This is a genomic window from Streptomyces sp. NPDC088733, from assembly GCF_044751185.1.
Lineage (GTDB): Bacteria > Actinomycetota > Actinomycetes > Streptomycetales > Streptomycetaceae > Actinacidiphila.
Window position 1 is genome coordinate 170298 of the sequence record NZ_JBIVLH010000014.1, and the last position, 45733, is coordinate 216030.

Consider the following 45733-nt stretch of genomic DNA (forward strand, 5'->3'; position numbering starts at 1 on the left):
GACCGCGGTGCAGCGGACCGTACTCCTTCGCCTGCATCCGCAGGTCCAGCTCGTCCCAGATACGTTCCTCGGACCAGGCCTCGGCAGGTGTGCCGCGCTCGCACTGCAGGTAGTAGCGGGTGATCTCGCTCGTGCGCGCCATGTGCCCGGCGAAACCTCGCTCGTGCACCGCGTATCCGACGGCGTCCAGGCTGGGCGGTGCCTCGGCGAGCAGTCCGAGCCAGGTGACACCGTGGTCGCAGTGGTACCGGCGCACCGAGCCGGCCGGCAGCGAACGCCGTGCCGCGCCGTGCCGCCCGTCGCACCCGGCGACGTACCGCGCCTGCCACCGGCCGGGCCGCCCGTCCGCCTCACGCACGGCCACCGACGGCCGGCCGCTGTCGGCGCCCTGGACCTCCACGGCCTCGGTGCCGAAGACGACCCGACCACCGGAATCCAGGAACCGTGTCAGCAGATCGGTGACGAGTTCCTGCTGGGGGTAGACGGTGTGCCGCTCGCCGAGCCCGAGTTCGCTGTAGTCCAGCCGGAACCGGCCGTCCGCGGTGCGGAACTCGCAGGTGCTGTGGGCCTGTCCGCGCCGCCGCAGCCCTTCGGCCAGACCGTGCCGCTCCAGGATCCGCACGGTGTTGGCCGCCAGGAACCCGGCGCGGGCCCGCGTCCGGATGTGCGCGCGCTCGGCACGCTCCAGGACGACGCAGTCGATCCCGCTGTCCTGGAGGAGGTTGCCGAGCACCAGCCCGGCCGGTCCGGCGCCGAGGACGACCACGTCGGCCGCGCTGCAGTTCTGCCCGTTGATCACGAAACGGGATCGTAGGTGACCCAAGGTGACTTACCGGACAGGAATCACCCGAATGGCCCGACCCATCTCAAGGTGCATGGTGTGCGTGTGCGGGACCGGGACAACGACAGCGGGGGCATATGCGGCCGGACCGGCTCTCACCAGCCATGACGTCCGCTGCCGCAGGGCCGGGGCCGAAAACACCATGCGGCCTGCGGCTCGACCGGGCGCGATGACGAGCCGGCCACGACCCGGATGATCGCGAGAGGCCGGGTGAGCCGTGCTTCGCGACCATGGGAGGTCAACAAAGCGCCAGGCCGGACGAATTGACGCCCACTCCGCTTCTCGGCCCGGTTCCGGGCCCAGGCCGGGCCCCGGCGGTCAGCCGTCGAGTTACGGCAACGCCCCTCAGCCGCGCGGTCGCGGGGGTGTTGTGCTCGCCCGCAGGATCACGCGACCGGCGACCCGGGTGACCGACTGCTCGGGGGCGTCCGACGCCAGGGACATCTCGATCGCGCGCCGGCCCATCTCGCGCAGCGGCAGCCCGACCGTGGTCAGGCCGGGGTCGTGGTCACGCAGCGTCGGGATGTCGTCGAAGCCGGCGACCAGGACGTCGCGCGGGGTCCGCAGCCCGGCCTCCCGGAAGGCGGCCATCGCGCCGAGCGCCATCACGTCGTTCACCGCGAAGACGCAGGCCCCCCACCGGCGTTCCGGGCGGAGCGTGGCGATGACCTCCCGCGCCGCGTCGTAACCCCCGTCCCTGGTGAACTCGCCGTGCACCACCGCCACCGGTCGGTGCCCCGCACGCCGCAGCTCCCTGACGAAGCCACTGGTGCGCTCGACGGCCGTCGCCAGCTTCTGCGGCCCTGCCAGGACGACGAAGCCGGTGGTGCCCTGCGCGATCAGCGCCTTGGCCAGCGCGGCCGCCCCGGCGCGGTTCTCCGGCGTGACGGTGTGCGCGCCCGGCAGCCGCTGGCCGATGACGGAGACCCGCCCGCCGAGTTCCCGGTAGCGGTCGAGCAGGAGCGTCAGCCGCTGCTGGTCCCGCACCCCGTCGTCGGTGTGCAGCCGCGAGCCGGCCAGGATGATGGCGTCCGTGCGGTGGCTGAGGAACGCCTCGACCGCCCGGACCTCCTGCTCGGTGCTGCGCAACGTGGTCGTGAGCAGCACTTGGAGGTCGCGCTGCGAGGCCTCGGCCTGCACGCCCGAGGCGATGGTCGAGAAGTACGGGTCGGCGATGTCGTGGACGACCAGCCCCACCAGGCCCGTACGGGCGCCGGCCAGCGCCCGCGCCTGGGCGTTGGAGACGTAGCCGAGCTCCGCCGCCGCCCGGCGGACCGCATCGGCGACCGCCGGGGAGGGCCGGCGGCTGGAGCCGTTGAGCACACGGGAGGCCGTCGACTGCGAGACACCCGCGCGGTTGGCTACGTCGGTGAGGGTCACCCCGGCCACGCGTTCACCTTTTCGTGTTGGTCGATCCACTGGTCGGTCGGGGCAGCGCCGCGCCTGTCGCCATCCTGTCACCGTCCGTGGGCGACCGTCCCGGCGGCGCCGAGGTCACCGGACACCCTCGGGGACCTGCATCCGGCGCCCCTCGGCCGACGAACGCAGCGCAAGTTCCGCGAGCTGCACGCCGCGTGCCGCGGAGACCAGGTCGTGGCGGTGCGGACGGCCGGCCGCGACGTCCCGCAGGAACTCCTCCCATTGCAGCTTGAACCCGTTGTCCAGCTCGGCGTTGGCCGGCACGTCGAGCCACTGGTCGCGGAACGACTCGGTGACCGGGAGGTCCGGGTTCCACACCGGCCGCGGGGTGTGCGAGCGGTGCTGGGCCACGCACCCGCGCAGGCCCGCGACCGCCGAGCCGTGGGTGCCGTCGACCTGGAACTCCACGAGCTCGTTGCGGTGGACGCGCACCGCCCAGGACGAGTTGATCTGCGCGATGACGCCGCCGTCGATCTCGAAGATGCCGTACACCGCGTCGTCCGCGGTCGCCCGGTACTCGCGGCCCTGCTCGTCCCAGCGGACCGGGATGTGTGTGGCGGTCCTGGCGGTGACCGCGCGGACCGGCCCCAGCAGGTTCTCCAGGACGTAGCTCCAGTGGCAGTACATGTCGACGGTGACTCCGCCGCCGTCCTCGCTGCGGTAGTTCCACGACGGGCGCTGGGCCTCCTGCACGTCGCCCTCGAAGACCCAGTAGCCGAACTCGCCGCGCAGCGACAGGATCCGGCCGAAGAAGCCCTCGTCGATCAGCCGGCGCAGTTTGATCAGGCCGGGCAGGTAGAGCTTGTCGTGCACCACGCCGGCCACCAGGCCGGAGTCACGGGCCAGCGCGGCCAGTCCGGCCGCCTGCTCCAGCGTCGGGGCGACCGGCTTCTCCACGAAGACGTGCTTGCCCGCCTCGATCGCGCTGCGCAGGGCCGCCGGGCGTTGAGCGGTCACCTGCGCGTCGAAGTAGACGTCGATGGACGGGTCCTTGAGCACCTGCGCCAGGTCGGTGCTCCACCGCCGCACCTGGTGGCGCCGGGCGATGTCGCGCAGGCGCCCCTCGTCGCGTCCGACCAGAACGGGTTCCACCTGCAGGCGCCTGCCGTCGGGCAGCAGCACGCCGCCCTGCTCCCGGATCTCCAGGATCGAGCGGGTGAGGTGCTGCCGGTACCCCATGCGGCCCGTGACGCCGTTCATGGCGATGCGCAGAGTGTCCGAGGCCGATGTCGATGCCACTGTGCCTCCGCAAGCGTGGGAATGCGTATTCCCACCGTAGGTTTCCGGTGTTTCGGCAGTCAAGGGAGCCACTCCGAACCAGCCCGGATCCCGCCCGTGTTCGGCTCCTGATGCCACATCCGGACAGCCTCGGGCGGCAGTTGAGCCCGGTCGTGTTCCGGCCGACCCCCTCCGGAGAGCCGACAAGGATGCTTTTGCTGCCTTTACTCCATTCGTTCCCTGCCGGTTCCGCGGATCCCGATCCTGCCCTTGACACCACCCGAAGGGGCTCCTACTTTCGCCGGAAAGCGCATTCCCAACCCGCGAAAGCAACGCCGGACCCGCGAACGAACCACACGTACAGGGGTGCTCCGATGAGTCATGCGCGTACCGCGGCGGTGGACTACACCGCCGAGGTGTTCATCGACGGCCGGTTCGAACCTCCCGCATCCGACTGGCTGCCCGTCCTCGACAAGGGATCCGGGGCCGCGCTCGGCCGCTACGGCAACGCGTCCGCGGCGCAGGTCGACCGCGCGGTCGCCGCGGCCGGACGGGCCCAGCCGGAGTGGGGGGCGACCGACGCCAACACCCGGTGCGCCCTGCTCCGGGCCTTCGCCGCCGAGCTGGGACGCCGCCACGACGAGCTGATCGAGCTCATCGTCCGGGAGACCGGCGGCACCACCGAGAAGGCCGAGGAAGAGCTCGACCAGGCCGTCAACCAGCTGCTCAACTCCGCCACCCAGCTCACCGAGAACGCCGGCTCGGTCCTTCCCCCGTACAAGGGCGGCAAGATCTCCCTGTCCCGCGCCGTGCCGCTGGGCGTCATCGGCCTCATCGTCCCGTGGAACTACCCGATGAGCCTGGCGATGCGGGCCGTGGCACCAGGACTGGCCTACGGGAACGCGGTGGTCCTCAAGCCCGCCGAGCTCACCCCGATCGCCGGCGGCCAGGTGCTCGCGGAGGCGGCCCGCGCCGCCGGGATACCGGACGGCGTGTTCGCGGTACTGCCCGGCGACGGGCCGGGCACCGGCGGCGCGCTCTACCGGCACCCCGGACTGGACCTGATCCACTTCACCGGGTCCTTCGAGGTCGGCCGCGAGATCACGGACTTCGCCGCCCGGGCGGGCAAGGCCGTCGTGACCGAACTCGGCGGCGACAACGCGTTCGTCGTGCTCGAGGACGCGGACATCGACCAGGCGGCCGCCTGCGCGATCTGGTCCTCGCTGTGGTACCAGGGCCAGACGTGCATCAGCGCGGGGCGGCACATCGTCCACCGGGAGGCGGCCGACGCCTTCACCGAAGCCGTCGTGGAGCGGGTCCGGAGGCTCCGCGTCGGCGACCCGCTGCGCGACGAGGTCGACCTCGGCCCCGTGATCAGCGCCGTCCAGCGCGCCCGCTTCCACGACGGACTCGTCGAACTGTCCGTCGCGGCCGGCGCGAAGATCGCGGTGGGCGGCACGTACGACGGGCAGTTCTACCAGCCGACCGTGCTCACGGACGTCACGCCGCAGATGCCCGTCTTCCGCGAGGAGACCTTCGGGCCCGTCATGCCCATCACCGTGGTGGACTCCGAGGCCGAGGCCCTCGAACTCGTCAACCGCCACCGCACCCTGATGAACTCGGTCTTCACCGGCGACCCGCTGCGCGGTCTCGCCTTCGCCGAACGCGTCGCCAGCAACGAGGTGCACGTCAACGACGGCTACGCCCGTCACGGCGGCGAGGGACAGCTCGCCGCGTTCACCCGCCGGCAGTGGGTCGGCCTGCAGACGTCCCCGGTGTCCTACCCGGCGTGGGCGCAGGGGAGTTAGCCCCCGGCGGTACACCCGGCACATCCGGCAGCAGGCCACCGCGACCAGGCAACCACACCGTCAAAGGAGACACCGAAGTGCTCGGGGGCAATCTCAGAAGAACGGCAATCCTCGCTCTGGCCGCCACCACGGCCCTGACCGCCCTGGCCGCCTGCGGCTCGTCGAAGGACTCCGCCGGCGGGAAGGACGACGGACCCATCACGCTGACCTACGTCAACTGGGACGGCGGCATGCAGGACGTGGTGGACGAGTGGAACCGGCTCAACCCGAAGGTGCAGGTGAAGCTCAGCAAGCCGTCCGGCACGGGCTACACGCTGTACAACAAGCTGATCACCAACAACCGGGCCGGCACCAACCCGGACATCACCGAGGTCGAGTACCAGGCGCTGCCCGCCCTGATCGCGAACAAGGTGGTCGTGCCGATCGACGACTGGGTGGGTGACATCTCCGGCGACTTCGACAAGGCATCCCTCGCCCAAGTGCAGTTCGAGGGCAAGACCTACGGTGTTCCGCAGAACATCTGCCCGATGGTCTTCTTCTACCGCAAGGACGTCTTCGACAAGCTCGGCCTCAAGGCGCCGACCACATGGGACGAGTACGCGGCCGCCGCCGCGACGGTCCACAAGCGCAACCCCAAGCAGTTCATCGGCAACGTCACCGCCGCCGACGCGGGATGGTTCGCGGGACTGGCCCAGCAGGCGGGGGCCGACTGGTGGACGGCCTCGGGCAACAAGTGGACGGTCGCCATCGACGACGCCCCCACGAAGAAGGTCGCCGACTACTGGGGCGACCTGGTTCAGAAGGGGCTGGTCAGCCCGGAGCCGAACTGGTCCCCGCAGTGGAACACCGACATGAACAACGGCACTCTCGTCGGCTGGGTCAGCGCGCAGTGGGCGCCCAACCAATTGCCCGGCATCGCCAAGGACACCGCCGGCAAGTGGGTCGCCGCGCCGCTGCCCGCCTGGACCGCGGGCGACAAGACCGTCGGCATCTGGGGCGGCGAGACCGAAGCGGTGACCGCCAACTCCAAGCACCCGGCGGAGGCGGCCAAGTTCGTCAAGTGGATGAACTCCTCCGCGGGCGGCGCGAAGATCCTCATCGAGAAGGTCAACGCGTTCCCCGCCTCGAAGACCAACCAGCAGTCGGAGGCCCTCAAGACGCCGCCGCCGTTCATGTCCAACCAGCCGGACTACTACGCCCTGATGGCCCAGCAGGCGGCGAACGTGCGGACCTTCCAGATCTGGGGACCGAACGCCAATGTCACCTTCGACAGCTACTCCAACGCCTTCGCCGCCGCGTTGCAGAACAAGACGCCGCTGTCCGCGGCACTGACCGAGATGCAGAAGGCGACGGTCGACGACATGAAGCAGCGCGGCTTCGACGTCACCGGCTGACCGACGCCACCGCCGCCCCCAGCCCCACACGACAGGAGGACGGGTTCATGAGCGCCATCGAGGAGCAGGCAGGTCCACGCCCCAGGCCCGGCACACGGCCCCCGGGCGCGGGTCCCCGCCGGCTCCGCGGTGGCCTCGCCCCGGACTCCGGCCCCCGGCCCCGGGGGCGACGGCGTACGCTGCTGCCGCAGTTCCTGCTCCTGCCCGCAGTGCTGCTGTTCCTGCTGTTCACCGTCGCCCCCGGCCTCTACGCCCTCTACCTCAGCTTCCTCAAACCGCAGATCGGCGGCGGCCTGCTCGGCAACGAGGACCCGCACGACGTCTTCGCGGGCCTGGAGAACTACCGGGCCACCCTCACCGACTCCGAGTTCTGGCACAGCATCCTGCGGATGCTGATGGTCGCGGGCATCGGCGTGCCCGCCACGATCTTCTTCGCCACCCTGTTCGCGCTCTGCCTCGACGCGAAGCGCGCACGGCTGGTCGGCATCGCACGACTGGCCATCTTCCTGCCGTACGCCGTACCGGGTGTCATCGCCTCACTGCTGTGGGGCTTCATGTACCTGCCGGCGACCAGTCCCATCGGCGGCGACCACATCGACTACTTCGGTTCCGCGGAGGTCTTCTTCTCGGTCGCCAACGTGGCGGTGTGGGGCGTTCTCGGCTTCAACATGGTCGTGCTGTACACCACGCTGCGCGGGCTGCCGCGCGAACTGTTCGAAGCCGCCGAGATCGACGGCGCGAGCGAGCTGCAGATCGCGCTGCGCATCAAACTCCCGCTGCTGGCCCCGACGATGACCCTGGTGACGGTGTTCTCGCTGATCGGCGCGCTGCAGCTGTTCAACGAACCGACCACCCTGAAGCCCATCGCCCATGCCATCAGCTCGACCTGGGTGCCGCTGATGCGCGTCTACACCGACGCCTTCGTCAACAACGACATCCACAAGGGAGCGGCCACCTCGTTCCTGCTCATCGTCATGACCGTCACGGCCACCGCCGTCGCCAACCTGCTCCTGCGCAGGATGTCCCGAAGGAGTGAGCGATGACCGCCGTCACCACCGGCCCCGCCGCGGAGGCCGCGCGCCGGCGGACCGCCAATGGCCGGGTCGTCAACCTGGTCCCCACGATCATCCTGGCCCTCGGCGCCCTCTATTGCGTGCTGCCCGTGCTCTGGATCGTGATCGCGTCCACCAAGACCAACGACGAGCTGTTCTCCACGCCGCCGTTCCAGCCCGCCTTCCACGGCGGCTTCGTCTCCAACATCCAGGCGCTGTTCACCTACAACGACGGCATCTTCGTCCGCTGGGCGCTCAACTCCGTCGTGTACGCGTTCGGCGGCGCCGCGCTGTCGACGGCCATCTGCGGCTGCGCCGGGTACGCGCTCGGCAAGTACCGCTTCCCCGGCAGCATCTGGACGTTCCGGATCATCGTCGGCGCGGTCCTGCTCCCGCAGATCGTGCTGGCCATCCCCCAGTTCCTGATGCTGGCGAAGGTCGGCATGACCAACAACTACGCGGCGGTTGTCCTACCGCAGCTGGTCAGCCCGTTCGCCATCTACCTGTGCAAGATCTACGCGGAGGCCTCGGTCAGCGACGAGATCCTGGAGGCGGCCCGCGTCGACGGGGGCTCGGAGGCGCGGATCTTCCTGTCCATCGGCACCCGGCTCATGGCCCCGGCCCTGGTGACCGTGTTCCTCCTGCAGTTCATCGCGATCTGGAACAACTTCCTGCTGCCGTTCGTCATGCTCAACACCGACCGCCTCTACCCGCTCACCGAGGGGCTGTACGGACTGCTGATCATCACCGGCGGCCAGGCCGCCCAGTACTCCATCGTCATCATCGGGGTACTGTTGTCGATCATCCCGCTGGCACTGCTGTTCCTGTCGCTGCAGCGCTACTGGCGGGTCGACCTGCTCTCCGGGGGAGTGAAGGCCTGATGCGTCACGGTGCAGGCCCCCGGCCCGCCGTGGCGGCGCTGCCCCGCCTGGGCTTCGGGGCGGCGGCCATCGCGCAGCCGCCCGTACCGGACGACCAGGCCATGGAGTGTCTCGACGCGGCATGGGACAGCGGTTTCCGCTACTTCGACACCGCGCCCATGTACGGCGACGGGCGCTCGGAGCTGCTCCTCGGGCGGATGCTCCGGGACCGGCCGCGCGACTCCTACCTGCTCAGCACCAAGGTCGGCCGGCTGGTGCGCCCCGGCCACCCCGACACGGCGCGCACCGGCGCGGGCTGGATCTACGACTTCAGCCACGACGCGGTGCGTACCTCCCTCGACGAGAGCCTGCGGCGGCTGGGCGTCGACCGGGTGGACCTGGTCTTCCTCCACGACCCCGACCACCACTGGGAGCAGGCACTGAACGGCGCGTGGCCCGCCCTCGCGCAACTGCGGGACGAGGGGGTCATCGGCGCGGTAGGGGTCGGCATGGTCCAGGCCCCCATGCTCGCCCGGTTCATCCGGGAGACCGACATCGACATCGTGCTGGCGGCCGGCGTCTACACCCTGCTCGACACACAGGCCCGCCTCGAACTGCTGCCCGCGGCCGAGCGCCGGGGCGTCAAGGTCGTCGCGGCCCAGTCCCTGCACGGCGGGCTCATCGACGGAGTGGTGCATCCCCAGTTCCGCTACCGGCCGGTGACCGAGGAGATCCGGGCGAGGGCGGCGCGGATCGCGCGCGTCTGCCACGAGTACGGTGTGCCCACCGCCGCCGCCGCACTCCAGTTCCCGCTGGGACACCCCGCCGTCTCCTGCGTCCTCACCGGACCCGCCTCGTACGACCAGGTCCGGCAGAACCTCGACTGGGCGACGACCGACGTCCCGCCCGCCCTGTGGCGGCGGCTCCGCGAGGAAGGCCTGCTGCTCCCGGTCCCCGTTCCCGCCGCGCCCGCGGCCCGCCCCTGGAGCATCCCGTGAAGCGCATCGTCGTCCTCTCCGGCGTGACGGGGGCCGACGACCCCTGGCACGACTTCACGGCGACCTCGAGGGCCATCGCGTCCTGTCTGGACGACGCCGGGTGGACGTGCACCGTCGCGACCACCGACCGGTCGGACCGCGCAGGCCTGCCGGACGCCGACCTGCTGATCGTCAACAGCGGTCTGGACTCGCCCCCGGGCCCGCCGACCGGACCGCCGACGGCACTCCTGGACTACCTGGCCTCCGGCCGGCCCCTCCTGGGCGTGCACACCGCGGCCAACACCTTCGGGTCGGTGCCCGCATGGACGGAACGCCTCGGGGTGCGCTGGGTGACGGGCCTGTCGATGCACCCGCCGATCGGCCCGCAGCGACTGACCCCTGCCGCAGGCCCCGTGCTGGCCGGCCTCGGCGAGATCACGGTCCACGACGAGCTCTACAGCCATCTGGAGCTGCTGCGGGAGGCGGACGTGCTCCTGGCGCACAGCCTCGACGGCCGGGACCACCCGCTGGTGCTCGCCCGGCAGGACGGCAGCCGGCGCACGGTCTACGACGCCCTCGGCCACGGCGTCGAGTCCTACGCGTCCGCCACCCGCCGCGAACTGCTCCGCCGCGAGGTCCGCTGGCTCCTCGCCGAGACCTGATCCGCCCGGCATGGCGAGGGCTTGCGCCGTTGGGCGGTGGTGAGGCGCCGTGGAGACTGCGCTGAACACGATGTCTCTGTATCCATCGCCTTGGGGAGGTGGGCGTGAGGACCCTGGTGCCGGATGCCGTGGCAGAGACCTTGCGACGTACCGGGCGTGAGACGGTCCGCCTGTACGTGGCGGCATGCGTGGAGCGGATGGCGCCGCTGCTCGTGGGGTTGCGGGCCGGAGAGGCCGGGCGAGAGACCGACATGGATCTGTACGTGGAGTCCGCTCACGCCCTCTGGTACGCCGACCGCCCGGTTGCCGACGCCCTTGATCGCGTCCGCGCGCTGGAGCGGTTCGCCGAACTCCAACCACGTGAAGAGGAGGTGTCGGGCGTCGCCGACAGGTACGCCCCCTTCGCCGTCCTGGTCATGCGTCACGCTCTCCTGGCGAACGCCGGCGGGAGTGCGGAGGACGCGATGTCCTGCGGCCATGCGGCGCTCACCGCTGTGAGGATGCTGGACCGGAACGTGGGAGGCGTTGCCTTCCGTGCCGAAGAAGAGCGGCTGCAGCTCCTTTCGGTGGCCGTTGACATCGCGGGGTTGTGGGAGGCGAGCGTTCTCGCGGGGCGTGAACGCCTGCGCGCTGTGCTGAGCCGCACCGCGCAGGGACCAAGGTGAGGCCACGGAAGCCTGATTGCCGGGACGTAGACGACGTTTTGGGCGGTGCGGACGTCACGGGCCCGTCGTCAGGGGCGCCGGGGAGGCGCTGTCGTCCGCCGGCGGGGGGACCGCGTCGGCGATGAACGCGCGGGCGGCCGTTAGCTCCTCGCGGGCGGCGGCTTCGATCATGTCGAGGAAGGCGTAGGCGTCGGGGCCGATCGGCAGGCGCAGCGGCGTCGCGTCCGACGCGACGAGCCGCAGGACGTGGGTGGCGAAGGTCCCGGGGTCGCTGAGGGCGGGGTTGTCGGCCATGCCGCGCATGCCCGTACGGGTCTCGCCCGTGCTCTGCGCGTAGGACGGGATGCAGGTGGCCGCGTCGGTCAGCGCCGTGCCGTAACGGGTGGCGAACGCGCCCGGTTCGACCACGGTCACCCGGATCCCGAACGGTGCCACCTCCGCGGCGAGTGCCTGGCTCATGCCCTCCAGCGCGTACTTGCCCGTCACGTACGCGGACAGCCCGGGAAAGCCCATCCGGCCCGCGAGGGACGAGATGTTGACGATGTGGCCGGAGCCCTGGCGGCGCATCAGCGGCAGGACCAGGCGCGTCAGACGCCAGGGGGCGACCGTCAGCACCTCCAACTGGTCGCGCAGTTCGTCGTCCGAGACCTCCTCCAGCGCGCCGAGCAGGCCCGTTCCGGCGTTGTTGACGAGCACGTCGACCCCGCCGAAGTGCTCGACGGCGTGGGCCACCGCGGCCTCGCAGTGGCCCGGGTCGCGTACGTCCAGCGCCGCGGTCGTGACCCGGCCCGGGTACCGGGCCGCCAGATCCTCCAGCACGGCCGGTTGCCGTGCCGTGGCGACCAGCAGGTCACCGGATTCCGCGACAGCGCTCGCGAGCGCGTACCCCAGTCCCGAAGAACACCCCGTCACCAGCCATCGCCGCGTCATACGCCCCCCTGTCGCAGTCCTGCTCGCGGCTGCAACCGAGCCGCCCCCGCGTCGATCCTGACAGGCGGGAACGGCTCTCGGCAGGAGCGCACGGGAGCGGGGGCGGCGCACATGGGTCGCTACCGGGCACCGCACGCCCGCGCGCCGCCGCGGTGCGGCTCTCAGGCGGGAACGCGGCCGACCTCCGCGGCCAGCCGCCGGGCCTCGTCCACCGCGTGGGCGATGTCGTCGACGGGGAAGAGCACGTGGCGGACCGTCCGCTGCCGGTCCAGTACGAGCACGCTGCGCTTGAGCCGCGGCCGTCCGGCGGCGTGGAAGGTGGGCAGGCGCAAGGCCGCGGCGAGATGAAGACGGGCGTCCGACAGGAGCGGGTACGGCACCGACTCCGCCTGGGCGAAGGCGGCCTGCTCGTGGGGGAGTTGGGTGCTCACGCCGTGGACGGCGGCGCCCGCGTCCCGGAAGGCGGGCCAGGCGTCGCGGAACAGCCGGTTCTCGAGGGTGCAACCGGCCGCGCCGGGCAGCGGCTCGTCCCACCGCACCCCGGTGGCGGGGTAGGTGAACAGGACGGTCGCGGCGGCGTCGGGGGAGACCGCGTCGCGCGGTGTCCCGTCAGTGCCCGGCAGTTCCAGCCCCGCGGCCAGCCGGGTGCCGGTTAGGGAGTGCACGCGGGCGTGCTCCGCGCTGTCCTCGGCCGCCGTGGCGGTCAGGCTTCCGTCGCCCAGCACCCACCGGTCGCCCCAGTCCTGCATCGCCACCAGGAGGGGGAGCAGCCCGGCGCCCGCGTCGGTCAGCAGGTACTCGTACCGGACCGGGCGGCGCTGGTAGAGGCTGCGACGCAGGACGCCGTTCGCGACGAGCCGTCCGAGGCGTTCGGTGAGGACCTTGCGGGACAGGCCCAGTTCCGCGGCGAGGGCGTCGAAACGTACGTGGCCGCGGGCCACCTCGCGCAGGACCAGGACGTTCCACCAGTCGCCCAGGACCACGGCGGCCTGGGCGATCCCGCAGGTCGCGTCGGCGTTGTGCATCTTCATGGACCCATAGTAAGTTCCCTCCGGGAACTCACTTTGTTTCAACGAGGAACTTATTCCGGATCCGAACGTGAGGAGCTGCACCATGACCGCCATCACCCGAGTCCTCGGGCGCGAGATCATCGACAGCCGGGGCAACCCCACCGTCGAGGTGGACGTCGAGCTGTCGGACGGCTCGACCGGCCGTGCCGCCGTACCCTCCGGGGCGTCGACCGGCGCCCGCGAGGCCGTGGAGCTGCGCGACGAGGACCCCGGCCGCTTCCACGGCAAGGGGGTGCGGCGTGCCGTCGACGCCGTCAACGAGACCATCGCCGACACCGTGACGGGCCTCGACGCCGAGGACCAGGCCGCCGTCGACACGGCGCTGATCGAACTGGACGGCACCCCCAACAAATCCCGGCTCGGCGCGAACGCCACCCTGGGAGTCTCGCTCGCCGTGGCCAAGGCCGCCGCGGCCGCCCACCGCCTGCCGCTGTACCGGTACGTCGGCGGAGTGGACGCGCGACTGCTGCCCGTGCCGATGATGAACATCATCAACGGCGGCGCGCACGCCGACAACCCGCTGGACTTCCAGGAGTTCATGATCGCCCCGATCGGCGCGGCCACCTTCGCCGAGGCCGTCCGCATGGGCTCCGAGGTCTTCCACACCCTGCGCGGCGACCTCGTCGCGGCCGGCCACAGCACCGGTGTCGGCGACGAAGGCGGATTCGCCCCGAACCTGCGGACCGCCGACGAGGCCCTGGACTTCGTCGTCCGCGCCGTCGAGCGCACCGGCTACAAGCCCGGCGAGGACATCACCGTCGTCATGGACCCCGCCACCTCGGAGTTCTTCCGGGACGGGGTCTACGACTACGCGGGCGAGGGCGTGCGCCGCACACCCGAGGAGCACGTGGACTACCTCGCCGCACTGGTGGCCCGCCACCCGGTGGCCTCGATCGAGGACCCCATGGCCGAGGACGACCTCGACGGCTGGCGGCTGCTCATGGAGCGGCTCGGCGACCGCTGCCAGCTCACCGGCGACGACGTGTTCTGCACCAACGAGACCCTGCTGCGCGAGGGCATCGGCAACGGGATCGCCAACTCGATCCTGGTGAAGGTCAACCAGATCGGCACCCTCACCGAGACCCTGGCCACCGTCGGCACCGCCCACCGGGCGGGCTACACGGTAGTGATGTCGCACCGCTCCGGGGAGACCGAGGACACCACGATCGCCGACTTCGCCGTCGCTACCGGCTGCGGTCAGATCAAGACCGGGTCGATGTCCCGCTCGGACCGTACCGCCAAGTACAACCAGCTCATCCGCATCGAGGAGGAACTGGGCGCCCAGGCCCGCTACGCGGGCCGGGACGCGCTCGGCCTTCGCCGGTAGCGCAGGCCGAAAGGGGCCTCCGTGCGGCCGGGATACCATCCGCCTGTGTCGACGATCTGCCTCTTCGGTGTCGGGCGCATGGGTGAACCCATGTGCGGCAATCTCGTCCGCGCGGGACACGAGGTGCGGGCCTTCGACGTACGGCCCGAATGCCGGGAAGCGGTCCTGTCGTGCGGGGCCCAGTGGCCGGGCTCCGCCCTGGGCGCGGCGAAGGGGGCGGACGTCCTGCTCACCGTCCTGCCCGGACCGGCCGAGGTCGCGGAGGCCGTCGGCGACGGGGTGCTGGAGGCGCTCGCGCCAGGAGCCGTCTGGATCGACATGAGCAGCAACACCCCGACGGCGGCGGTTCCTTGCCGGGAGCGGGCGGCCGCGCACGGACACGGATTCCTCGAGGCACCCATCGGCGGATCCCCCGAGGACGCCGCCGCGGGACGGCTGCGGCTGTTCGTCGGAGGTGAGACCGCACTTCTCGACCGCCATCGCGCGGTCCTGTCCGCGGTCGCCGACCGCCTCACCCACGTCGGTGGACCCGGCACCGGCTACACCGCCAAGCTGCTCGTGAACCTCCTGTGGTTCGGCCAGGCGGCGGCCACCGCGGAGGCCCTGCTGCTCGGTGACCGCGCCGGCATAGACCTGGGCGTGCTCACGCAGGTCCTGGCCGAGAGCCCGGCCTCCAGCGCGTTCATCAGGAAGGACCTGCCGGCCCTCCTCGCCGGTGACTACCTCCCCAGTTTCGGCCTGGACCACATCCGTGACCAACTCGCCACGGTGACCGCCCTGGCAGCGCAGCTCGGTACGCCGCACGCCATCGCGGACACCGTTCGCCTCCTCCACGAGGAGGCACTCGACCACTACGGCCCCGCCGACGGCGAACTGCTCGCGGTGGCACTCCTCGAAGCCAAGGCCGGAACCCTGCTGCGCCACCCGCCCCGGCCCGCCGTGTGAGGTCCCGCAACGGGGCTGCCGGCTCGATCCAAATCCGATTGCCCCTTGGACGGCCGACTGGGCATCCTGCGGGGATGCGCTTCTCGATCAACGTGCCCAACTTCGGGGACTTCGCGGACCCCCGCAACGTCGCGACCGCGGCGGCCGCCGCCGAGCAGGCCGGCTGGGACGGATTCTTCGTGTGGGACCACGTACTGCACCGGCGGCACCAGGGGCGTCCCTTCGGCGACCCCTGGATGCTGCTGACCGCCGCCGCGCTGGCGACCTCCCGGATCCGGCTGGGCACCCTGCTGACGCCGGTTCCCCGTTACCGCCCGCAGCAGCTCGCCCGCCAGGTGGTCACGCTGGACCACCTCAGCGGTGGCCGGGCGATCTTCGCCGCGGGCCTGGGCGGTCCGGTCGAGGACGAGTACGCGAGCTTTGGCGACACCGCCGAGCCGCGCGTCCTCGGCGAGCGCCTTGACGAAGGACTGGAGGTACTCAGGCGCTTCTGGTCGGGCGAGCCGGTGAACCACTACGGCCGGCACTACGAGGTGCGGGACGTGACACTCCTGCCCGCCACCGTGCAGCAGCCCGCTCCGCCGGTCTGGATCGGGGGGTTCTGGCCGCGCCGGGCGCCCATGCGGCGGGCCGCGCGATGGGACGGTGCGGTGCCGCTGTTCGAGACGGCCCGGCATGGTCAGGTGCCGGACGTGGCGGAGGTGCAGGAGCTGGTCAGCTTTGTGCGCAAGCACCGTACGGCCGGGATCGAGCGCCCCTTCGAGTTCGTGCTCGGCGGTGCGACGCCCCTGGACGCGGCGAAGGCCAGGGACGTGATCGGGCCGTTGCGCGACGCCGGCGCCACATGGTGGGACGAGCGGCAGGTCCAGAGCAACCCGGACCTGGACCGCCTGCTCCCGGTACTGCACCGCATCGAGGCGGGCCCGCCGTCGGTATGACGGAGCCCGGGGCCGCCATTCTGACCTTTTTTGTGTGCACTTGGTAACTGACCGTCGTGCGGTACATTCCGCGGGTGATGAGGCGAAGGGCCTGGTCGGTCCTCCTGGAGTCGCTGAGCGCATTCTTCGCCGGCGAGTCGGCCGGAGAGATCCTCAACGGCAAGTGGAAAAGCGACATTCTCCTCCGAATCGGCGACCGCGATGTGCTGGTCGGCGAATGGCCATCGACCACCTGCTGGGCAACTCCGGTGCGTACGGACGGTCGGCCGCAGGTAACTGTCAAGTTTCCTGTTCAGGCGCCGGTGCTGTCCTTAAGAGTTGCCCCGGCGAGTCGGCCACGGGGCATTTGAGACGCGGCCCTCTTCGAACTCGCGAACCACCCCTGCGAGAACGTCATGGACGGCCGTCACTGCGCGATCGACATCGCCGTCAGTAGTTCGCCAGTTAACGACCGAGATGCGCATGACGCGCATTCCCCGGTAAGTAGATCCGCCGAACCACGCCTGGCCAGTGGCCTGAATTCGGTCGATGATGGTATCGGTGTGCTGGTCGTGGCCGCCATCCGGGGCAAGGAAACGTACCAGGCCCTGGTTGATCTGTGGGGCCACGATCACCTCGGCCCCGGGCAGAGCGCCGATCTCAGTGACGAGGCGCTGAGCATGGCGAGTGCAGCGTTCCACTGTTTCGGCGATGCCCTGTCGTCCCAGAGAACGCAGGGCAGCGTAGACAGCCACGCCGCGGCCGCGGCGCGACCACTCGGGATTCCAATCGATCTGATCACGTGCCGGCGGGCCAGAGCTCACAGAAGCGCTTGCGTCGCCAGCGTGCACGAGATAGCTCGCTCGAGTGGAGATGGCCGCGCGGTGTGCATCCGGGTGCGCGACGAACACCAAACCGGAATCGAAAGGCACATTCAGCCACTTATGGGCGTCGGTGGTCCACGAGTCCGCGAGCTCCAGACCAGTCAGCAGGTGACGGTGGGTTGGGCTGACCGCAGCCCAGAGCCCGAACGCGCCGTCGACATGTACCCAACTGTCGTATGTGTGAGCAAGCCGGCATGCCCGGGTGTAGTCGTCAAAGGCACCGGTGTTGATCTCACCGGCCTGCAGGCACACGATGGTCGGGGCGTCGGCGTGCTCATCGAGCGTTCGTTCCAGTTCAGCCAGGTCGATTCGGTCGTGCTCGTCGTGTCCCACTGCCACCAGCGCGTCGGTACCGATTCCCAGTAGTCGTGCGGAACGCTGGATGGAGGCGTGCTCCAGACCCGAGGTCAATACGCGTACTGCCGGTGCGCCGGCCAGGCCCTGTCGCTCAACGTCCCAGCCGCGAGACTCCAGCAGGTGATGGCGTGCGGCGGCCAATGCGGTCAGGTGGCCCATCTGTGTTCCGGTTGTGAAAGCGAAAGAGGCGGAGCCGGGTAGCCCGAGAAGCTCCTTGAGCCATTCTCCGGTGATCTCTTCGATCACTGCCTCCGCCGGGCCGCACGCGTACAGCGCGGCGTTTTGATCCCACGTCGATGTCAGCCAGTCCGCGGCCAACGCAGCAGGAACACCGCCGCCGATCACCCACCCGAAGAACCGCCCACCTGCGCTGCCGAGCAGTCCGCCGGCCGTATCGGATACAAGCTCATCCAGGACAGTCTTTGCCGCCTGAGGTTTGTCCGGCAGTGGGCGGTGCAGTGCTTTACGCAGATCGGGCAGCGCGGCGGCGGCGTGTACAGGACGATCATCAAGGCTTTCCAGGAAGTCGGCGGCGTGCGCTGCGGCCGCGGCGAGCAAGTCACGTGTCGTCACGTTCATCTCCAAGCTCCCACTCGGTGGACATGAGCCGCGAATGTATCCAACGACGTCCTGTGGTTCTGGCGGAAATCAGACATGGAGGTCGACGGGCTCGTCGGGGATTGCCGCCCCCTTTTTGTGAGCGCCTGCCGCGTGCTGGTGATGTTACCGCTGAGGATGATCTTGTACTTCTGGAGAGAGCCGGGGTAGATCACTCCTGGTGAGAAATCGAATATTTAGTGCCCATCTTGTTGCTATTGGGTGATAGGTGGCGTACTCGACCTGAGGTAGAGCTAGCTATACCGCTCGGGTAGCGCAGCCTCACCCAGCTGTGCTAGCTCATGTGCCATAGCGCTGCGAGCGGCCCTTTCTCTACCGTCGTCTCATGCGAACTCGACTGATCTCCGCAACTGGTGCCGCCGAACGGACACCAGATTCCGACCGCAAAACTGTTCGACTGCATTCGGTGCCCGTGATCGGGTTGCTGCTGGTGGTCAGCGCAGCTTTGGTGGCAGCATTCGAGCCCGCCCCCAGGACCCTCCTGAGTCCAACCTTCGGGGCTTACAGTGACGCGAAACTGCGGGACGCCTTCGGGCGTGCTCTCGTCGAGTATTGGCGAAGCGGAACTCCGGCGTTCCCCGCCCACCTGACGACGCTGGTCGACTACTGGTTCCAGTGGCATGCGATCAAGGTGGCAATCAGCTCGTTGTCGGTCATTGTCTTCGCCCTGCTCGCCGCCGCGCTGTGGCAGAGATATCTGCGTGCCCAGGCCTGGTACGCGGCGGTTGCCATCGCCGCAACGGTGTCGACGGTTGCCGCCGTGGTTGTGTTGATGTTCAACATCCCGGCGACGGCCGTACCGATGGGCGCGTTGCTCGGGGTGCTACCCGGTGGAACCGCCGACGGGAAACTCGCACAGGTTTTGAGTGAAATGCGCGAAGGGCTGAGGCATTCGGCCGGCCCGCACGCTGGTTCCCCCGCGCTGACGGTACTGCTCGGCGATGTCGAGCGATACGACTGGGTCATGGTGGTGGTATCCGCCACGCTGATGGTGGCGACCGTCCTCGTGAGCGTCCTTTTCTGGAGGCGGCGTATCACCGCCGTCCCAAGCGCCACCCGCGTGAGATTCATGAACACTACACTCGGTGTCATCACGGCCCTGACCGCATGTCTGCTGCTACTCGCGACAGTGGCCTATACATTCTCGGCGCTGGACCCCGCCGCCTCGCTGCTCGGCATCATGCGCCTGTAGGGTCGTGACCGTGGCTACGAGTGTGTGGCGGGCGATGGCGGGCAACCCCATCCGATTCGTCCGGTCGCGATGGCCGTGGCGCAGCCTGGCTTATGTGGTCAGTAGCGTGGCGGTCGTCTCGATCGCCTGGCTGGTTGTTTTGCCGCTGCTGCTTTTTCCGCCGCTGTTGCTGCTCGTCAGCGTAACGATCGGGGCGCTGGAGCGCCATCGGCTCGGCTTCATGGAGCCGGTGGCGGTTCGCGACCCGCACGCACCCGCGCCCCTGAGCGGCTGGGCGTGGGTGCGGCGGCGGGCGGCCGAGGCTGCCACCTGGCGCGAATTCGGCTATTGCGTGTGTCTGTTGTCGGTGCTTGCGCTCCTCGACCTCGCCGCGGTGTTCGTCCTGCTCATCTGCCTCCTCCTGCTGACGCTGCCGCTGTGGGTTGGGTTGGGCGCCGGCGTCCATGCGGACTTCCATATCGCCTTGGCCAGCTGGACGGTTGAGACTGTCGGGCAGGCGGGCGTCGTCGCCGGTCTGGTCGGGGTGCCCGCGACAGTGGTCACCCTGTACGGAATCAGCGTGCTCGGCGGTGCCCAGGCCGCCTTCGCCAAGTGGTTGCTCGCGCCCACCGGCACCGAGATGAACCGTCAGGTGGAGGAGCTGGCCCGGTCGCGCAGCCGGTTGGTCAACGCCTTCGAGGCCGAACGCCGTCGGATCGAGCGAGACCTGCACGACGGCGCGCAGCAGCACCTGGTTCTCCTGACGATGAAGCTGGGTCTGGCCGAGCGGCATATGGCCGACACAGAAGGACGCGCCGGTGAACTCGTCGGCGAGGCTCACGAGCAGGCTCGCCTGGCACTCACGACCCTCCGGGACCAGATCCGCGGCATCCATCCTCAGGTCCTCACCGATTTCGGGCTGATCGAGGCGGTACGCGAACTCGCCGAACGGTCTCCGATTCCGGTCGAGGTCGACCTCGACCTGCCCGGCCGGCTGCCGCCCGAGATCGAGGCCACCGCCTACTTCGTGGTCTCGGAGGCCCTGACCAACGTCGTACGACACGCCGCGGCCACTCGTATCCAGATCAGTGGCAGACTCGCTGAACAACGACTGGCGCTGACAATCGTTGATGACGGCAGGGGCGGCGCTGAACCGTCACTGGGCACAGGCATCCGGGGACTGGCCGACCGAGTGGCCGTCGTGGCTGGCACCCTGGAGATCAGCAGCCCACAAGGAGGACCCACCACAGTGCGGATCGACCTGCCATGTCGCTACGAGTAGTGCTCGCCGAAGACGCCACGCTCATGCGGGCCGGACTCGTCAGCCTGCTCGAAGGACTCGGCCACACCGTGGTGGCGGCGGTCGGCGACGGTGACTCGATGTTGGCGGCCGCCCGAGAGCACCGACCCGACCTGGTCATCACCGATGTCCGCATGCCGCCCAGTTTCACCGACGAAGGGCTGCGTGCCGCGGTGACACTACGCGCCGGCGACCCGAACGCGGCGGTCCTCGTGCTGTCGCAGTACGCGGCCACCGCGTATGCCGCTGAACTGCTCGGCCCGTCAGGTCGGGCCGGAGTTGGCTACCTGCTCAAGGACCGCGTCGGCGAGGTCGCCGACTTCGCCGACGCGGTGTCGCGGGTCGCGGCCGGCGAGACCGTCATCGACCCCGATGTGGTACGGCAGTTGCTGAACCGCCGACGCACGACCAACCCACTCGACCGGTTGACGACACGGGAACGGGAGGTGCTCGGGCATATGGCCGAAGGACACAACAACACGTCCATCGCCCGAACGCTCGGAATCAGCGACGCCGCAGTGGCCAAACACATCGGCAACATCTTCACCAAACTCGACCTCCCCGAGGCCGACGGCCACCGCCGGGTACTCGCCGTCCTGACCTACCTGCGAAGCTGACCGCACCCGAGTCGGCAACGGTTGCGTTCGCGCCGGTTGGAGTGGTGACTACACCGACTACGGATCGGGTGACCTCCCCGAAGACACCCCGCTGACGCTGCGCGCGTACGTCGTGAAGGGCGGAGAGGTCGCGTATTCGCTGGGAAAGACCGTGTACTCCTGCCCGGAGGCCCGGGGGAGTAGCAGCCCCACGCGTGCCGCGTGCCGCGTCGGTCACGTGGATCAGGGAAGGTCGCCAGTGTCGACGGCAGGTCACCGACCGCGCGAGGCCCATTGAAGCTCCGTTCAGTGCAGGCGACTTGGTAGTTCACCTGCTCCGACCGGAGCTTTGTTGCGTGCGTGACGGCCTCTGCTGCAGTAGAAGGTTGAGCAACGTCTCGCGGGGCGAACGCGGGCCGGGACGCGTCGCCGGCGGTCACCTCTCGACCATGGCCCACTGTTCATCCGTCAGGCTCCGGCGGGCAGGCCGACGGTACGAACTCCCTCACACACCACCGCTGTTGCTCGTGGACCCGGGGTGTGCGGCCCGGCCGTGTGGTGGGACGGAGAAGGCCTGAAGAATTCTTGGTGGGTGGTACATCCCTTTGCCCCTCCCGGTTGTCCAATGCGTCGACGGCTGATTCCTGCCGTCAATCCGCAGGAACACATGGGGGCATACGTTTTGAAAAGCGCCATAAAAATGACATCTCGCGTGGTCACGGTGGCCGTCACCGCGGGAGGGCTGCTGTCCGCGGGGGTGCTGACCGCCCCCGCCCAGGCCGCGACTCTTCCGGTGCCCGCGATCACCGCCAAGGGCGGTTTCGTGATGAACTACGCGACCGGCAAGACCCTCTTCCAGAAGTCCGCCGACGTCCGTCGTTCCACCGGCTCGACGACCAAGATCATGACTGCGCGCGTCGTGCTCGCCCAGCCCAATCTCAACCTCGACGCCAAGGTCACGATCCAGAAGGCGTACAGCGACTACATCGTCGCCAAGGGCGCCTCCTCGGCGCACCTGGTCGTCGGCGACAAGCTGACTGTCCGTCAGTTGCTGTACGCGATGCTGCTCCCGTCCGGCTGCGATGCGGCCTACGCCCTCGCCGACAAGTTCGGCACCGGCACCTCGCGGGCAGCGCGGGTCAAGTCGTTCATCGGCAAGATGAACTCGACGGCCAAGACCCTGGGTCTGAAGAACACCCACTTCGACTCGTTCGACGGCATCGGGAACGGGGCGAACTACTCCACCCCGCGCGACCTCACCAAGCTCGCCACCAGTGCGATCAAGTACATCAACTTCCGCACCGTGGTGAAGACGAAGTCGACCAAGCAGAAGGTGACCACGAAGAGTGGCGGCTACCGCTACATGACGTGGACCAACACCAACACCCTGCTCGGCAGCTACGCGGGAACCATCGGCATCAAGACCGGATCCGGCACGGCCGCCAAGTACTGCCTGGTCTTCGCTGCGACCCGGAACGGCAAGACGGTCATCGGCACCGTTCTCGCCTCCTCCTCGGCGACCAGCCGGGCGTCGGACGCGACGAAGATGATGAACTACTCCTTCAAGAAGTAGTCAGGCCTGCCTGACGAAGGGTCTGCTCACGGCCGCGCGGTCACGGGCAGACCCTTTGCCGTTCGCCGGCGGTACGGGCGGCCGTGGGTCACTCGTCCGGGACGATCCATGTCCGGGCGAGGTCCTCGACCCAGCCGGCCGCCGCTTCTGGTGCCGGCGGGGGCGTGCCGACGACGACGATCTCCGAGACGCCCGCCGCGGCGAGACCGGGCAGCTGCCCCGGCGTGCCGTCGGTCAACGCGACGGCGATGGTGAATCCATCGAGGGAGCGGCCCGTGCGGGCGCACTCGTCGGCGAGGACGGCCACATGCGAGGGGACGTCGGCCGCCGCGACGTAGAAGCCGTACCAGCCGTCGGCGTGCCGCGCCGCGCGGCGCAGGGCGACGTCGCTGTTGCCGCCGACCACGACCGGGAGCCGGCCGCCGCGCACCGGTTTCGGATTGACCCGGATCGCCTCGAAGGCGGTGAACTCCCCGGCGAAGGAGGCCGGATCCTCGGCCCACAGGACTCGCATCGCGGCGAGGTACTCCTCGGCGCGCCGCCCGCGCCCGGCGAAGGGGACCTCGAGCGCCGCGAACTCCTCGGCCGACCAGCCGGCCCCGAGCCCGAGCGTGAACCGCCCGGCGGAGAGCACGTCGAGCGTGGCGGCCTGTTTGGCGACCACGACGGGGTTGTGCTCGGGCAGCAGGAGCACACCGGTGGCGAGTCCGATGCTGCTGGTGACGGCGGCCGCGTAGCTCAGGGCGAGGAGCGGGTCCAGCCAGTCCGCGTCCGCGGGCACGGCGATCCGGCCGTCGGCGGAGTAGGGGTAGCGGGAGTCGGGCGCGTCCACGAGGACCACGTGCTCGCCGCACCAGAGCCGGGCGAAGCCGTGCGTCTCGGCGGCCGCGGCCACCGCCTTGATGATCTCCGGACGGGCACCGTCACCGATGCCGAGTGCCTGAAGCCCCACGCGCATCCGCCACCTCCTGGCGTCACCGTAAGCACGGCGCACGGGCGCCGTCGGGTGACATGGCAGGCCGGGTGCCGAGGCGGTGCGCAGCGTCACCCATGCGGCCGAGGCGGCCGCCCGGGTGCGCGCCATGGCACCCGCGGACCGGGGAGGGCCGCGGGACTCCGGACCTTGTCGAGCAGCGCCGTCCATGCGGGCAGGAGGAGCAGGGCGAAGGCGGCCGTCCAGGCCGTGATCGTCGTCGAGATGAACACCATGCCGGACAGCGGATCCTCCTGGCACGCCGGGTGGCTGACGCCCCAGCGGACGCAGGCGAAGTGGTCGCGTGAGAGGAACGAGGCGAAGGGGAGCAGCAGCCCCGCTCCGATCACGGCGAGCACGCCGTGCAGGGCGCGCAGGTCGAGGTGCGCGCCGCGCCGTGCGGCGAAGAATCCGGCGGCCAGTTGCAGCAGCATCGCGACGGGCACCGTGTAGAGGGTGAACACCGAACCGAGCCACTGGATCGGCCACGGGAGGACCAGGGCACTGTCCACGTGCACCGTCCACAGCGCGAAGCCAGCGGCCCCACCGAACACGACGCCGCCCACCAGCGCCCGCATCGGACGCAGGCGCTGGGGCGCGAGGAGCGCCGCGGACGCCTCCGCGGACGGGGACCGGAGCAGAAACCGTCGGGCACCCGCGGTGTGCGCGTCGTCCCTGCCGCGGGCGAGGAGCCGTGCCCAGAACGGCGCTGCCAGCGGCACCGCGGCGGTGGCGGCGACCACCGCGATCACGGCCGGCGGGGGAGGGAGGACGACGGCCATGGAGAACACATAGCCGAGGTAGTCCAGCGGTGTGGGCAGCAGGTTCAGCGGACTCGGCATGGTCAGCAGGGAGAAGCCCGGTTGCCCCAGGGGACGGACGTGGCCGAGCCAGATGCCCAGCAGTGCCACGGCCGCCGCGCAACAGCAGGCGATCGGCAGGTATGGACGGCGGGCGGCCAGCACGACCGGCGCCCAGGCGCGGGCGGTGACCGCGTTCCACCGTACGAATGCGTAGCCGGAGGCGGCGAAGATCAGCCACAACGCCACCTGCACCGCGGGGGAGTCGGAGACCCTCAGGGCCAGGGCCGTACGGTGCTCCTCGTCCCCGAACGTGCCCAGTGCGAGGCCGCAGCCCACGGCCAGCCCGGTGGAGTGGGCCCCCGCCCACCTGGTGCGGTTCAGATGTGCGCCCAGCGTGGCGCGCCAGATGCCCGCGGCCACGCTGCCGCCCAGCAGTACGGCGGGGACCAGGGTGCGCGGCACGCTGTCGCGGTCGGTCAGCCCGATCGCGTCGCCGGTCCACTGCGCCACCGGGAGGTAGACCAGCGAGCAGGACAGCGCCAGTCCGAAGGCGTCCCAGGGGGAGAAGCGGAAGAGCAGGCCGGTGTCGCCGAGCGCGGCCAGCCGTTTCGCGGCGGAAGGATGCGTGCGGCGGAGCAGCCGCCGGCGGGGTGCGGTCCGCTCGTGGACGTGCTGCGCGGCGAGCAGGCGCCGCAGGGAGTGGGCGCCGCGTGTCCACAGCGCGACCCGGGCGTCCGCGTACAACTCGCGGCTGCGCAGTACCGCGCCGACGGAGTGCGCGACCGTGACCGCGAGAGCGCACTGGGCGCCGATGAGCAGCGTCCCGAAGACCGCACTGCTCGGCAGCAGCAGCCAGCTCACCAGCAGGGCGAACGGCGCCGTCACCGCCATCGGGACGGCCACGGCGAAGAGGAACAGCCGGTGGCAGATGAGGGTGAGGAACGCGATGTCCACATCGCGATTGCGCAGGTGCGCGAGTTCGTGCAGGACGATCGCGCGGAACGCCTCGGGATCGAGGTCGTGCAGACGCAGCAGGCCGCCACTGAGCATCACGTAGCGTCGGCCGACTCTTCCGAAGGCGAGTCCGGTGGGACGCTGGTCCCGCCGGTCGACGACGAAGCGCACCGCGCACCGCGGTTCGGCCAGGGCTGTCAGTTCGGTGAGCGTGTCCTGGATGCCCGGGTGCGCGTCGGGCCGGAAGGGCCGCAGTCGGCGGCGGCGCAGCCGGTGGACGGGCAGGAACCAGTAGGTGATGCCGACGCCCAGCCAGAGCGCGGCGAAGGCCGCCAGTTCCACGGTGCTTCCGCCGCCGCCGAGGTCCGACAGCCCGCAGCGGCGGGCGAACGCCTCGGGATCGGACGCGGCGCCGGCGAAGTTCCTCGACGCGCAGTCGAGCACCTTGGTCAGCGAGTCCACGCTGCCGCCGCCCAGCGTGAGGTACGCCGTGGTAGTGGCGAGCGAGCCGAGTTCCGCCGCCATCGCCACCGACGTGCTCATGATCAGCAACGCGAAGCGCAGGGAGGTGCCGGAGGGCAGCCGGAACGGGTGCTGCATCCCCTGCATCGCCGCCGAGCGGCCGGCCCCGGCTCCGCTCGACACCACCGTCACGAGGGCGCTTCCTCCGCCCCGCCGCCGTCCGCGGACCGGCCGGCCGCTTCCGGAGCCGCCGTGTCCCGGCCCGCGACGACCCCGCCCAGGACGGCGTCGGCGAGGAGTCCCGCCTGGTCCGGCGACAGACCCAGCCTGACCCCGTTGTCGTAGGCGACACGCCGCAGCAGGTCGAGGTCCCACGGTTCCTGTCCCACCGGCGCCGTGGACCGGGCGGGGCCCGGTGCGGCGAACGGATTGTCCGCGACATCGTCCTGACCACCGACGGCCTCACCGTCCGGGGCGGCGTCCGGGCGGTCCTCCTCCCGTGCTCCGCGCCTGTGCCACCAGCCCCGCCGGTGCGCCTCGCGCAAACGGTCGGTGGCGATGGTTCCGACGACGGACGTCGCGACCGGCAGGGCGAAGAGCGTCCAAGAGCCCACGGCGAGGGCCTCGATCCCGATGCCCAGCGGCTCGGCACGTGCCTTCCAGGGCGCTCGGGCCGGGTCCTCGAAATAGGCGTCGGCCGTCTCCTCGAAGTACGGCAGCTCCGGCGGGGCCAACCGCCGCACGGCCTCACGGGCCAGCTCCCGCGTTCTCGCCGTCTCGCCGTCTCGCACCGCACCCACCAGCGGGCCCCGTCCCCTCGTCGCCACCGTGTCAACGGGAGTATTCCCCCAACTCCCCTTACCCGCAGGCTCGTCGGGAAAGCCCCCTGGACCCCGTGGGGTGCTGAACACCGCAGCGTAGTAGGCGTGTTGACAGAAATGAAAGATCTGTACATGGCTTTGCCGGAGGTGATCGAATCGCGGTCGACCATCAACCATGGGAGGTGCCGTGCGGCGACCAGTTGCGCGAAGATCGGGAACGGCGGTCATGGGCGTCACAACTGCCCTCGTCGCCGCTTTGATGACGCCCAGTCAGGCGCTCGGGGCGTCTCCAGGACCCCCGTCCCCAGCCGTACCCGCCGGGCGGACCCCTGGGCCGGCGGCGACCGTCACGCTGATCACCGGCGACAAGGTGACCGTGACGCCCGGCCCGGCCGGGACACCCGCCTCGGTGAGCGTGCAACGCCCGCCCGGGGCCACGGGATCGGTCCGGGTGCTCGCCGACGGCTCCGACACCTACGTCTATCCCGACGACGTCGTGCCCTACATCGCGTCGGACCGGCTCGACCGGCGGCTGTTCAATGTCACCCAACTGGTGGCCCAGGGGTACGACGACGCCCGCGCCCGCGAACTCCCCCTCATCGTCAGCCACCTGAAGTCGGCGGCCGCCAGGAGATCCTTCGCCGCGCTGCCCGGGGTCGAGGCCGGAATCGACCTCCCGTCGATCAACGGAGAGGCTCTGCTTGCCGGCCGGTCGCGGGCGGCGCAGTTCTGGTCGGCGCTCACCGGCACCGGCACCGAGCGTCAGAAGAACCGTGCGTCCGCCGGTCAGCGCCTGCCGGACGGGCCGTCCTTCGCGTTCGGCGTGGACCGGATCTGGCTCGACGGCAAGGCGGAGGCCTTCCTCGCCGACACCACCGCGCACATCGGTGCCCCCACGGCCTGGGCCGCAGGCACCACCGGTACCGGGGTCAAGGTCGCCGTACTGGACACCGGCGCGGACACCGCGCACCCCGATCTCGTGGACCGCGTGGTCGCCACCGAGAGCTTTGTTCCCGACCAGGACGTCACCGACAGGGACGGCCACGGCACCCACACGGCGTCGACCGTGGCCGGCACCGGCGCCGCCTCCGGCGGCAAGGAACGGGGCGTCGCCCCTTCCGCCGACCTGATGGTGGGCAAGGTGCTCGACAACGACGGCGTCGGCCAGGAGTCCTGGATCATCGCGGGCATGGAGTGGGCGGCGCGGACCGAGCACGCCAAGGTCGTCAACATGAGCCTCGGCAACCGGTACCTCACCGACCAGTCCGACCCGATGAGCCAGAGCCTGAACGCCCTCAGCGCCGAGACCGGCGCGCTGTTCGTCGTCGCCGCCGGGAACGCGGGACCCTCCCCGTACAGCCTGTCGGCACCGGGGACGGCGGACGCCGCGCTGACCGTGGGAGTGGTCGACACCTCCGACCGGCTCGACCCGCGGTCCAGTTCCGGGCCCCGCGGGCTCGACGACGGCCTCAAGCCCGACATCACCGCCCCCGGCATCGACGTGCTGGCGGCCCGCTCCCAGTACGCGGCCTCGGGCGAGGGCTACTACCAGACCCTCAGCGGCACTTCCATGGCCGCTCCCCACGTGGCCGGCGCGGCCGTCCTGCTGGCGCAGCAGCATCCCGACTGGACGGGCCGGCAGATCAAGGACGCTCTGATGAGCTCCAGCGTCCGGACACCCGCCTACACGCCCTACCGGGCGGGCACCGGGCGGGTCGACGTGGCGGCGGCCTACGACGCGCCCGTCGTCGCGACCGGCTCGGTGGACGCCGGACTCGTCCAGTGGTCGAGCTCCGGGACCCAGCCGGTGGCACGCGAGATCGTCTACACCAACACCGCGGACCACCCCGTCGCCCTGGACCTGTCCCTCGATCCGGGCGACTCGGCGGCTGGGGTGTTCGCCCTGGCCTCGGACCACGTCGATCTGCCGGCACACGGCTCCGCACGGGTCGGCCTCACCGCGGACCCGAGGGGCCGGGCCGCAGGCCAGTACTCCGCCCAGGTCCTCGCCCGTGACGGCAGCGGTGCCGTCCTCGCACACACAGCCGCGGGCGTCAGCGTCGAACCCGAGCGTTACAACCTCACCGTGCGGATGAAGGACCGCTCCGGCAGGCCGATGGGCGGCTTCATCGAGATCCGGAGCACCAAGGGCTCGTCCTTCGCCGAGGTGCCCGAGGACGGGACGCTGACGCAGCGTCTGGCGCCCGGCCCCTACACGGTCCTGACCTTCGCCGAGGTGGAGGGCACCCACGGCCCCCACTCCCTCGGGGTCGCGCTGCTCGCCGCGCCGGAGGTCGACCTCACCACGGACCGCGAGGTGCCGCTCGACGCCTCACGGGCACGCCAGGTGCGGGCGATCACGCCCAAACCCAGCGCCGTCGTCAGCAGCAGGCTCGAGATCTACCGGTCCTTCACCTCGGACAAGCCCACCGCGGGCGACGGCGGCCTCGTCGAGTCGGTCTTCCCGGACTCCCGCTACGACAGCCTCTGGGCACTTCCCACCGACGACCACTCGGTGAAGAAGGGCAGCTTCGTCTTCACCACCCGGCTCCGTACCCAGCAGACACCGCTGACCATCGCCTACGACGACCGCACGCTCGACGACGCCCTCGTGCAGCGCGGGTCGCCGCCGCTCCCCGAGGGCAACACCCGCTTCGACACCGTCTTCGCCGGGACCGGATCCGCCGGCGAGTACGCGGGGGTACCGGCCCGCGGCAGGGCCGTCGTCGTACGCGCCGGCAGTGAGGTGCCGCCGAGCGACCAGGCGGCGGCGGCGCACGAAGCCGGCGCGGCGATGCTGCTGGTGGTCAACGACGGCACGGGCAGGAAGAACGACTGGTACGGCGACCCCGACAACGTCACGGCCGGGCCGCTCCCGGTCGCGTCGGTCACGCAGGACGAGGGGGAGGCCCTCATCCGCGACATCGCGGCCTCCCGCAAGCAGCGGGTGCGGCTGGCGATCGAGGCCCATCCCGCACCGGAGTACCTGTACGACCTGGTCGACTACCACTCCGGAAGCGTTCCCGAAGATCCCTCCCTCGTCGCGGATCCGGGCGCCCTCGCGCGTCTCGACCTCGACTTCGCCCAGCCGCCCGGGAAGCGCGCCACCGAGACGCGGGTCGACTACCCGCCGTACCTGTGGGGCGCCGCGAGCCAGACCAGCGGGGACTCCGTCGCCCCCGGCGAGCGCACCGACTGGGTCTCCGCGGGCGGCAACGTCAGATGGCAGCAATTCGCCTACCTGCCCGGCTGGATGGGGTCGGGCAACCTGCCGACGGCCTACCGGCCCGGCAGCAAGCAGGACGAACGCTGGCTCGGCCCCGTCGTCCGTCCACGCCTCCTCGACAACGACCTCCCCGTCCGCGACGAGACGTCCCTCTCGTTCTACGTCGGCGGCTTCGGCGACTCCGGTACGGCGCACACGGGCAGCGCCGAGTACGGAACCGCCATGTCGCAGCACGTCGAGCTCTACCAGGGCGAACGGCAACTGCTCAGCACCGACAGCTCCTACGTGTACGCCTACGACCTGGACCCGGGGACGCTGCCGTACCGGCTCGTCGCCGACACCACCGGGGACACCGGGTTCAGCCCCTACTCCACCGCCACCCGCACCGAATGGAGGTTCACCTCGGGCGCCTCGGCCCCCGGGACCGTTCCGCTGGCCCAACTGGACTACGCGGCGGACCTGGACGCCGCCGGCCGTGCGCGGCGCACGGCGGACCTCGCCATCACCCCCGTCCTGCCGGGCATCGCTCCCGCCGAGGACGCCGTCTCCGGCGCAGGGCTGGAGGTCTCCTACGACGACGGCGCCACCTGGCACCGGCAGGACCTCCAGGAGAAGAAGGGGACGTGGCGGACGTCCCTGCGGGCTCCCTCCGGGGCCGACTTCGTGTCGCTCCGGGTGACCGCCGACCAGCGGTCGGGCACCTCGGTGACGCAGACCGTCATTCGGGCCTTCGGACTCGTATGACGTGAGCGGGGGCCGGGGCCGGTGCACACCGGCCCCGGCCCCCGGGATGCGGCCGCCCCTGACCCGAGGCACCCTGTCGGGGGAGGAGCGGCACCCGCGTGCCGCCTCCCGGCAACTCGCGCGGAAACGCCCTGCACGCTTGACATCCACGGAGGTGAGAAGGCCGGTGGGCGGTGTGATCGTGGCAGGAGTCGACGGTTCGGAGTTCAGTTCCGCGGCAGTGGCGGAAGCTGCCCGGGAAGCCCTGTCGCGCCGCGCGGAGCTGCGCGTGGTGCATGCGCTTGTGCCGCCGCCCATGCCGGCGCACGTGCCCATGGATCCCTCCCCTCTGGGACCGCCGGCGACCGTGTTCCAGGACGCGGCCGAGCGCGTGGTCCGCGAGTCGGTGGAGCTCGCCAGGCGCACTGCGCCCCAGGTGAATGTCACGGGGACCGTGCTGCAGGGGGATGCGGTGTCGGTCCTGGAACTGCAGTCGCGTACCGCGGATCTCGTGGTCGTCGGACCCCGGGGCACGGGTGGGTTCATCGGGATGCTGCTGGGCTCGACGGCGGTGTTCCTGGCCGCTCACGGACAGTGTCCGGTGATGGTGGTGCGGGAGCAACCGGCCCCGTCAGGGCCGGTCGTGCTGGGCGTCGACGGATCCCCCGCCGGAGCCAAGGCGGTCGACTTCGCCTTTGCCGAGGCGGAGCTGCGCGGAGCGGAACTCGTCGCCCTGCACGCGCACAAGGGCCGACCCGGCACGGCGGACGAGAGCATGGATACAACCGCGGTACTCGCGGGGCACCGGCAGAGCCGTCCCGACGTCCCGGTGCGGCACGCGGTGGTGCACGGCGACCCCCGCGAGGCACTGATCGACGCCGGCAGGACGGCGTCGCTCACGGTCGTCGGCTCGCGGGGCATGGGCGGATTCAGGGGGTTGCTCCTGGGTTCGGTGAGCCAGGCCCTGCTTCAGCACGCCCACTCTCCCGTGGCTGTCGTCCGCGGAACCGGGTAGGCGCCTGGCACGTCGCGCTCCCGGCGGGCAGTCCGGGCCCAGCGGGCGGGGGCTCGCGGAGTCGCGGAGTGCGGGTGAGGACGCGAGCTTGCGACGGGGTGAGCGTGTGCAGCGACATGATGTGCGGCGGCCTACGCCGGGTCTGGGCCGGCTCACCGGGCTGTTCGGCGGTCTGGTGCGGGGCGTCGACGCGGCCGTCGGCATGCTGTACGTACTGCCGCCGGGGGAACACGCGCTTCAGCTGGTGGCGCTGTCCGGGATGTCCCGGCGGATAGCCGCCCTGTGGGCGCGGATCGGGATCGACGATGCGACTCCGCTGTCGGAGGCGGTGAGGGAGCGTTCCCCGGTCTGGGTGGGCAGCCCCCACGACATGGCCCGGCGGTATCCCCGGATCGGGCTGGTGGCCCCTTACGAAACGGTCGTGGCGGCCGCACCCTTCACCGGCGACGATGCGGTGTGGGGCGGCGTGTGCCTGGTGTGGCCGGCCTGGCACCCCCCGGAGCTCGACCAGCGCGAGCGTGAGGCGATCGAGGACTTCTGCCGCGGGGCGACACGGGTGCTGGAGGAGGCCGCTCGGCACGGGTATCCGCTGCTGCCGGGCGCACAGCCGGTGGTCCTGGGGCCGAACCGTCCGCGGACGCCGAGCCGGGCCGAGGCGCTGGCCGCGTACGACTTCACGGACCGCCTGCCGGTGGGCTGCCTGGCGCTGGACCTGGACGGCCGGATCCGCTTCCTCAACGCCGCGGCCGGTGAACTCCTGGGTGCGGGGGTCGCGGACCTGCTGGGATCCCGCCCCTGGGAGCGGCTGCTGTGGCTGAGCGAGCCGACGTTCGAGGACCGCTACCGGACGGCGCAGATGAGCCGGAGACCGACCGGGTTCACCGCGCTCCGGCCACCTGACCAGCGGATCTCATTCCAGCTCTATCCCGGGGCCACCGGCGTCAGCGTTCGCTTGACAGCCGTGGCGGACGGTGCCGTCGAGCCGGGCGACGAAACGGGCTCTTCCGATGGGCGCGGCGCCCTCGGGGCATTGTCCTTGTATCAGCTGATGTATCTCGCGGCGGCCCTGACCGAGGCCGCCGGGGTGAAGGACGTCGTCGACCGCGTCACCGCCCAGCTGGTACCCGCATTCGAGGCTCAAGGGCTCGGGCTGATGATGGTCGAGGACGGTCGCCTGCGCATCGCCGGCCACCGCGGATACACAGATGCGTTCATGGCCCGCTTCGACGGCGAGCCGCTGTCCGGTCCCACCCCCGCCGCCCGGGTGGTGACGGCACAGACCCCGACCTTCTTCACCAGCTTCGCCGACTTTCAGCGTGCCTATCCGCAGGCTCCCCGCTACAGCGACCGCGACGCGTGGGCGTTCCTGCCCCTCATCGCTTCCGGAAGGCCCACCGGCCTGCTGGTGCTCTCCTACGACCGGCCCCGCTCCTTCTCCCTGGCCGAACGAACCATCCTCACCTCGTTGGCCGACCTGATCGCACAGGCCCTGGACCGCGCCCGCCTCTACGACGTCAAACACCAACTCGCCCGCACCCTGCAGACCGGCCTGCTTCCCCAGGACCTGCCCGTCATCCCCGGCCTGCGGATCGCCGCCCGCTACCTGCCCGCCGGCCACGGCACCGACATCGGCGGTGACTTCTACGACGTCATCAGCTGCGACGCCAACGGCGCGGCCGCCGTCATCGGCGACGTGCAGGGCCACAACATCCAGGCCGCGGCCCTCATGGGACAAGTGCGTACGGCCGTCCACGCGCATGCCACCGCCCGCACCTCCCCGGGCGAAGTCCTCACCCGCACCAACCGCCTCATGGCCGATCTCAACGCGGGCCTGTTCACCAGCTGCCTGTACGCCGACCTCGACCTGGCGGGCCACTGCGCCCGCGTGGCCACGGCAGGGCACCTCCCACCCCTGATCCGGCACCCCGACGGCCGCACCGAGGTCCTGCACATCGCGCCCGGGCTGCTGCTCGGTATCACCACGGAAGCCGAATACCCCACCACCGACGTCCCGCTGCCGCCGGGAACGGTGCTGGTCCTGTACACCGACGGCCTGGTCGAAGTGCCGGGCGCCGACATCGAGCACACCACCGCCGAGCTCGCGCGCCACCTCACCTCGGCAGGGGACCAGGACGTGGACCGCCTCGCCGACGTCCTTCTCCACCACGCCTTGGAGACGGTGCCGGGCACCGACGACATCGCACTCCTGCTCATCGCCGTCACGCGCTGAGCTGCTCGCCGGGATCAGGGGCGCAGGCCGCCGATGGCCAGTTCCATGAGGCGCTGCGCCTGGGCCGCGCCGTGGGGGCTGTCCGGTGTGCGCCACAGACAGCTCATCAGCATGATCACGTCGGTGGGGTCGATGCCGGGGCGCACCTCGCCGGCGCGTTCGCACGCGTCGAGGAGTTGTCCGACGGCGGCGGTGACGGGGGGCCACGAGTCGCTGACGACCTGCTGTGCGGCGGCGGAGTGCAGTGCCTCGCCGAGGTCGTGCTTGATGCGCACATACGCGGTGAGGCTGGTGAACCACTGCCGCAGCGCGTCGAGCGGGGCGTGGGCGGCCAGCACATCGGCGACGGAGTCGACCAGGCGGCCGATGTCGTGCTGGTAGACCTCCAGGATCAGCGCCTCACGTGTGGGGAAGTGCCGGTAGAGCGTGCCCGGTCCGATGCCCGCGCGCTTGGCGATCGAGTTGAGCGAGGCGTCCGGGGACTCGGCGAGTACGTCGTGGGCGACCTGGAGGATCACCTGCCGGTTCTTCCGGGCGTCGGAGCGTTGCGTCGCGGGGTCGGGCACGGGTCCTCCAGGCGTGCGGGCAGTGCTGTTTGCGATCCGGAGAGGTCTCCGGTAGCGTCGCGGGCATCAATCGGAGAGATCTCCGGTTCTCTTCCTCCCTCATTGTAGGAGCCTCCCCGTGCGCTGCATCAAGCTCGGCCGCACCGGCCTCGACGTCACCCCGGTCGCCATCGGCGCCATGACCTACGGCGAACCCGACCGCGGCCACCCCGTCTGGTCCCTCGACGAGGAGGCCGCCCGCCCCCTCGTCAAGCACGCCCTCGAGGCCGGCATCAACTTCTTCGACACCGCCAACCTGTACTCCTACGGCTCCAGCGAGGAGATACTCGGGCGCGCCCTGCGGGACTTCGCGAACCGCGACGACGTCGTCGTCACCACCAAGGTCCGCCACACCATGCGTCCGGGCAGCCCCAACAGCGGCGGCCTGTCCCGCAAGGCGATCATGACGGAGATCGACCACAGCCTGCGCCGCCTCGGCACCGACTACGTGGACGTGTACATGATTCACCGCTTCGACAACGACACTCCGCTGGAGGAGACCCTGGAGGCCCTCGACGACGTCGTGAGGGCCGGGAAGGCCCGCTACCTCGGCGCGTCCTCCATGTACGCCTGGCAGTTCGCCAAGGCCCTGCACCTCCAGGAGCGCAACGGCTGGGCCCGGTTCGTCACCATGCAGGACCACTACAACCTGCTCGCCCGCGAGGAGGAACGCGAAATGCTCCCGCTCTGCGCCGACGAGGGTGTCGCCACCATGATCTGGAGCCCCCTGGCCCGCGGCCGTCTCGCCCGCCCCTTCGACCAGGCGAACGCCGGTGAGCGCGCCGCGACCGACGGCGCCTACGCCGACCTGCTCTACAAAGCCACCGCCGACAGCGACCGCGCCGTCATCGACGAGGTCGGCGCCGTCGCCGAGGCCCACGGGGTGTCCCGCGCCCAGGTCGCCCTGGCCTGGCTGCGCCGCAACCCCGTCGTCGCGGCCCCGGTCGTCGGCGCCCGTACGACGCAGCAGATCGACGACGCCGTCGCCTCCCTCGACCTCGACCTGACCGACGAGCAGGCCCGCCGGCTGGAAGCCCCCTACACGCCCCGTCACGACTTCCAGGGCGTCTCGGACGCACGCGAACTCGAGCGCATCAAGGCCCGCATCCCCGGCTACGACAACATCTGACGCCGGGTCGCACTCCCGGGAGGACGAACGGCCGCGCCGGATCAGAATCCGACGGCCTCCCGCAGAAGAAGCACGGTGCCGCGTCCCGGGCGCGGTTCCGCGTTGAGCACGAGCAGCCGGCTGATGGCGCTGGGCATCCCGTACACCGCCTGGGCACGGGCGTTCTCCAGCGGGAGCGCGTGCTCCTCGACGCGGCGCAGCGCCGTCTCCAGGTCCGGCACCACCTTCTGGGCGCCGACGATCCAGATCGCGTGCGCGGCGCCGCCGGCGTTGGCCGGGAGCTGACTGCCGCTGCCCGAGGCGAGCACGAGCGAGCCGGTCTCGGTGACCGCGGCGACGCTGTTGACGACGACATCGGGGCCGGCGAGCAGCTTGCGGATCTCGTCGGCGCGGGTCGCGCGGTCCAGGGCCAGGACACGCGGCCTGACGGCGTCGTACCGGCCGCCGGTGTTGAGGTCCTCGTCGATGCCGGACAACCGCAGGGTCTCGCTGGCGCCGGTGAGCACGCTGGAACCCTCGGGGACCAGGTCCTTGACGCGGACACGCGCGGCCGCGACGTCGTCGAGGACCTCGGCGGCGAAACCGTTGGCACGCAGCGCGGCCGCGACCCGCTCCAGTAGCTCCGCCGGAGCCGGGTCCGTGAAGGAGGCGGTCGGAGCCGGTACGGTCCCGGAGTCCCGCGCCGCACGGGGTGCCGTGCCGGCCAGCGGGGAGGTGTCGAGGTACCTGATCTCGTAGACCCGCTCGGCGAACCTCCAGCCCTCCGCGGTGCGCTCGTAACGGTCGTGGTAAATGGCGTAGTTGAGACCCTGGCGGCCGTCCAGGGTACGCGCGAGCTCCTGGATGGAGGCGCGGCCGGTCGCCGTGTCCCCGTCGAGTCGGATCGTGCCGGGATGCGTGGTCTGCACGAAGAAGTCCCACTGGCTCTGCAGCCGCTCGCCCCCGGCACGGATCTCCTCGCGGCCGCGGAACTCGGCGGGGATGTTGGGCATGCGCAGGACACCGTCCGGTGTGAACAGCGCTGCCAGCCGCGGCCGGTCGCGCATCATCGCCGCGTCGGTGAACTCGCCGCGCAGCGCCTCGATCTCGACCCGGTCCGCGATGGCCTGGAAGTCGTTCATCGGCGTTCCCCTTCAGCCTCGTTGTCGTCCTGCCGTCCTGCCGTCCTGACCGGTACGACAGTGCAGCCCTCAGGAATGTGAGGTCGCGCCCGCCTCACATTCCGGCGGGCTGTTTCGTCGTACCGGGTAGTGGCGCAGAGACGAGCGAGGGAGAAGGCCGGACCATGACCACCACAGCCGAACCCGGCGACGACCGGGCCGATCCGGGCCTCGGCGCGATCATGAGCGAGCGGCGGCGGCTGATCAACCTCGGCTATCGGCTGCTGGGTTCCCTCGCCGACGCCGAGGACGTCGTGCAGGAGACCTACGCCCGCTGGTACGCCATGTCCCCGCGCGAGCAGCAGGCCATCGAGACGCCCGGCGCCTGGCTGATGACGGTCGCCGGCCGCATCTGCCTGAACATGCTGCGTTCGGCGCGGGCCAGACGGGAGACCTACGTCGGCGACTGGATCCCCGAACCGCTGCCCGAGCCCGCGGAGTGGATCACCGGGCGCTCCGGCGCGGGCGGGACCGACCCGGCCGACCGGGTCACCCTCGACGAGTCGGTGACGATGGCCTTCCTGGTCGTCCTCGACGCGATGACCCCGGCCGAGCGCGTCGCGTTCGTCCTGCACGACGTCTTCCGCTACCCCTTCGGCGAGGTCGCGGAGATCCTCGGCCGAAGCGCGGCGGCATGCCGCCAACTGGCCTCGTCCGCCCGCCGCCGCATCCGTACGGCCCGGCCGTCCGCGGGCCCGAGCGCCGGGCAGGCGGACATCGTCAGGCGGTTCAGGACGGCGTGGGAGGCCAAGGACATCGAGGCCCTGATCGGCCTGCTCGACCCGGACGCCACCGCGACCGCCGACGGCGGCGGGCTGGCCGTCACCCACCTGCGCGCGATCGTCGGCGGTGAGCGGATCGCCCGTGCCTACGCCGAGATCGCCCGTGTGTCGGGCGACCGCACGACGTTCGTGGAGTGCACGGTCAACGGCGTGCCCGGCCTGGTGGCGGAGCAGGACGGAGCCATCGCGACGGTGTTCGCGTTCGCGTTCGCGGGCGACCGGATCAGGCACATCTGGGCGGTACGGAACCCCGAGAAGCTCCGCCCGTGGCGCACCGACTGAGCGGCGACGCTCGCGCGCGGCGCCCGCTACGCCATGACGGAGACGGTGAGGCGTTCGGCGACCTCCGAGGCCGTCGGCATCGCCTCGATCTCGTCACGGAGGCGCTGCGCGGCAGCGGTGAAGCCGGGCTCGGCGAGCAGCCGGCCGACCGCGGCGGCGACGGCGTCCGGGTCCTGCTCGCCGATCGGCAGGGCCAGGCCCGCACCTGCCGCCTGGAGCCGGAAGGCCTGGCGCTGCTGCCCCGCGGTGTCGGGGACCACGACGGCGGGGATGCCGCGGGCCGCCGCCCCGAAGGTCGTTCCGGAACCACCGTGGTGCACGACGGCGGACACACCGTCGAGCAGTTCCGCCGCGGGCAGGAAGGTGACCAGCTCGACCCGGCCCGGCTCCAGCCCGAGGTCGTCGACCGGGACACCGCTGGACGTGGCGACCAGGTCGACGTCGAGGGCGCTCAGCGACCGGAGCAGCGGACCGAGCGTGGGAGCCGCGCCGCGGGCGGTGCTGAGGCTGACGAGCACGCGGGGCCGCCCGGTCCCCGGCGTCCTGGCCGCCCGCGGCGTGCCTTCGGGGCCCTGGTGGGGTTCGGGCCGCAGCGCGATGCGTTCGAGGGCCGGCAGCGCACCGTCGCGCTGCAGGCCGGGCGGGCACAGGTCGAGGAGCCAGCGGCCTGCGGGTGCCTGGGCCGGCGCCTCCAGACCCCGCTCGACATAACGGGAGTGCGCGGTGGCGGCGAGGGCGTCCAGCACCTCGGGCTCCAGCGCCGGGTCGATGCCCATCACGGCGGACGGCACCTTCAACACGGTGGCGACGAGCGGCCCCACGAAGTCGCAGTGTTCCGACACGACCAGGTCCGGTTCCCAGGCGCGCGCTCCCGCGAGCGCTTCGTCGGCGGAGAGGTCGATGCGTACCCCGGCGAAGAACTCGCCGACGAGCGCCGGCGACGGTGCGGTCATCATGTCGGCGCCGGTGCGGCGGCCCACCTCGGCGACGGTCACGTCGACGCTCGGACCGGCGGGGATCAGCTCAAAGCCCTCGGCCCCGACCGCGCCCGCCATGGCGGGCGCGGAGACGAAGGCAACGGCGTGCCCCTGCTTCCGCAGCGCCCAGGCGAGCGGCAACAGGGGGAGGAAGTGGCCGGTCAGCGGGTTGTTGAACATGAGGACGCGCATGGATATCCAGATCACCTGTGTGCTTGTGCCACGAGCCCGGCCGCACCGCGTGCCGCCCGGACCGGATTGATTGCAGGTACAAGCATATCTGGATTACTTGCCGGGACAAGTACAGCCGGGAAAGGTCGCTGGTGCGAGCCCCGCGAGGTTGCTCAGCGCTGCTGCTTGACGTCCTTGACCGAGGTCGGCCCCAGCTGCTTGGCGCTGGCGTACTCCGGCATCGTCATGGGCTTGTCGAACAGGAAGAACGACTGGTTCGTGCCGACGGTGAACTCCATGTACGCGTTCGTCGTGGCGTCGAAGCCGTAGTAGGCGTTGCAGGTGGAACCCGTGGTGTACGTGCCGTCCATGCCCGGTTGCGCGAGGACCGCCACGCCGTTGGAGGTGGACTCGACCCGCTCCGTCGGGGTGAGCATCTTGCAGCGCGGAACCGGCAGGCCCTTCATGATGAAGTACCCGTACTGGCCGTTGGCGTTCTGGATGTAGACGTAGGAGAGCTTCCCGCGCTGCCCCCATGTCTTGACCCACTGGTTGATCGCGTCACGGGTCGGCGAGTACTCCATGCGGCCCGCCGGCTGCTCGGCGACGAGGTGGTCGTAGTTGTCCTGCTTGGCCCTGTTCTCCTTGTCCTGGCTGGAGTCGGTGCAGGAGCTCAGCGCGAAGCCTGCGGCGAGCACGACGACGGCGGCCAGGAGCATGCGTGCGAACTTCTTCATGCGGTGCTGCCCTCTTCCCGGGGTGAGTGGGGGGATCAGTCGGTGCACGTCGTGTGCTTGGCGGCGACATCCAGCCGGTAGGGGAGGTTCTTGTCGCGGAAAGGCGCGCGGTGCTCCTGGGCGGCCTTGGAGTTGTAGTCGTTGACCGACTCGATCCGCGTGGTCTTCAGCGCGGTGATCGACTGGTCGATCTGGGTCGCGCGCGTCGGCGAGGCGGACTTGCGCTCCTCCTGGAGCACTTGGATCGTCCCTTCGGCGTTCTGCACGGCCTCGCACAGGTCGAAGAACTCCTCGTACGTGGTCTGGATGAACACGCCTGAGCCGACGGTGTTGTTGCGCTCCTCCGCCTTGCCGCGGAACGGAGCTGTCATCCACCCCGCACCGCCGAAGGCGAACGTCCCGATCCCCCACAGCAGCGCCAGGAAGACCACCGCGGCGACGGCCCATACGCCGAACCGCGCCCCCTCGCGTACCTGTCCCATGGCCACCCCCTTCGCAGGCGGTTCCGCGGCGTGGAACCGCCTTCTTGCGAAGGAGGACACAGCACCCGCCGAAACGGTTCCGCGTGTGCGGGGAGGGGCAGTTGCCTGCCGGTGCGCGCCGGCTCGTCGTAGCGGGCTTGATCGAGGGTGGTGCCCGAACCGGTCAGTGCGTCCTCGAGCCGTGGCGGCAGCTCCGGGTGGGCGGTCCGCCTGACCAGGGCGTTGCGCACACGCGTGTGCCTTTTGCAGCCCCCGTCATGCTGACTCATCATGGGGTTGCGCGCTAAACGTGAGGAATCGCGTCATAGGCGCACAAAGGGAACTGCCCTATGGCGATTTCCCTGTCGGCTCCGGCTGACCTGCACCACGTCGTCACCCCTTCTCAGGAGAACACCATGCTTATGCGTGCCGTCACCGTCCCCCGCTTCGGCGGCCCTGACGCAGTCGAGATCACCGAACACCCGGTGCCCGTGCCGGGCCCGGGGCAGGTGCGGATCAAGGTGAAGGCGGCCGCGCTCAACCCGGTGGACGCGGCCATGCGCTCGGGCGTCTTCGGCGGCGAGGCGAACATCGGCCTGGGCTTCGACGTTGCCGGAACCGTCGACGCTGCCGGCCCCGGCACCCCCTGGACCGCTGGCGACCGTGTCATCGCCCTGGCCACGGGCCATCACAAGCCGCTCGGCACCCACGCCGACTTCGTCGTCCTGCACACCGACACCCTTGCGCCGGCCCCCACTTCCCTCGACGACGTCCACGCGGCGACGCTCCCGCTGAACACAACGACCGCCGCCCAGGCGCTGGAACTGCTCGCCCTGGCTCCTGGGCAGAGCCTGCTGGTCACCGGAGCGGCCGGAGGCGTCGGGGCCCACACCGTGGAACTCGCGCACCGGCAGGGGCTTAAGGTCACCGGGATCGACTCCGCGGCCTCCGAGGAATTCCTCCTCTCCCGCGGCGCCGACCATTTCCTGGCCCGAGGGCAGACCCCGGAGGCGGCCGCCTTCGACGGCGTGCTCGACGCCGCACGGCTGGGAGCGGACGCACTCGCCGCCGTCCGCGACGACGGCGCCTATGCCGGCCTGTGGCCCGGCTCGGAGCCGCACCCCGAACGCGGGATACGCGTCGAGGCTCTGAGCGTCCGAGCCGACGGTGCCCTGCTCACGGAGCTGTCCCACCTCGCGGAAGAGGGGGTGCTGCTGGCCCGTGTGGCACGGACGTACCCCCTGCACGACGCGGCCGAGGCACACGCACGGCTGGCGGAAGGCAATCTGCCGGGACGGATCGTGCTCGTCCCCTGAGGCCGGCCGACACTCCAGGTGCCCGGATGGGGGGCCGACCGGGGCGCCGTCGGCTGATGAACCGGGTGGCCGACCGCCCGGCTCCCGGCCGGAAGCCGCGGCGCAATCCGGACGCAACCGCGTGACTTCGGCAGGTAGGCAGAACCGGGCTGACCGCTGTGCCGGTCTGCACCTCACGAGGGTGGTCAGCCCCCGCTGATGAATGCCTCCATGGCCCGTCCGGTCATCCGGACGACTGCAGAATCCTCTCGGCCCTCGGGGGGCAGCCTGGAGCGGTCCTCCTCCCTGCGCAGGATCGTCGGCCGGTCCATAGGGATCACGGTCGCCCCGAGACGATCCACCAACTCGGCCAGCACATCGAAGAAATGACCGGGAGGGAAACGGCTGATGCCGATACAGACCTCGTTGATGTCCAGCTCCGCTTGATAGCCATCAGCGAGTTGGATCAGCACATCCTGGAAATCCTCGTCGGCCGCGACGACGTACGGCTTCAGGATCTCCTTCAGGAGATCCATGTCCAGAGGCTTTGGCTCACCGTTCTCGTACACGAGGATGAACATAGTGCGGCTCATTAACGCTCCTTCACCTTCCCCTTCTTTCGTGGACATCCGCGTGAGGCCTTCTCGATATCCCGGCTATTCACGAGAAGGCCTCACGAACGGCCACTCTACGGAACGCCTGTGACAGTGCTCTCCCCGGGCCGCTCCGGGTGCCCGTAACGGAACGCGGTCGCAGCCTTTTCGCTACTGCACGAATGCCTTATGGCTGGCGTCAGGAATACGCCGCCGCGGGCGTAGTCGGCAATAGGTGCGGCCTCCGGTCGCGCCTCTTGCTTGCCCGGTCCCAGATAAACCGGTTGGGCCCGGGCCGGAACGGGCACTACGGTTCCATCGTGATCAACATCAAGGCGGCCCGACTCGGGGCCGAAGCCGCCCGTCGCCTGAAGCAGGCCGACTGCTGCGAGATGGAACCGGGGCTCACCGATGATGAGTTCGAGCGCGTGGAAGCGCAATACGGTTTCCAATTCTCCGATGAACACCGTGCCTTCCTCGCCGCCGGCCTGCCGGTCGGCTCACCGCCCCAGGAAGGCGCGACCTGGGACAATCCCTGGCCCGACTGGCGCAACGGCGATCCTGCCGAGCTGCGAGCCCATGTCGCATGGCCGACCGAGGGCATATTGCGCGAGGTGGAGCACCGCTACTGGCACCGGGGATGGGGTGAGCGGCCCACAGAGCCGCAGGTCGCACGGGCCGTTGCCGAACGGCACCTGGCAACAGTGCCTCGACTGGCCCCCGTGTACGCACACCGGTTCCTTTTGGCGGGCCGCGAAGGCTACGGGCACCCGGTCCTGTCCATCTGGGGCACCGACATCATCTTCTACGGCAGCGACCTGGCCGAATACATCGAGCACGAGTTCAACGAGGATTACGAGCGGGACTGGGAGAGCTGGAACCCGAAGGCGACCGTCCCCTTCTGGAAGGCCTTCTTGAGCTAGACGACCCTCCTATAGGCAGGTCTTATTGGTTTGCTCCGGAAGTCCTTCGGGGGTGGACCTGTCGGCGATTTTGTGCAAGTTCCCGGGGTCCACCAGGAGGAACCGGTTTGCGAAGAGCCGGGAGAAATCGTTCAGTGTTTCTCCCGGTGTGCCCGGGGGCGACTTGGTGCGTGTCGCCGGAGGGTCAGCGGTAGGCAGCGGTGAAGGCCCGGACGCCCGCGTCCGCATAGCGGTCGAGTTCGCTCTGCGTGTGCTGGGGGCTGCCGTGGAACATGGCCTTGTTCACGGGGATCCACAGAAGAAGCCCGGTGAAGTGGTGAGCGGCCAGATGTGCGTCGGTAACGCGGAGGAGACCGTGGTCGGCGAGGCGTTGGAAGGTGGCCGCCAGGGTGGCGAGGACGCGTTCGAAGCCCTGCCTGTACCAAGTGGCGCCGAGCTCGGGGAAGGTGTCGGCGTTGGCGATGATCAGGCGCCGCAGCTGGAGTACCTGGGGCTGGGTGAGTGCGGTCAGGAAGTGGCGGGCCAGGCGGGTCAGGTTCTCCTCCAGTGCCTCGGCGTCGGCCGGGATGTCGGCCACCAGATCGACCATGGCGTCGACCCGGTCCGTCGTGGCCAGGACGATCTCGGCGAACAGCTTCTCCTTGTCCGAGAAGTGCTTGTAGACGGTTTGCTTGGAGACTGCGGCCTGCTTCGCGATGTCGTCCATGCTGGTCCCGGAGTACCCCTTGGCCATGAACGCCTCGGTTGCGGCGTCCAGGATCGCCTTGTGCTTGCGCGCAGACCGGCCTTGCTCGCTCGCTTCCATCGCCCACCCTTCGGTACTGGACAGTCCAGTTTGTATGTGACTAATCTAGCGCCCGGCTCCAACGAGTACCACACCGTCTAGTTCTATCCATGGGGGAATCGCATGACACAGACCATTGGCGTCCCGGTCACGGCCCGCTCGGCGTCGGCACGGCCGACGACGCGGGTTCTGCTGGCAGGCGGCGTCACGGCAGGTCCACTGTTCCTGGGCCTCGGCGCGGTCCAGGGGCTCACCCGCGACGGCTTCGACTTCACCCGCAACGCGATCAGTCAGCTCAGCCTGGGCGATCTCGGCTGGATCCAGGTGACCAGCTTCCTACTGACCGGCTTGCTGGCCGCCGCAGGTGCGGCCGGGATCCGCCGCGCACTGGACGGCGCACCCGCCGGCACCTGGGCACCGCGCCTGATCCATGTGTTCGGCGTCTCGTTCGCCCTCGCCGCCGTGTTCACCGCGGACCCGGGGGCGGGGTTCCCCGCCGGTGCCCCCCAAGCTCCCGCCGCCTCCCTGAGCTGGCACGGCGCCGCCCACATGCTCAGCGCCATGGTGGGCTTCCTCGCGCTGTCCGCGGCATTCCTCGTCCTGGCCGGGTACTTCGCCACGCACCGGGAACGGGGATGGGCCGTGAGCTCACGCCTGGTACCGCTGGGGATCCTGGCCGGATTCGCCGGCTCCTCCGCCACCGTGCCGGCCTTCACCGCCGGAGCCGGACTCGGCCTCCTCTGGCTCACGGCCGTCACCGCCCGGCTGATGACGACCCTCCCCGCAGCACAGAAGTAACAGCACCCGTCCACGCGTCGCCGCCGCAACCAAGACAACCATCAAGATGACCACAAGAGAGACAGGACACCGCAATGACCGGACTGGTGAAGGGCCCCGCCAGCTACTTCCCGTCGATCGAGAAGAAGTACGGCCGCCCGATCACGGACTGGAAGGACCTCATCCGCTCCTCGCCCCTGACCAAGCACACGGAACTCGTCACCTGGCTCAAGACCGAGCACGGACTCGGCCACGGCCACGCCAACGCGCTTGTCGCACACACCCTCGCCGAGGGCAGCGGTAAGTAATCCGGGCATCCGCACCGCCGGACCCGTTCAAGCCCGCAATACGGTTGCGGCTGCGGCTGCGGCGCTGCGGCAAGGGGCGGCGAGATCCACCTCTACTGATCGGCCTGCCTGCCTTGCCTGTTGCCTTCGCCTGCCCGACATCACCGACAGCCTCGCAGAGGCAGCGGCTGAAGAAGACGGCCTACGGCCGCAAGACTCCCCACCAGGCCCGGATGCGCGCGGACCTTGTGCTGCGTGCGGCACGCGGACGCTCCAACGCGCGGATCGCCAGTGAGTCGGGCCTGCACGTGGACACGGTGCGCACGTGACGGGGCCGGTTGACCGCTGGCGGTCTTCCGGCCCCTGAGGACCGTGAGCGTTCCGGGAGGCCGCCGCGTTTCCCCCCGCTGCAGACCGCCGAAGTCAATGCGCTGGCCTGCCAGTTACCTGCCGAGCCAGGCATACCGCTGTCCCGCTGGTCCTGCCCGGAACTGGCACGTGAGGCTGTCGACCGGGGGATCGTGGAGGCGGTCTCGGCCTCCACCGTGCGCCGCTGGCTCAAGCGGGACGCGCTCAAGCCCCAGCAGTACCACTCATGGATCTTCATTCGCGACCCCGACTTCCGCACCAAAGTCGCCCGCATCATGGGCCTCTACGCCGGCCTTTGGCAGTGTTCGGGCTTTCGGGCCTTGCGGCAGCCCTCATCGGACACTGCCGCTTCGCACGCTGAGCCACGAGATCAGTCCGTCAGCGGGGTCAGAGGGTCCGGTCGGGACAGCGTCTCTGACAACGGCAGCCCGTCCCTCGCGGCAAGGGTCCGACGGACGCGCAGTTCAGCGCGTGTCCGCGGGCGGTACTTGGGTTCCTTGCCACATCCGCAGACCTGTCGGCGACGGCTGAAAAGTGGACCGGTAGCGACGCTTGAAAGTTGACCCCCTTCAGGGGTCTGGCTCGTTGAGTCAGGCCGGGAGGAGTGGTG

The 45733-nt window shown here is 70.4% G+C and carries 40 protein-coding genes (1 of these 40 running past the window's edge); 24 read left to right on the forward strand and 16 right to left on the reverse strand.

The features are described from left to right. From ACIP64_RS25480 to ACIP64_RS25490, 3 genes are all read right to left on the reverse strand, one after another. Positions 1-766 carry the 5' portion of a 4-hydroxybenzoate 3-monooxygenase gene (locus ACIP64_RS25480; protein ID WP_401591119.1) on the reverse strand. The gene continues 401 nt to the left of window position 1, outside the view, so 766 of the gene's 1167 nt are visible here — the first part of the coding sequence; the start codon lies at positions 764-766; the stop codon falls past the left edge of the window. Positions 767-1186: 420 nt separating this feature from the next. Then, positions 1187-2230, reverse strand: coding sequence for a LacI family DNA-binding transcriptional regulator (locus ACIP64_RS25485; RefSeq protein WP_401591012.1), 1044 nt, complete (start codon positions 2228-2230; stop codon positions 1187-1189). A gap of 105 nt (positions 2231-2335) precedes the next feature. Then, entirely contained in the window at positions 2336-3460 is a 1125-nt protein-coding gene (locus ACIP64_RS25490; protein ID WP_401591122.1) for a Gfo/Idh/MocA family protein, read from the reverse strand. A gap of 392 nt (positions 3461-3852) precedes the next feature. Here ACIP64_RS25490 and ACIP64_RS25495 point away from each other — a divergent pair, with 392 nt between their 5' ends. The 7 genes from ACIP64_RS25495 to ACIP64_RS25525 all read left to right on the forward strand — a co-directional run bounded on the left by ACIP64_RS25495 (position 3853) and on the right by ACIP64_RS25525 (position 10896). Further along, complete coding sequence (locus ACIP64_RS25495) at positions 3853-5286, forward strand: aldehyde dehydrogenase family protein (protein WP_401591015.1); 1434 nt, start codon at positions 3853-3855, stop codon at positions 5284-5286. 77 nt (positions 5287-5363) lie between these two features. Further along, the gene (locus ACIP64_RS25500) at positions 5364-6680 is read left to right on the forward strand and encodes an ABC transporter substrate-binding protein (RefSeq protein WP_401591017.1); all 1317 of its coding nucleotides are present in this window, start codon (positions 5364-5366) and stop codon (positions 6678-6680) included. A gap of 47 nt (positions 6681-6727) precedes the next feature. After that, positions 6728-7723: a carbohydrate ABC transporter permease gene (locus tag ACIP64_RS25505; RefSeq protein WP_401591019.1), complete on the forward strand. Its 996-nt coding sequence runs from the start codon at positions 6728-6730 to the stop codon at positions 7721-7723. After that, a complete protein-coding gene (locus ACIP64_RS25510) occupies positions 7720-8613 on the forward strand; it encodes a carbohydrate ABC transporter permease (RefSeq protein ID WP_401591022.1) in 894 nt (297 codons plus the stop codon). Before ACIP64_RS25505 ends, ACIP64_RS25510 begins: the two co-directional genes overlap by 4 nt. After that, positions 8613-9590, forward strand: a complete 978-nt coding sequence (locus tag ACIP64_RS25515; RefSeq protein WP_401591025.1) for an aldo/keto reductase — start codon at positions 8613-8615, stop codon at positions 9588-9590. The genes ACIP64_RS25510 and ACIP64_RS25515 overlap by 1 nt, the downstream gene beginning before the upstream one ends. Further along, a complete protein-coding gene (locus ACIP64_RS25520) occupies positions 9587-10231 on the forward strand; it encodes a ThuA domain-containing protein (RefSeq protein ID WP_401591028.1) in 645 nt (214 codons plus the stop codon). Before ACIP64_RS25515 ends, ACIP64_RS25520 begins: the two co-directional genes overlap by 4 nt. Positions 10232-10335: 104 nt before the next feature. Continuing rightward, the gene (locus ACIP64_RS25525) at positions 10336-10896 is read left to right on the forward strand and encodes a hypothetical protein (protein WP_401591031.1); all 561 of its coding nucleotides are present in this window, start codon (positions 10336-10338) and stop codon (positions 10894-10896) included. Positions 10897-10950: 54 nt separating this feature from the next. Here ACIP64_RS25525 and ACIP64_RS25530 read toward each other — a convergent pair whose 3' ends face one another. Continuing rightward, positions 10951-11826, reverse strand: a complete 876-nt coding sequence (locus ACIP64_RS25530) for an SDR family oxidoreductase (protein WP_401591033.1) — start codon at positions 11824-11826, stop codon at positions 10951-10953. A gap of 161 nt (positions 11827-11987) precedes the next feature. Then, positions 11988-12857, reverse strand: coding sequence for a winged helix-turn-helix transcriptional regulator (locus tag ACIP64_RS25535; RefSeq protein ID WP_401591036.1), 870 nt, complete (start codon positions 12855-12857; stop codon positions 11988-11990). An 82-nt stretch (positions 12858-12939) separates the two neighbouring features. On the opposite strand from ACIP64_RS25535, the gene eno reads away from it, so the two are divergent. The 3 genes from eno to ACIP64_RS25550 all read left to right on the forward strand — a co-directional run bounded on the left by eno (position 12940) and on the right by ACIP64_RS25550 (position 16106). Next, positions 12940-14223 (forward strand): phosphopyruvate hydratase, encoded by a 1284-nt coding sequence (eno, locus tag ACIP64_RS25540; protein WP_401591039.1) that lies wholly within the window; start codon positions 12940-12942, stop codon positions 14221-14223. A gap of 45 nt (positions 14224-14268) precedes the next feature. Continuing rightward, positions 14269-15168 (forward strand): NAD(P)-dependent oxidoreductase, encoded by a 900-nt coding sequence (locus tag ACIP64_RS25545; protein WP_401591042.1) that lies wholly within the window; start codon positions 14269-14271, stop codon positions 15166-15168. Positions 15169-15242: 74 nt separating this feature from the next. After that, positions 15243-16106 (forward strand): LLM class flavin-dependent oxidoreductase, encoded by an 864-nt coding sequence (locus ACIP64_RS25550; RefSeq protein ID WP_401591044.1) that lies wholly within the window; start codon positions 15243-15245, stop codon positions 16104-16106. A 311-nt stretch (positions 16107-16417) separates the two neighbouring features. Here the strand turns inward: ACIP64_RS25550 and ACIP64_RS25555 are convergent, their stop codons facing one another. After that, positions 16418-17905 carry a pyridoxal phosphate-dependent decarboxylase family protein gene (locus ACIP64_RS25555; protein WP_401591046.1) on the reverse strand — a complete coding sequence of 496 codons (1488 nt, stop codon included), beginning with the start codon at positions 17903-17905 and terminating at the stop codon, positions 16418-16420. A gap of 364 nt (positions 17906-18269) precedes the next feature. Here ACIP64_RS25555 and ACIP64_RS25560 point away from each other — a divergent pair, with 364 nt between their 5' ends. The 4 genes from ACIP64_RS25560 to ACIP64_RS25575 all read left to right on the forward strand — a co-directional run bounded on the left by ACIP64_RS25560 (position 18270) and on the right by ACIP64_RS25575 (position 22584). Further along, positions 18270-19136, forward strand: a complete 867-nt coding sequence (locus ACIP64_RS25560; RefSeq protein ID WP_401591049.1) for a hypothetical protein — start codon at positions 18270-18272, stop codon at positions 19134-19136. A 10-nt stretch (positions 19137-19146) separates the two neighbouring features. Further along, positions 19147-20397, forward strand: coding sequence for a sensor domain-containing protein (locus ACIP64_RS25565; RefSeq protein ID WP_401591052.1), 1251 nt, complete (start codon positions 19147-19149; stop codon positions 20395-20397). Beyond that, the gene (locus tag ACIP64_RS25570) at positions 20382-21032 is read left to right on the forward strand and encodes a response regulator (RefSeq protein ID WP_401591055.1); all 651 of its coding nucleotides are present in this window, start codon (positions 20382-20384) and stop codon (positions 21030-21032) included. Before ACIP64_RS25565 ends, ACIP64_RS25570 begins: the two co-directional genes overlap by 16 nt. Positions 21033-21711: 679 nt before the next feature. Further along, positions 21712-22584, forward strand: coding sequence for a D-alanyl-D-alanine carboxypeptidase family protein (locus ACIP64_RS25575; RefSeq protein ID WP_401591057.1), 873 nt, complete (start codon positions 21712-21714; stop codon positions 22582-22584). A gap of 88 nt (positions 22585-22672) precedes the next feature. Here the strand turns inward: ACIP64_RS25575 and ACIP64_RS25580 are convergent, their stop codons facing one another. The 3 genes from ACIP64_RS25580 to ACIP64_RS25590 form a co-directional block, all read right to left on the reverse strand. Further along, entirely contained in the window at positions 22673-23542 is an 870-nt protein-coding gene (locus ACIP64_RS25580) for an LLM class F420-dependent oxidoreductase (RefSeq protein ID WP_401591060.1), read from the reverse strand. A gap of 86 nt (positions 23543-23628) precedes the next feature. Continuing rightward, positions 23629-25968 (reverse strand): M48 family metalloprotease, encoded by a 2340-nt coding sequence (locus ACIP64_RS25585; protein ID WP_401591062.1) that lies wholly within the window; start codon positions 25966-25968, stop codon positions 23629-23631. Then, positions 25965-26576 carry a hypothetical protein gene (locus ACIP64_RS25590; RefSeq protein WP_401591065.1) on the reverse strand — a complete coding sequence of 204 codons (612 nt, stop codon included), beginning with the start codon at positions 26574-26576 and terminating at the stop codon, positions 25965-25967. The genes ACIP64_RS25585 and ACIP64_RS25590 overlap by 4 nt, the downstream gene beginning before the upstream one ends. A gap of 247 nt (positions 26577-26823) precedes the next feature. Here ACIP64_RS25590 and ACIP64_RS25595 point away from each other — a divergent pair, with 247 nt between their 5' ends. From ACIP64_RS25595 to ACIP64_RS25605, 3 genes are all read left to right on the forward strand, one after another. Beyond that, the gene (locus tag ACIP64_RS25595) at positions 26824-30567 is read left to right on the forward strand and encodes a S8 family serine peptidase (protein ID WP_401591068.1); all 3744 of its coding nucleotides are present in this window, start codon (positions 26824-26826) and stop codon (positions 30565-30567) included. Between the two features lie 166 nt (positions 30568-30733). Continuing rightward, positions 30734-31561, forward strand: a complete 828-nt coding sequence (locus ACIP64_RS25600; protein ID WP_401591071.1) for a universal stress protein — start codon at positions 30734-30736, stop codon at positions 31559-31561. A gap of 106 nt (positions 31562-31667) precedes the next feature. Continuing rightward, a complete protein-coding gene (locus ACIP64_RS25605; RefSeq protein ID WP_401591074.1) occupies positions 31668-33791 on the forward strand; it encodes a SpoIIE family protein phosphatase in 2124 nt (707 codons plus the stop codon). A gap of 14 nt (positions 33792-33805) precedes the next feature. Here ACIP64_RS25605 and ACIP64_RS25610 read toward each other — a convergent pair whose 3' ends face one another. Next, on the reverse strand, positions 33806-34357 hold the full coding sequence (locus ACIP64_RS25610) for a TetR/AcrR family transcriptional regulator (protein WP_401591077.1): 552 nt from the start codon (positions 34355-34357) through the stop codon (positions 33806-33808). A 118-nt stretch (positions 34358-34475) separates the two neighbouring features. On the opposite strand from ACIP64_RS25610, the gene ACIP64_RS25615 reads away from it, so the two are divergent. Continuing rightward, positions 34476-35525: an aldo/keto reductase gene (locus ACIP64_RS25615; protein ID WP_401591080.1), complete on the forward strand. Its 1050-nt coding sequence runs from the start codon at positions 34476-34478 to the stop codon at positions 35523-35525. Positions 35526-35566: 41 nt separating this feature from the next. On the opposite strand, the gene ACIP64_RS25620 is transcribed toward ACIP64_RS25615, so the two are convergent. Next, positions 35567-36646 carry a nuclear transport factor 2 family protein gene (locus ACIP64_RS25620; RefSeq protein WP_401591082.1) on the reverse strand — a complete coding sequence of 360 codons (1080 nt, stop codon included), beginning with the start codon at positions 36644-36646 and terminating at the stop codon, positions 35567-35569. Positions 36647-36810: 164 nt separating this feature from the next. Here ACIP64_RS25620 and sigJ point away from each other — a divergent pair, with 164 nt between their 5' ends. Further along, the gene (gene sigJ / locus ACIP64_RS25625; RefSeq protein ID WP_401591085.1) at positions 36811-37749 is read left to right on the forward strand and encodes an RNA polymerase sigma factor SigJ; all 939 of its coding nucleotides are present in this window, start codon (positions 36811-36813) and stop codon (positions 37747-37749) included. Between the two features lie 26 nt (positions 37750-37775). Here sigJ and ACIP64_RS25630 read toward each other — a convergent pair whose 3' ends face one another. From ACIP64_RS25630 to ACIP64_RS25640, 3 genes are all read right to left on the reverse strand, one after another. Continuing rightward, complete coding sequence (locus tag ACIP64_RS25630) at positions 37776-38933, reverse strand: nucleotide disphospho-sugar-binding domain-containing protein (RefSeq protein ID WP_401591088.1); 1158 nt, start codon at positions 38931-38933, stop codon at positions 37776-37778. A 137-nt stretch (positions 38934-39070) separates the two neighbouring features. Next, a complete protein-coding gene (locus tag ACIP64_RS25635) occupies positions 39071-39634 on the reverse strand; it encodes a hypothetical protein (RefSeq protein ID WP_401591091.1) in 564 nt (187 codons plus the stop codon). 35 nt (positions 39635-39669) lie between these two features. Next, on the reverse strand, positions 39670-40116 hold the full coding sequence (locus ACIP64_RS25640; RefSeq protein WP_401591094.1) for a hypothetical protein: 447 nt from the start codon (positions 40114-40116) through the stop codon (positions 39670-39672). A gap of 401 nt (positions 40117-40517) precedes the next feature. Between ACIP64_RS25640 and ACIP64_RS25645 the strand changes: the two genes are divergently transcribed. Then, entirely contained in the window at positions 40518-41411 is an 894-nt protein-coding gene (locus ACIP64_RS25645) for an NADP-dependent oxidoreductase (RefSeq protein WP_401591125.1), read from the forward strand. Between the two features lie 185 nt (positions 41412-41596). Here ACIP64_RS25645 and ACIP64_RS25650 read toward each other — a convergent pair whose 3' ends face one another. Continuing rightward, the gene (locus ACIP64_RS25650) at positions 41597-41971 is read right to left on the reverse strand and encodes a hypothetical protein (protein ID WP_401591097.1); all 375 of its coding nucleotides are present in this window, start codon (positions 41969-41971) and stop codon (positions 41597-41599) included. Between the two features lie 332 nt (positions 41972-42303). On the opposite strand from ACIP64_RS25650, the gene ACIP64_RS25655 reads away from it, so the two are divergent. Further along, positions 42304-42906, forward strand: a complete 603-nt coding sequence (locus ACIP64_RS25655) for a hypothetical protein (RefSeq protein WP_401591099.1) — start codon at positions 42304-42306, stop codon at positions 42904-42906. Between the two features lie 184 nt (positions 42907-43090). Here ACIP64_RS25655 and ACIP64_RS25660 read toward each other — a convergent pair whose 3' ends face one another. Then, complete coding sequence (locus ACIP64_RS25660) at positions 43091-43711, reverse strand: TetR/AcrR family transcriptional regulator (RefSeq protein ID WP_401591101.1); 621 nt, start codon at positions 43709-43711, stop codon at positions 43091-43093. 102 nt (positions 43712-43813) lie between these two features. Between ACIP64_RS25660 and ACIP64_RS25665 the strand changes: the two genes are divergently transcribed. The 3 genes from ACIP64_RS25665 to ACIP64_RS25675 all read left to right on the forward strand — a co-directional run bounded on the left by ACIP64_RS25665 (position 43814) and on the right by ACIP64_RS25675 (position 45686). Then, positions 43814-44488: a DUF998 domain-containing protein gene (locus ACIP64_RS25665; RefSeq protein ID WP_401591104.1), complete on the forward strand. Its 675-nt coding sequence runs from the start codon at positions 43814-43816 to the stop codon at positions 44486-44488. Between the two features lie 74 nt (positions 44489-44562). After that, complete coding sequence (locus tag ACIP64_RS25670) at positions 44563-44775, forward strand: DUF4287 domain-containing protein (protein WP_401591107.1); 213 nt, start codon at positions 44563-44565, stop codon at positions 44773-44775. A gap of 317 nt (positions 44776-45092) precedes the next feature. After that, complete coding sequence (locus ACIP64_RS25675; RefSeq protein WP_401591109.1) at positions 45093-45686, forward strand: helix-turn-helix domain-containing protein; 594 nt, start codon at positions 45093-45095, stop codon at positions 45684-45686. Positions 45687-45733: the final 47 nt, after the last annotated feature.

Bases quoted from the DNA above. Each gene is read 5' to 3' on its own strand.
- ACIP64_RS25640 (WP_401591094.1), bottom strand. From the start codon at position 40,116: ATGGGACAGGTACGCGAGGGGGCGCGGTTCGGCGTATGGGCCGTCGCC.
- ACIP64_RS25505 (WP_401591019.1), top strand. From the start codon at position 6,728: ATGAGCGCCATCGAGGAGCAGGCAGGTCCACGCCCCAGGCCCGGCACA.
- sigJ (WP_401591085.1), top strand. From the start codon at position 36,811: ATGACCACCACAGCCGAACCCGGCGACGACCGGGCCGATCCGGGCCTC.
- ACIP64_RS25510 (WP_401591022.1), top strand. From the start codon at position 7,720: ATGACCGCCGTCACCACCGGCCCCGCCGCGGAGGCCGCGCGCCGGCGG.
- ACIP64_RS25620 (WP_401591082.1), bottom strand. From the start codon at position 36,646: ATGAACGACTTCCAGGCCATCGCGGACCGGGTCGAGATCGAGGCGCTG.
- ACIP64_RS25575 (WP_401591057.1), top strand. From the start codon at position 21,712: ATGACATCTCGCGTGGTCACGGTGGCCGTCACCGCGGGAGGGCTGCTG.
- ACIP64_RS25550 (WP_401591044.1), top strand. From the start codon at position 15,243: ATGCGCTTCTCGATCAACGTGCCCAACTTCGGGGACTTCGCGGACCCC.
- ACIP64_RS25645 (WP_401591125.1), top strand. From the start codon at position 40,518: ATGCGTGCCGTCACCGTCCCCCGCTTCGGCGGCCCTGACGCAGTCGAG.
- ACIP64_RS25580 (WP_401591060.1), bottom strand. From the start codon at position 23,542: ATGCGCGTGGGGCTTCAGGCACTCGGCATCGGTGACGGTGCCCGTCCG.
- ACIP64_RS25650 (WP_401591097.1), bottom strand. From the start codon at position 41,971: ATGTTCATCCTCGTGTACGAGAACGGTGAGCCAAAGCCTCTGGACATG.
- ACIP64_RS25570 (WP_401591055.1), top strand. From the start codon at position 20,382: ATGTCGCTACGAGTAGTGCTCGCCGAAGACGCCACGCTCATGCGGGCC.
- ACIP64_RS25490 (WP_401591122.1), bottom strand. From the start codon at position 3,460: ATGAACGGCGTCACGGGCCGCATGGGGTACCGGCAGCACCTCACCCGC.
- eno (WP_401591039.1), top strand. From the start codon at position 12,940: ATGACCGCCATCACCCGAGTCCTCGGGCGCGAGATCATCGACAGCCGG.
- ACIP64_RS25495 (WP_401591015.1), top strand. From the start codon at position 3,853: ATGAGTCATGCGCGTACCGCGGCGGTGGACTACACCGCCGAGGTGTTC.
- ACIP64_RS25560 (WP_401591049.1), top strand. From the start codon at position 18,270: ATGCGAACTCGACTGATCTCCGCAACTGGTGCCGCCGAACGGACACCA.
- ACIP64_RS25595 (WP_401591068.1), top strand. From the start codon at position 26,824: ATGGGCGTCACAACTGCCCTCGTCGCCGCTTTGATGACGCCCAGTCAG.
- ACIP64_RS25635 (WP_401591091.1), bottom strand. From the start codon at position 39,634: ATGAAGAAGTTCGCACGCATGCTCCTGGCCGCCGTCGTCGTGCTCGCC.
- ACIP64_RS25670 (WP_401591107.1), top strand. From the start codon at position 44,563: ATGACCGGACTGGTGAAGGGCCCCGCCAGCTACTTCCCGTCGATCGAG.
- ACIP64_RS25535 (WP_401591036.1), bottom strand. From the start codon at position 12,857: ATGAAGATGCACAACGCCGACGCGACCTGCGGGATCGCCCAGGCCGCC.
- ACIP64_RS25665 (WP_401591104.1), top strand. From the start codon at position 43,814: ATGACACAGACCATTGGCGTCCCGGTCACGGCCCGCTCGGCGTCGGCA.
- ACIP64_RS25515 (WP_401591025.1), top strand. From the start codon at position 8,613: ATGCGTCACGGTGCAGGCCCCCGGCCCGCCGTGGCGGCGCTGCCCCGC.
- ACIP64_RS25660 (WP_401591101.1), bottom strand. From the start codon at position 43,711: ATGGAAGCGAGCGAGCAAGGCCGGTCTGCGCGCAAGCACAAGGCGATC.
- ACIP64_RS25555 (WP_401591046.1), bottom strand. From the start codon at position 17,905: ATGAACGTGACGACACGTGACTTGCTCGCCGCGGCCGCAGCGCACGCC.
- ACIP64_RS25530 (WP_401591033.1), bottom strand. From the start codon at position 11,826: ATGACGCGGCGATGGCTGGTGACGGGGTGTTCTTCGGGACTGGGGTAC.